Source organism: Acinetobacter sp. D009, assembly GCF_038562025.1.
GTDB classification, from domain to species: domain Bacteria; phylum Pseudomonadota; class Gammaproteobacteria; order Pseudomonadales; family Moraxellaceae; genus Acinetobacter; species Acinetobacter pittii.
The window spans coordinates 748,327-805,997 of sequence record NZ_CP151886.1 but is presented as its reverse complement, the minus strand read 5'-3'; the positions used below and the strand labels follow the sequence as shown (position 1 = coordinate 805,997).

44 protein-coding genes and 1 pseudogene (2 of these 45 only partly in view) are annotated in these 57,671 nt (G+C 40.9%); 17 read left to right on the top strand and 28 right to left on the bottom strand.

Annotation, left to right across the window (positions count from 1 at the left end; genetic code table 11):
- From AAC388_RS03885 to AAC388_RS03870, 4 genes and pseudogenes are all read right to left on the bottom strand, one after another.
- Window positions 1-10,891 (bottom strand): annotated as a pseudogene (locus tag AAC388_RS03885) (BapA/Bap/LapF family large adhesin); it reaches 12,768 nt to the left of the window's first position.
- A gap of 457 nt (window positions 10,892-11,348) precedes the next feature.
- Window positions 11,349-12,851, bottom strand: a complete 1,503-nt coding sequence (locus AAC388_RS03880; protein WP_005064573.1) for a cation:proton antiporter — start codon at window positions 12,849-12,851, stop codon at window positions 11,349-11,351.
- A gap of 238 nt (window positions 12,852-13,089) precedes the next feature.
- Window positions 13,090-13,989 carry a neutral zinc metallopeptidase gene (locus AAC388_RS03875; RefSeq protein WP_342371216.1) on the bottom strand — a complete coding sequence of 300 codons (900 nt, stop codon included), beginning with the start codon at window positions 13,987-13,989 and terminating at the stop codon, window positions 13,090-13,092.
- Window positions 13,990-14,016: 27 nt separating this feature from the next.
- Window positions 14,017-14,946 (bottom strand): DUF808 domain-containing protein, encoded by a 930-nt coding sequence (locus AAC388_RS03870; protein WP_262522285.1) that lies wholly within the window; start codon window positions 14,944-14,946, stop codon window positions 14,017-14,019.
- Window positions 14,947-15,154: 208 nt separating this feature from the next.
- Between AAC388_RS03870 and trpS the strand changes: the two genes are divergently transcribed.
- Window positions 15,155-16,168 (top strand): tryptophan--tRNA ligase, encoded by a 1,014-nt coding sequence (gene trpS / locus AAC388_RS03865; protein WP_005072927.1) that lies wholly within the window; start codon window positions 15,155-15,157, stop codon window positions 16,166-16,168.
- A 409-nt stretch (window positions 16,169-16,577) separates the two neighbouring features.
- Here trpS and sucD read toward each other — a convergent pair whose 3' ends face one another.
- The 10 genes from sucD to sdhC all read right to left on the bottom strand — a co-directional run bounded on the left by sucD (window position 16,578) and on the right by sdhC (window position 28,237).
- Window positions 16,578-17,468: a succinate--CoA ligase subunit alpha gene (gene sucD / locus AAC388_RS03860; protein ID WP_000114637.1), complete on the bottom strand. Its 891-nt coding sequence runs from the start codon at window positions 17,466-17,468 to the stop codon at window positions 16,578-16,580.
- Window positions 17,469-17,482: 14 nt separating this feature from the next.
- Window positions 17,483-18,649, bottom strand: a complete 1,167-nt coding sequence (sucC, locus tag AAC388_RS03855; RefSeq protein ID WP_001048573.1) for an ADP-forming succinate--CoA ligase subunit beta — start codon at window positions 18,647-18,649, stop codon at window positions 17,483-17,485.
- A 147-nt stretch (window positions 18,650-18,796) separates the two neighbouring features.
- Window positions 18,797-20,230 carry a dihydrolipoyl dehydrogenase gene (gene lpdA, locus AAC388_RS03850; RefSeq protein ID WP_002116053.1) on the bottom strand — a complete coding sequence of 478 codons (1,434 nt, stop codon included), beginning with the start codon at window positions 20,228-20,230 and terminating at the stop codon, window positions 18,797-18,799.
- Window positions 20,231-20,291: 61 nt separating this feature from the next.
- On the bottom strand, window positions 20,292-21,488 hold the full coding sequence (gene odhB, locus AAC388_RS03845; protein WP_005064561.1) for a 2-oxoglutarate dehydrogenase complex dihydrolipoyllysine-residue succinyltransferase: 1,197 nt from the start codon (window positions 21,486-21,488) through the stop codon (window positions 20,292-20,294).
- On the bottom strand, window positions 21,488-24,328 hold the full coding sequence (locus AAC388_RS03840; RefSeq protein WP_039763331.1) for a 2-oxoglutarate dehydrogenase E1 component: 2,841 nt from the start codon (window positions 24,326-24,328) through the stop codon (window positions 21,488-21,490). Before AAC388_RS03840 ends, odhB begins: the two co-directional genes overlap by 1 nt.
- A 157-nt stretch (window positions 24,329-24,485) precedes the next feature.
- Window positions 24,486-24,614: a hypothetical protein gene (locus tag AAC388_RS03835; protein ID WP_002116082.1), complete on the bottom strand. Its 129-nt coding sequence runs from the start codon at window positions 24,612-24,614 to the stop codon at window positions 24,486-24,488.
- 283 nt (window positions 24,615-24,897) lie between these two features.
- Window positions 24,898-25,608: a succinate dehydrogenase iron-sulfur subunit gene (locus tag AAC388_RS03830; RefSeq protein WP_002116292.1), complete on the bottom strand. Its 711-nt coding sequence runs from the start codon at window positions 25,606-25,608 to the stop codon at window positions 24,898-24,900.
- A gap of 14 nt (window positions 25,609-25,622) precedes the next feature.
- Entirely contained in the window at window positions 25,623-27,458 is a 1,836-nt protein-coding gene (sdhA, locus tag AAC388_RS03825) for a succinate dehydrogenase flavoprotein subunit (RefSeq protein WP_002116225.1), read from the bottom strand.
- A 12-nt stretch (window positions 27,459-27,470) separates the two neighbouring features.
- Window positions 27,471-27,836 carry a succinate dehydrogenase, hydrophobic membrane anchor protein gene (gene sdhD / locus AAC388_RS03820; RefSeq protein ID WP_000833672.1) on the bottom strand — a complete coding sequence of 122 codons (366 nt, stop codon included), beginning with the start codon at window positions 27,834-27,836 and terminating at the stop codon, window positions 27,471-27,473.
- Window positions 27,836-28,237 carry a succinate dehydrogenase, cytochrome b556 subunit gene (sdhC, locus tag AAC388_RS03815; RefSeq protein ID WP_075384165.1) on the bottom strand — a complete coding sequence of 134 codons (402 nt, stop codon included), beginning with the start codon at window positions 28,235-28,237 and terminating at the stop codon, window positions 27,836-27,838. The genes sdhD and sdhC overlap by 1 nt, the downstream gene beginning before the upstream one ends.
- Window positions 28,238-28,711: 474 nt before the next feature.
- On the opposite strand from sdhC, the gene AAC388_RS03810 reads away from it, so the two are divergent.
- Both AAC388_RS03810 and gltA read left to right on the top strand, forming a co-directional pair.
- Entirely contained in the window at window positions 28,712-28,837 is a 126-nt protein-coding gene (locus tag AAC388_RS03810) for a hypothetical protein (protein WP_079381127.1), read from the top strand.
- A gap of 343 nt (window positions 28,838-29,180) precedes the next feature.
- Window positions 29,181-30,455, top strand: coding sequence for a citrate synthase (gene gltA / locus AAC388_RS03805; protein WP_002116327.1), 1,275 nt, complete (start codon window positions 29,181-29,183; stop codon window positions 30,453-30,455).
- Between the two features lie 73 nt (window positions 30,456-30,528).
- Here the strand turns inward: gltA and AAC388_RS03800 are convergent, their stop codons facing one another.
- A complete protein-coding gene (locus AAC388_RS03800) occupies window positions 30,529-31,014 on the bottom strand; it encodes a DUF1289 domain-containing protein (RefSeq protein ID WP_005064555.1) in 486 nt (161 codons plus the stop codon).
- A 111-nt stretch (window positions 31,015-31,125) separates the two neighbouring features.
- Here AAC388_RS03800 and AAC388_RS03795 point away from each other — a divergent pair, with 111 nt between their 5' ends.
- The gene (locus tag AAC388_RS03795) at window positions 31,126-32,058 is read left to right on the top strand and encodes a rhodanese-related sulfurtransferase (RefSeq protein ID WP_039763286.1); all 933 of its coding nucleotides are present in this window, start codon (window positions 31,126-31,128) and stop codon (window positions 32,056-32,058) included.
- Between the two features lie 123 nt (window positions 32,059-32,181).
- Here the strand turns inward: AAC388_RS03795 and AAC388_RS03790 are convergent, their stop codons facing one another.
- Complete coding sequence (locus AAC388_RS03790) at window positions 32,182-32,706, bottom strand: YecA family protein (protein ID WP_005064552.1); 525 nt, start codon at window positions 32,704-32,706, stop codon at window positions 32,182-32,184.
- Between the two features lie 74 nt (window positions 32,707-32,780).
- Window positions 32,781-32,987, bottom strand: a complete 207-nt coding sequence (locus AAC388_RS03785) for a hypothetical protein (RefSeq protein WP_002116495.1) — start codon at window positions 32,985-32,987, stop codon at window positions 32,781-32,783.
- Between the two features lie 358 nt (window positions 32,988-33,345).
- On the opposite strand from AAC388_RS03785, the gene rpoD reads away from it, so the two are divergent.
- The 6 genes from rpoD to AAC388_RS03755 all read left to right on the top strand — a co-directional run bounded on the left by rpoD (window position 33,346) and on the right by AAC388_RS03755 (window position 39,926).
- Window positions 33,346-35,232 carry an RNA polymerase sigma factor RpoD gene (rpoD, locus tag AAC388_RS03780; RefSeq protein WP_342371215.1) on the top strand — a complete coding sequence of 629 codons (1,887 nt, stop codon included), beginning with the start codon at window positions 33,346-33,348 and terminating at the stop codon, window positions 35,230-35,232.
- Window positions 35,233-35,329: 97 nt separating this feature from the next.
- Window positions 35,330-35,617: a DUF493 domain-containing protein gene (locus AAC388_RS03775; RefSeq protein ID WP_002116017.1), complete on the top strand. Its 288-nt coding sequence runs from the start codon at window positions 35,330-35,332 to the stop codon at window positions 35,615-35,617.
- 203 nt (window positions 35,618-35,820) lie between these two features.
- Window positions 35,821-36,474 (top strand): lipoyl(octanoyl) transferase LipB, encoded by a 654-nt coding sequence (gene lipB, locus AAC388_RS03770; protein WP_005064548.1) that lies wholly within the window; start codon window positions 35,821-35,823, stop codon window positions 36,472-36,474.
- Between the two features lie 81 nt (window positions 36,475-36,555).
- Window positions 36,556-37,089 (top strand): hypothetical protein, encoded by a 534-nt coding sequence (locus AAC388_RS03765; RefSeq protein ID WP_005072911.1) that lies wholly within the window; start codon window positions 36,556-36,558, stop codon window positions 37,087-37,089.
- A gap of 1 nt (window position 37,090) precedes the next feature.
- Complete coding sequence (locus tag AAC388_RS03760) at window positions 37,091-38,275, top strand: iron-containing alcohol dehydrogenase (protein WP_017386748.1); 1,185 nt, start codon at window positions 37,091-37,093, stop codon at window positions 38,273-38,275.
- Between the two features lie 265 nt (window positions 38,276-38,540).
- A complete protein-coding gene (locus tag AAC388_RS03755; protein WP_014207482.1) occupies window positions 38,541-39,926 on the top strand; it encodes an APC family permease in 1,386 nt (461 codons plus the stop codon).
- A gap of 38 nt (window positions 39,927-39,964) precedes the next feature.
- On the opposite strand, the gene AAC388_RS03750 is transcribed toward AAC388_RS03755, so the two are convergent.
- Window positions 39,965-40,525, bottom strand: a complete 561-nt coding sequence (locus tag AAC388_RS03750; RefSeq protein ID WP_342371214.1) for a flavodoxin family protein — start codon at window positions 40,523-40,525, stop codon at window positions 39,965-39,967.
- 117 nt (window positions 40,526-40,642) lie between these two features.
- Here AAC388_RS03750 and AAC388_RS03745 point away from each other — a divergent pair, with 117 nt between their 5' ends.
- Window positions 40,643-41,023: a helix-turn-helix domain-containing protein gene (locus tag AAC388_RS03745; RefSeq protein WP_002116344.1), complete on the top strand. Its 381-nt coding sequence runs from the start codon at window positions 40,643-40,645 to the stop codon at window positions 41,021-41,023.
- A 71-nt stretch (window positions 41,024-41,094) separates the two neighbouring features.
- On the opposite strand, the gene AAC388_RS03740 is transcribed toward AAC388_RS03745, so the two are convergent.
- The 3 genes from AAC388_RS03740 to AAC388_RS03730 form a co-directional block, all read right to left on the bottom strand.
- Window positions 41,095-41,727, bottom strand: coding sequence for a hypothetical protein (locus AAC388_RS03740; protein WP_101665027.1), 633 nt, complete (start codon window positions 41,725-41,727; stop codon window positions 41,095-41,097).
- Window positions 41,728-41,743: 16 nt separating this feature from the next.
- Window positions 41,744-42,553 (bottom strand): DUF6502 family protein, encoded by an 810-nt coding sequence (locus tag AAC388_RS03735; protein WP_342371213.1) that lies wholly within the window; start codon window positions 42,551-42,553, stop codon window positions 41,744-41,746.
- Window positions 42,554-42,638: 85 nt separating this feature from the next.
- Window positions 42,639-43,829: a cupin-like domain-containing protein gene (locus tag AAC388_RS03730; protein ID WP_342371212.1), complete on the bottom strand. Its 1,191-nt coding sequence runs from the start codon at window positions 43,827-43,829 to the stop codon at window positions 42,639-42,641.
- A 101-nt stretch (window positions 43,830-43,930) separates the two neighbouring features.
- On the opposite strand from AAC388_RS03730, the gene AAC388_RS03725 reads away from it, so the two are divergent.
- The gene (locus AAC388_RS03725; RefSeq protein WP_342371211.1) at window positions 43,931-45,550 is read left to right on the top strand and encodes a PT dipeptide repeat lipoprotein; all 1,620 of its coding nucleotides are present in this window, start codon (window positions 43,931-43,933) and stop codon (window positions 45,548-45,550) included.
- 61 nt (window positions 45,551-45,611) lie between these two features.
- Here AAC388_RS03725 and AAC388_RS03720 read toward each other — a convergent pair whose 3' ends face one another.
- The 7 genes from AAC388_RS03720 to rplU all read right to left on the bottom strand — a co-directional run bounded on the left by AAC388_RS03720 (window position 45,612) and on the right by rplU (window position 51,400).
- On the bottom strand, window positions 45,612-46,085 hold the full coding sequence (locus AAC388_RS03720; RefSeq protein WP_002116042.1) for a tRNA (cytidine(34)-2'-O)-methyltransferase: 474 nt from the start codon (window positions 46,083-46,085) through the stop codon (window positions 45,612-45,614).
- A 43-nt stretch (window positions 46,086-46,128) separates the two neighbouring features.
- Complete coding sequence (gene cysG / locus AAC388_RS03715; protein ID WP_005072889.1) at window positions 46,129-47,502, bottom strand: siroheme synthase CysG; 1,374 nt, start codon at window positions 47,500-47,502, stop codon at window positions 46,129-46,131.
- A 67-nt stretch (window positions 47,503-47,569) separates the two neighbouring features.
- Window positions 47,570-48,841 (bottom strand): serine--tRNA ligase, encoded by a 1,272-nt coding sequence (gene serS, locus AAC388_RS03710; protein ID WP_005072887.1) that lies wholly within the window; start codon window positions 48,839-48,841, stop codon window positions 47,570-47,572.
- 118 nt (window positions 48,842-48,959) lie between these two features.
- A complete protein-coding gene (locus tag AAC388_RS03705; protein ID WP_342371210.1) occupies window positions 48,960-49,760 on the bottom strand; it encodes an RsiV family protein in 801 nt (266 codons plus the stop codon).
- A gap of 117 nt (window positions 49,761-49,877) precedes the next feature.
- Entirely contained in the window at window positions 49,878-50,573 is a 696-nt protein-coding gene (gene lolA / locus AAC388_RS03700) for an outer membrane lipoprotein chaperone LolA (RefSeq protein ID WP_004789378.1), read from the bottom strand.
- A gap of 239 nt (window positions 50,574-50,812) precedes the next feature.
- A complete protein-coding gene (rpmA, locus tag AAC388_RS03695; protein WP_002116037.1) occupies window positions 50,813-51,070 on the bottom strand; it encodes a 50S ribosomal protein L27 in 258 nt (85 codons plus the stop codon).
- An 18-nt stretch (window positions 51,071-51,088) separates the two neighbouring features.
- Window positions 51,089-51,400: a 50S ribosomal protein L21 gene (rplU, locus tag AAC388_RS03690; protein ID WP_000271409.1), complete on the bottom strand. Its 312-nt coding sequence runs from the start codon at window positions 51,398-51,400 to the stop codon at window positions 51,089-51,091.
- Window positions 51,401-51,841: 441 nt separating this feature from the next.
- Here rplU and sdsA point away from each other — a divergent pair, with 441 nt between their 5' ends.
- From sdsA to adeJ, 5 genes are all read left to right on the top strand, one after another.
- The gene (gene sdsA / locus AAC388_RS03685; protein ID WP_002116233.1) at window positions 51,842-52,819 is read left to right on the top strand and encodes an All-trans-nonaprenyl-diphosphate synthase; all 978 of its coding nucleotides are present in this window, start codon (window positions 51,842-51,844) and stop codon (window positions 52,817-52,819) included.
- A gap of 14 nt (window positions 52,820-52,833) precedes the next feature.
- Window positions 52,834-54,894 carry a site-specific recombinase gene (locus tag AAC388_RS03680; protein WP_342371209.1) on the top strand — a complete coding sequence of 687 codons (2,061 nt, stop codon included), beginning with the start codon at window positions 52,834-52,836 and terminating at the stop codon, window positions 54,892-54,894.
- Between the two features lie 183 nt (window positions 54,895-55,077).
- Window positions 55,078-55,704, top strand: a complete 627-nt coding sequence (locus tag AAC388_RS03675; protein ID WP_005064516.1) for a phosphatase PAP2 family protein — start codon at window positions 55,078-55,080, stop codon at window positions 55,702-55,704.
- A gap of 24 nt (window positions 55,705-55,728) precedes the next feature.
- Window positions 55,729-56,976, top strand: coding sequence for a multidrug efflux RND transporter periplasmic adaptor subunit AdeI (gene adeI, locus AAC388_RS03670; protein ID WP_342371207.1), 1,248 nt, complete (start codon window positions 55,729-55,731; stop codon window positions 56,974-56,976).
- Between the two features lie 12 nt (window positions 56,977-56,988).
- Window positions 56,989-57,671, top strand: the beginning of a protein-coding gene (adeJ, locus tag AAC388_RS03665; protein ID WP_206221993.1) for an efflux RND transporter permease subunit. It continues 2,494 nt past the right edge of the window; the window shows 683 of its 3,177 coding nt (coding positions 1-683); the start codon lies at window positions 56,989-56,991; its stop codon lies off the right edge, out of view.

The following is a 57,671-nucleotide window of genomic DNA, read 5'->3' as shown; positions in this document are numbered from 1 at the left end:
GAAGGTACCGTCTGTGCCTAGCTCGTCTGCATTCAAGATACCGTCGCCATTCAAGTCTTCAGGAATCGTGATCGCACCGATCAGGTCTGCAGGCAAGGTGTCTACAGTCACGGTGACGTCTGCATCTGCAACATCAAGGTTACCTTGTGCATCCACTGCTTCTGCATGGATGGTCACAGGGCCTTCGCCTGTTACAGGAATCGCTGCAGTGATGAAGCCGTTTGCAAGGTCAGCTGCTGTCACGGTGTAGTTGGTACCGTTAACATTCACCACTGTGCCATCGATTGCATCAGGTCCCAACGCCACTTGTGCATTGAAGGTACCGTCTGTGCCTAGCTCGTCTGCATTCAAGATACCGTCGCCATTTAAGTCTTCAGGAATCGTGATCGCACCGATCAGGTCTGCAGGTACTGTATCAATAGTAAGCGTAGCTGTATCTGTAGCAGTATTTCCAGCTGGATCAGTTGCAGTTACAGTTACAGTATGAGGACCATCTATTAATGCAGGCAAAGTATTGTCTGCAAGAGTCCAAGTACCATCACCGTTATTCACTGCTGGATAGTCAACGCCATCCACATTCACAACTACTGTTGCTGTTGGGTCATTAATCACCCCTGTTAAAGCAGGAGTCGTGTCATTAGTAGTTAAGTCATCTAAAGATACAACTGGAACGCTAGTATCAATCGTCACCACTGCTGTATCTGTACCCGCATTGCCTGCAGGGTCTGTTGCAGTCACGGTAATGGTGTGTGGACCATCAGTTAACGCAGGCAGTGTATTGTCTGCAAGCGTCCAGGTGCCGTCACCATTGTTCACTGCCGGATAGTCAACACCATCCACATTGACAACCACAGTGGCTGTTGGATCGTTCACTGTACCAGTGAGTGCTGGTGTACTGTCATTCGTCAACACATCATCAAGTGCAACCACCGGCGGTGTGATGTCGGCAGAGACTGTGCCTGTACCTGGCAATGAAGTATTGCCTGCAGGGTCAGTCGCTGTTGCTGTAACCGTATCGCCATCCACCAGATTGCCCGGGTTTGGTAACTGCCATCTGTGCCTGCCACGACTGTTGCAGTGGTGCCATCAGGATATGTCACAGTCACTGTAGAACCAGGTTCTGCTGTACCGCTCACTGGGTCAGTTGCATTGATTGGATCAAGTACAGGTGCATTTGGTGCGGTGGTATCAATCGTCACCACTGCTGTATCTGTACCTGCATTGCCTGCTGCATCTGTTGCAGTCACGGTAATGGTGTGTGGACCATCAGTTAACGCAGGAAGTGTATTGTCTGCAAGCGTCCAGGTGCCGTCACCATTGTTCACTGCCGGATAGTCAACACCATCCACGTTCACAACCACTGTTGCTGTCGGATCGTTCACTGTACCAGTGAGTGCTGGTGTGCTGTCATTCGTCAACACATCATCAAGTACAACCACCGGCGGTGTAATGTCTGCAGAGACTGTGCCTGTACCTGGCAATGAAGTATTGCCTGCAGGGTCAGTGGCTGTTGCAGTCACTGTATCGCCATCCACCAGGTTACCTGGGTTTGGTACTGACCAGCTGCCATCTGTGCCTGCCACGACTGTTGCAGTGGTGCCGTCAGGGAAGCTCACAGTCACTGTAGAACCAGCTTCTGCTGTACCGCTCACTGGGTCTGTTGCATTGATTGGATCAAGTACCGGTGCATTTGGTGCTGTGGTATCAATGGTCACCACTGCTGTATCTGTACCTGCATTGCCTGCTGCATCTGTTGCAGTCACGGTAATGGTGTGTGGACCATCAGTTAACGCAGGAAGTGTATTGTCTGCAAGCGTCCAGGTGCCGTCACCATTGTTCACTGCCGGATAGTCAACACCATCCACGTTCACAACCACAGTGGCTGTCGGATCGTTCACTGTACCAGTGAGTGCTGGTGTGCTGTCATTCGTCAACACATCATCAAGTACAACCACCGGCGGTGTAATGTCTGCAGAGACTGTGCCTGTACCTGGCAATGAAGTATTGCCTGCAGGGTCAGTGGCTGTTGCAGTCACTGTATCGCCATCCACCAGGTTACCTGGGTTTGGTACTGACCAGCTGCCATCTGTGCCTGCCACGACTGTTGCAGTGGTGCCGTCAGGGAAGCTCACAGTCACTGTAGAACCAGCTTCTGCTGTACCGCTCACCGGGTCTGTTGCATTGATTGGATCAAGTACCGGTGCATTTGGTGCTGTGGTATCAATGGTCACCACTGCTGTATCTGTACCTGCATTGCCTGCTGCATCTGTTGCAGTCACGGTAATGGTGTGTGGACCATCAGTTAACGCAGGAAGTGTATTGTCTGCAAGCGTCCAGGTGCCGTCACCATTGTTCACTGCCGGATAGTCAACACCATCCACGTTCACAACCACAGTGGCTGTCGGATCGTTCACTGTACCAGTGAGTGCTGGTGTGCTGTCATTCGTCAACACATCATCAAGTACAACCACCGGCGGTGTAATGTCTGCAGAGACTGTGCCTGTACCTGGCAATGAAGTATTGCCTGCAGGGTCAGTGGCTGTTGCAGTCACTGTATCGCCATCCACCAGGTTACCTGGGTTTGGTACTGACCAGCTGCCATCTGTGCCTGCCACGACTGTTGCAGTGGTGCCGTCAGGGAAGCTCACAGTCACTGTAGAACCAGCTTCTGCTGTACCGCTCACTGGGTCTGTTGCATTGATTGGATCAAGTACCGGTGCATTTGGTGCTGTGGTATCAATGGTCACCACTGCTGTATCTGTACCTGCATTGCCTGCTGCATCTGTTGCAGTCACGGTAATGGTGTGTGGGCCATCAGTTAACGCAGGAAGTGTATTGTCTGCAAGCGTCCAGGTGCCGTCACCATTGTTCACTGCCGGATAGTCAACACCATCCACGTTCACAACCACAGTGGCTGTCGGATCGTTCACTGTACCAGTGAGTGCTGGTGTGCTGTCATTCGTCAACACATCATCAAGTACAACCACCGGCGGTGTAATGTCTGCAGAGACTGTGCCTGTACCTGGCAATGAAGTATTGCCTGCAGGGTCAGTGGCTGTTGCAGTCACTGTATCGCCATCCACCAGGTTACCTGGGTTTGGTACTGACCCAGCTGCCATCTGTGCCTGCCACGACTGTTGCAGTGGTGCCGTCAGGGAAGCTCACAGTCACTGTAGAACCCGACTTCTGCTGTACCGCTCACTGGGTCTGTTGCATTGATTGGATCAAGTACCGGTGCATTTGGTGCTGTGGTATCAATGGTCACCACTGCTGTATCTGTACCTGCATTGCCTGCTGCATCTGTTGCAGTCACGGTAATGGTGTGTGGGCCATCAGTTAACGCAGGAAGTGTATTGTCTGCAAGCGTCCAGGTGCCGTCACCATTGTTCACTGCCGGATAGTCAACACCATCCACATTCACCACCACAGTGGCTGTCGGATCGTTCACTGTACCAGTGAGTGCTGGTGTGCTGTCATTCGTCAACACATCATCAAGTACAACCACCGGCGGTGTAATGTCTGCAGAGACTGTGCCTGTACCTGGCAATGAAGTATTGCCTGCAGGGTCAGTGGCTGTTGCAGTCACTGTATCGCCATCCACCAGGTTACCTGGGTTTGGTACTGACCAGCTGCCATCTGTGCCTGCCACGACTGTTGCAGTGGTGCCGTCAGGGAAGCTCACAGTCACTGTAGAACCAGCTTCTGCTGTACCGCTCACTGGGTCTGTTGCATTGATTGGATCAAGTACCGGTGCATTTGGTGCTGTGGTATCAATGGTCACCACTGCTGTATCTGTACCTGCATTGCCTGCTGCATCTGTTGCAGTCACGGTAATGGTGTGTGGGCCATCAGTTAACGCAGGAAGTGTATTGTCTGCAAGCGTCCAGGTGCCGTCACCATTGTTCACTGCCGGATAGTCAACACCATCCACATTGACAACCACAGTGGCTGTCGGATCGTTCACTGTACCAGTGAGTGCTGGTGTGCTGTCATTCGTCAACACATCATCAAGTACAACCACCGGCGGTGTAATGTCTGCAGAGACTGTGCCTGTACCTGGCAATGAAGTATTGCCTGCAGGGTCAGTGGCTGTTGCAGTCACTGTATCGCCATCCACCAGGTTACCTGGGTTTGGTACTGACCAGCTGCCATCTGTGCCTGCCACGACTGTTGCAGTGGTGCCGTCAGGGAAGCTCACAGTCACTGTAGAACCAGCTTCTGCTGTACCGCTCACTGGGTCTGTTGCATTGATTGGATCAAGTACCGGTGCATTTGGTGCTGTGGTATCAATGGTCACCACTGCTGTATCTGTACCTGCATTGCCTGCTGCATCTGTTGCAGTCACGGTAATGGTGTGTGGGCCATCAGTTAACGCAGGAAGTGTATTGTCTGCAAGCGTCCAGGTGCCGTCACCATTGTTCACTGCCGGATAGTCAACACCATCCACATTCACCACCACAGTGGCTGTCGGATCGTTCACTGTACCAGTGAGTGCTGGTGTGCTGTCATTCGTCAACACATCATCAAGTACAACCACCGGCGGTGTAATGTCTGCAGAGACTGTGCCTGTACCTGGCAATGAAGTATTGCCTGCAGGGTCAGTGGCTGTTGCAGTCACTGTATCGCCATCCACCAGGTTACCTGGGTTTGGTACTGACCAGCTGCCATCTGTGCCTGCCACGACTGTTGCAGTGGTGCCGTCAGGGAAGCTCACAGTCACTGTAGAACCAGCTTCTGCTGTACCGCTCACTGGGTCTGTTGCATTGATTGGATCAAGTACCGGTGCATTTGGTGCTGTGGTATCAATGGTCACCACTGCTGTATCTGTACCTGCATTGCCTGCTGCATCTGTTGCAGTCACGGTAATGGTGTGTGGACCATCAGTTAACGCAGGAAGTGTATTGTCTGCAAGCGTCCAGGTGCCGTCACCATTGTTCACTGCCGGATAGTCAACACCATCCACGTTCACAACCACTGTTGCTGTCGGATCGTTCACTGTACCAGTGAGTGCTGGTGTGCTGTCATTCGTCAACACATCATCAAGTACAACCACCGGCGGTGTAATGTCTGCAGAGACTGTGCCTGTACCTGGCAATGAAGTATTGCCTGCAGGGTCAGTGGCTGTTGCAGTCACTGTATCGCCATCCACCAGGTTACCTGGGTTTGGTACTGACCAGCTGCCATCTGTGCCTGCCACGACTGTTGCAGTGGTGCCGTCAGGGAAGCTCACAGTCACTGTAGAACCAGCTTCTGCTGTACCGCTCACCGGGTCAGTCGCATTGATTGGATCAAGTACAGGTGCATTTGGTGCGGTGGTATCAATCGTCACCACTGCTGTATCGGTACCTGCATTGCCTGCTGCATCTGTTGCAGTCACGGTAATGGTGTGTGGACCATCAGTTAACGCAGGAAGTGTATTGTCTGCAAGCGTCCAGGTGCCGTCACCATTGTTTACTGCCGGATAGTCAGTACCATCTACATTCACCACCACGGTTGCAGTCGGATCGTTCACTGTACCGGTTAACTCAGGTGTACTGTCATTGGTCAATACATCGTTAAGCGCTACTGTCGGCGCAACCGCATCAACCACAGCTGTTGCTGGACCTGATGTATTGCCAGCAGGATCTTCTGTTACTGCTGTTACCGTATCACCATCATTTAAGCCTGGGTTTGGCACAGTCCAAGTACCATCCGTTCCTGCTACAACACTTGCTGTACTACCGTCCGGATAAGTTACTGTTACTGTTGAACCAGGTTCTGCTGTACCTGTAATTGGGTCTGTCCCGTTAACCGGGTCAATCACTGGTGCTGTAGGAGCTGCTGTATCAACTGTCACAACACCTGTATCTGTACCTACGTTACCTGCTGCATCTGTTGCAGTCACGGTAATGGTGTGTGGACCATCAATTAACGCAGGAAGTGTATTGTCTGCAAGCGTCCAGGTGCCGTCACCATTGTTTACTGCCGGATAGTCAGTACCATCCACATTTACCACCACAGTGGCTGTCGGATCGTTCACTGTACCAGTGAGTGCTGGTGTGCTGTCGCTCGTCAACACATCATCAAGTACAACCACCGGCGGTGTGATGTCTGCAGAGACTGTGCCTGTACCTGGCAATGAGATATTGCCTGCAGGGTCAGTGGCTGTTGCAGTCACGGTATCGCCATCCACCAGGTTACCCGGGTTTGGTACTGACCAGCTGCCATCTGTGCCTGCCACGACTGTTGCAGTGGTACCGTCAGGGAAGCTCACAGTCACTGTAGAACCAGCTTCTGCTGTACCGCTCACCGGGTCAGTTGCATTGATTGGATCAAGTACAGGTGCATTTGGTGCGGTGGTATCAATCGTCACCACTGCTGTATCGGTACCTGCATTGCCTGCTGCATCTGTTGCAGTCACGGTAATGGTGTGTGGACCATCAGTTAACGCAGGAAGTGTATTGTCTGCAAGCGTCCAGGTGCCGTCACCGTTGTTCACTGCCGGATAGTCAACACCATCCACATTGACAACCACAGTGGCTGTCGGATCGTTCACTGTACCAGTGAGTGCTGGTGTGCTGTCGTTCGTCAACACATCATCAAGTACAACCACCGGCGGTGTGATGTCTGCAGAGACTGTGCCTGTACCTGGCAATGAAGTATTGCCTGCAGGGTCAGTCGCTGTTGCAGTCACTGTATCGCCATCCACCAGATTGCCCGGGTTTGGTACTGACCATGTTCCGTCTGTGCCTGCCACGACTGTTGCAGTGGTACCGTCAGGGAAGCTCACAGTCACTGTAGAACCAGCTTCTGCTGTACCGCTCACCGGGTCAGTTGCATTGATTGGATCAAGTACAGGTGCATTTGGTGCGGTGGTATCAATCGTCACCACTGCTGTATCTGTACCTGCATTGCCTCCTGCATCTGTTGCAGTCACGGTAATGGTGTGTGGACCATCAGTTAACGCAGGAAGTGTATTGTCTGCAAGCGTCCAGGTGCCGTCACCATTGTTCACTGCCGGATAGTCAACACCATCCACATTGACAACCACAGTGGCTGTCGGATCGTTCACTGTACCAGTGAGTGCTGGTGTGCTGTCGTTCGTCAACACATCATCAAGTACAACCACCGGCGGTGTGATGTCTGCAGAGACTGTGCCTGTACCTGGCAATGAAGTATTGCCTGCAGGGTCAGTCGCTGTTGCTGTAACCGTATCGCCATCCACCAGATTGCCCGGGTTTGGTACTGACCAGCTGCCATCTGTGCCTGCCACGACTGTTGCAGTGGTGCCATCAGGATATGTCACAGTCACTGTAGAACCAGGTTCTGCTGTACCGCTCACTGGGTCAGTTGCATTGATTGGATCAAGTACAGGTGCATTTGGTGCGGTGGTATCAATCGTCACCACTGCTGTATCGGTACCTGCATTGCCTGCTGCATCTGTTGCAGTCACGGTAATGGTGTGTGGACCATCAGTTAACGCAGGAAGTGTATTGTCTGCAAGCGTCCAGGTGCCGTCACCATTGTTCACTGCTGGATAGTCAACACCATCCACGTTCACAACCACTGTTGCTGTCGGATCGTTCACTGTACCAGTGAGTGCTGGTGTGCTGTCATTCGTCAACACATCATCAAGTGCAACCACCGGCGGTGTGATGTCGGCAGAGACTGTGCCTGTACCTGGCAATGAAGTATTGCCTGCAGGGTCAGTCGCTGTTGCTGTAACCGTATCGCCATCCACCAGATTGCCCGGGTTTGGTACTGACCAGCTGCCATCTGTGCCTGCCACGACTGTTGCAGTGGTGCCGTCAGGGAAGCTCACAGTCACTGTAGAACCAGCTTCTGCTGTACCGCTCACTGGGTCTGTTGCATTGATTGGATCAAGTACCGGTGCATTTGGTGCTGTGGTATCAATGGTCACCACTGCTGTATCTGTACCTGCATTGCCTGCTGCATCTGTTGCAGTCACGGTAATGGTGTGTGGACCATCAGTTAACGCAGGAAGTGTATTGTCTGCAAGCGTCCAGGTGCCGTCACCATTGTTCACTGCCGGATAGTCAACACCATCCACGTTCACAACCACAGTGGCTGTCGGATCGTTCACTGTACCAGTGAGTGCTGGTGTGCTGTCATTCGTCAACACATCATCAAGTACAACCACCGGCGGTGTAATGTCTGCAGAGACTGTGCCTGTACCTGGCAATGAAGTATTGCCTGCAGGGTCAGTGGCTGTTGCAGTCACTGTATCGCCATCCACCAGGTTACCTGGGTTTGGTACTGACCAGCTGCCATCTGTGCCTGCCACGACTGTTGCAGTGGTGCCGTCAGGGAAGCTCACAGTCACTGTAGAACCAGCTTCTGCTGTACCGCTCACTGGGTCTGTTGCATTGATTGGATCAAGTACAGGTGCTGTAGGAGCTGCTGTATCAACTGTCACAACACCTGTATCTGTACCTACGTTACCTGCTGCATCTGTTGCAGTCACGGTAATGGTGTGCGGACCATCAGTTAACGCAGGAAGTGTATTGTCTGCAAGCGTCCAGGTGCCGTCACCATTGTTTACTGCCGGATAGTCAGTACCATCTACATTCACCACCACGGTTGCAGTCGGATCGTTCACTGTACCGGTTAACTCAGGTGTACTGTCATTGGTCAATACATCGTTAAGCGCTACTGTCGGCGCAACCGCATCAACCACAGCTGTTGCTGGACCTGATGTATTGCCAGCAGGATCTTCTGTTACTGCTGTTACCGTATCACCATCATTTAAGCCTGGGTTTGGCACAGTCCAAGTACCATCCGTTCCTGCTACAACACTTGCTGTACTACCGTCCGGATAAGTTACTGTTACTGTTGAACCAGGTTCTGCTGTACCTGTAATTGGGTCTGTCCCGTTAACCGGGTCAATCACTGGCGCTGAAGGAGCTGCTGTATCAACTGTCACAACACCTGTATCTGTACCTACGTTACCTGCTGCATCTGTTGCAGTCACGGTAATGGTGTGTGGACCATCAGTTAACGCAGGAAGTGTATTGTCTGCAAGCGTCCAGGTGCCGTCACCATTGTTCACTGCTGGATAGTCAACACCATCCACATTGACAACCACTGTGGCTGTCGGATCGTTCACTGTACCGGTTAACGCAGGTGTACTGTCATTCGTTAATAAATCAGTTATAACAACTGCTGGTGCAACTGCATCAACAGTAGCTGTACCTGGCAAAGATGGGTTACCTGCTGGATCTGTAGCAATTGCCTCAACTTCATCACCATCATTAAGACCAGGGTTTGGTACTGACCAGCTGCCATCAGGTCCTGCCACGACTGTTGCTGTGTCACCATTAGGATAGGTTACTGTTACGGTTGAACCAGGTTCTGCAGTACCTGTAATCGGGTCTGTCCCGTTAACCGGGTCAATCACTGGCGCTGAAGGAGCAGCTGTATCCAGTGTATAAGTTTGTGTATCGTTAACTGTGCTGCTATTACCTGCTGCATCAGTGAAGGTTACTTTAGCATCAATCGTTTTATCAGCATCAGCAACCAAACCGCTACCTGGTACACTTACTGTCCATGTACCTGCTGCACTGTCTACAGTTGCAGTATAAGTTACCCCATTAATAACAACTGTAACGGCTGTAGTAGCCGCATCTGAAGGAACGTTTTTCAGAACACCAGTAATCGTGACATTGCCAGCCGCTTCTGATGCATTAACCACATTATCAGCTGTTACCGAATCAACAGCAAAGTTAACACCATCCGTATTTGGACCAACTGCATCAACAATAGCTGTTCCTGGTCCTGATGTATTGCCAGCAGGGTCTGTTGCTACAGCTGTAACTTCATCACCATTATTCAAACCTGGGTTTGGTACTGACCAGCTGCCATCTGTGCCTGCCACTACTGTTGCAGTGGTGCCATCAGGATAAGTCACAGTCACTGTAGAACCAGCTTCTGCTGTACCTGTGATCGGGTCTGTCCCGTTAACTGGGTCAATCACTGGTGCATTCGGTGCAGTCGTATCAACTGTATAAGTTTGTGTATCTTTAACAGTACTGCTATTACCTGCCGCATCTGTAAACGTTACAGTAGCATCAATGGTTTTATCTGCATCAGCTGTTAAACCACTACCCGGTACACTTACTGTCCATGTACCCGCTGTTTTGTCTACAGTTGCAGTATAAGTTACACCATTAATAACAACTGTAACGGCCGTATTGGCCGCATCTGCCGGAATGTTTTTCAGAACACCAGTAATCGTGACATTACCTGCTGCTTCTGATGCATTAATTACGTTATCTGAAGTAACAGGATCAACAGAGAAAGTGACTCCATCTGTATTTGGTGGAGTGGTGTCAGCAGGTGTTGAGTCATCATCATTATCACTATTCGATGCTGCAGCGATAATACCGCCAGCAACTAAAGGAATAGCTGCCCACAACCATGGGTTTACACCTGCATCGTGATAAAGTAATGGTTCAATTGAAGAAATAGGCTGGTAAATAACGTCAGATACCAACTCTTGTGGTGCTTCTGCCGGTAAAGCAGCAGGTAAATCCTCAGCTACCAGAGCTTGTGGTTCAACATCACTGTCTGCGTCAGCGTCCGCATCGGCATCGGCGTCCGCATCATTTTCAGCATCTTTGAATTTTGCCCAAATCAACTGTCCATTTTCATCTTGAAAAACAAGACTGTTATCTTTAGGCTCAGCTGTTCCACTAAAGAAGCCTTCAATAACAATAGTCTCACCATTTTTCAGGCGAATGACTGCATTGGTACCCTCCCTATTCACTACCAATACATCACTGGCAGCCACTTTTACCAATACGACCGACGCTTCCGAAAGCTTTGCAGAAGTTCCCTTGATTGTTGACAAGGTATCGTGACTATCCTTGGCAATAATTTGTATTTCAGGCATATCTGTATTCCTTTTATATTATTGATTTAAATGATTTTATGTATAATTCTTTTTACTTAATCTTTCTAAGTTTTTGACCTACAACTTAAAAACATTAAGTAATGTGATCATTTTTACATTAAACACTTTAAAATAAAAAAAACAAATACTAAAGTACCTAAAGAAAAAATTTTAATTAATAGAAATTATATATAAGTCTTAGTTAAGTTTTTCTTATGTTAATTTAATGAAAAATCACGTTAAACGTTTTATATATAAAACAAATTTATTGTTTTTCTATTTACCATTTGTTGAAAAATCATTTAATTAAAATATTCATATAACAATTATTAATATCTTAATAAAATAAAATATATTATTAATGATATATATAGAAAAAAAAGGCTTTAGGTAATATTTTACTATTACACTAAAACCTCATTTTTAAATATCTTATAAATTTTAAAACTATTTATATTTAGAAATTATCTGGACTCTCAAATCTTTTTACTTCTTGTAACTTATTCGGGTCATGCATTGTCGCAATTCCATCCTCAGTTTTTTGGTCTACAAGAATATCTGGATTATAAACGGTGATTGTTTCTCTACCCAGCGCATCCTCTCCCACAATATACTGAAAACCTCTTCGGTTCATCTTATGGCACAACCTTTGATAAAAGCCTTTTAAGCCTTCAGTTTCTTCGTTGGGGTTGTAATAAAAAGCATTCATCACAGCTGGTAAGCCTAGGCCGCACACAATACCTGATAACAATACACTAATAAATGTATATCCAATCAGGATACTACTATAGGGACTTAAGGCGGGAATATTGGCTACTGCCAAAATCAATGCAAGTGAAATTCCTCCTCGTACCCCACCCCAAGATAAAATAGTCAAACTACCATTATAACTTTTCATTTTCCGCATATTCGGGAAAAACGCAAAAGCCATGAAGTTAGCTGCAAAACGAGAGATATGTAGGATAAAGAACGCAACAATACCGCCTAAAATCAGGCTAAAGTTTAGATCAAGAATAAATAACTCTAAGCCAATTAAAGTAAATAAGAATGAGTTAATAATTCCTTCTACAGTGTGCCAGAAATGATTAACTTCTTGAATCTCTCGCTCTTCTCGTATTTCCTTCCATTTGTTTCCAACAATTAAACCGCCAATTACACAAGCAATCGGTGCTGATGCATGCGCAAACAAAGCAACCAAATATGCTCCACTTGCAAGTAAAGCTGTTGTTAAAATCAGGGACTCCATTTCGTGTTTACCACGTAATAGACGCAACACCCCTACCCCAAATGCCCAACCAATCCCGACGGCGACAACAATTTCATAAAGTAGAGCTTCTAATGTCGCTACCAATGAAAAATGTTCACCCTGTAAAACATTAAGCAAAGTCATAAACAATGCAATACACATTGCATCATTAAATAATGATTCACCTTCTAGCTTAACAATTAAATGATGTGGTGCTCGAATCGAACTAAGCACACCTTTAATACCAATTGGGTCTGTTGCTCCTAAAGCCGCACCTAAAAGTAATAGCACCAGAATAGGCACATGATATCCAACCAGTAATTGGAATCCGTAGAGTAAACTGCCAAACAATACGGCACAAAGCACTAAGGCAATCGTTGCCAAAATACTAATTTGTTTCCAATAACTTTTTAGATCTGAAATTTTAAATTTGAGTGCAGAAGAAGTTAGAATAAAACAAATAACACCATTAATTAAAAAATCATAAAAATCGATATGGCGTACTGCTTCTTCAATATTATGAATGTTAATGGTAATAAACTGGTTACCATTTAGTAGGCTGGCACCCCACTGTAGAATAAAGACAAAAATTGCTGAGACTAGAGGAACACCAATCGCCTGTGGAAAGCCTAAAATACGCTTATTAAAGATCGTGGTTGCAATTGATAGTGCAAAAACCACTGTAAACGCTTGTAATAGAAAAAAATTACCCATGAATACCCTTCTTCTGGGTCAACGACCAAATAAGAAAATTTTGCTAGGTCGACCAAACTAAACAAAATGCAGGCATTAATAATGCCATGATCATAAAAAATGAAAATTCGGATGCAAGTTTAACGAATTGATTGAACAATCTATCAATCTGTTAAATTTCTTAACATTATTTATAGTTATGATCTAAAAAAAGATGAGCTTATTAAATTATGTTTAACAAGACTCATCCTATAAAATTTTAAACTGGATTATTAAAAGTATCGCATTGGTTAATATCACCAGTTTTTAAACCAACCTGAAACCAGTGCATTCGCTGTTCACTACTACCATGAGTAAAGCTATCAGGAACAACCTGACCTGTAGAACGCTTCTGTAAATAATCATCTCCAATTTTTTGAGCAGCATCCATCGCTTCCTCAATGTCACCTTGCTCTAAAAATTGAGTTCGCTGTTGATTATGACTCGCCCAAATACCCGCTAAACAGTCAGCTTGTAATTCTTGACGAACAGATAATTGGTTACCTTCTCTTTGACTGATTTGTGCACGAGCTTGCTGGACTTGTGACGAAATACCCAGCAAGGTTTGAACATGGTGCCCTACTTCATGTGCAACCACATAAGCTTGTGCAAAATCCCCGGCTTGATCTTCCCTAGAAAGTTCAGTTTGGTTCTGCTCACCAGAAATTCCCATTTGCTGACGCATATCTTTAAAGAATTCTGTATCGATATAAACCTTTTGATCTGCAGGACAATAAAATGGCCCCATCGCAGATTGAGCTGTGCCACATCCTGACTGAATCATTCCACTAAATAAAACTAATTTAGGTGGTGTATAGCTTTTACCTAACTGTTTAAATATAGGAGTCCAGACGTCCTCTGTATCAGCCAAAACCGTTCCAACAAAATCCGAGGCTTCTTTTTGCTCGGCCGTTAAACTTTCTGGCGCAGTTGCATTTGATTGTTGTGAAGCAGTAACTTGCTGCGTTGCTTGATAAGCCTGCTGTGGGTCAACACCAAAGAACTTCCACGCAACAAATGCAACAACCAAACCAATAATACTGATACCGCCTGCTCTAACACCGCCACCACCTCGACGGTCCTCAACATTGCTACTAATTCGTCGACCTTTCCAGCGCATAATTTCCCTCTTCTTTTTAGAATGGCATCATGAACCTGATGCTTTTTTAGGCCACATTTTTTGTATTAAGCTCACAATTAATAGAACAATTGCACCTGCAATAAGTCCTATTCCAAAGTTAATCAATGTTGGTGTTAAAGCACCAATAATATTACCCACTGCTGGTATTGTTTCTACATGATCTACTGTGTCTTCAGTTAAGTGATGAAGTAATGGAATCGTATGATTAATAATCCCGCCACCCACTAAAAACATTGCAATAGTGCCCACGATTGAAAGTAATTTCATCAAAATAGGAGCAAAAGCTAATAGGCCTCGACCTATAGTTTGTTTAAATGAGGTCGACTGTTCTGTTAAATATAATCCCAAATCATCAATCTTAACAATCATACCAACTAGGCCATAAACGCCGATTGTCATCACAACTGCAATAACACTTAAAACGCTTACCTTGGTCATTAAAGTAGCCGTAGCAACTGTACCGAGCGTAATCACCACGATCTCAGCCGATAAAATAAAATCAGTTCTTACTGCTCCTTTTATTTTTTCTTTTTCAAAAGTTGCTAAATCTAATTCTTCAGTTTCAAGCTCTGCTTTTGCTTCCTCTGATGTAGAAGCTTTTTTATGCATAATGGTATGAAGAACTTTCTCTACTCCCTCATAACATAAAAATAACCCCCCGAGCATTAATAGCGGGTTAATAAGCCAAGGTGCAATTACACTAATTAACAATGCTAAAGGAACTAAAATAAGCTTATTAACAAATGAGCCTTTAGCCACCTTCCAAACAATAGGTAGTTCGCGATCTGCGCGCACACCTGTTACTTGCTGAGCATTTAAGGCCAAATCGTCACCTAAAACTCCGGCAGTTTTCTTGGCTGCCATTTTGCTCATTAAAGCAACATCATCTAAAATTGTTGCTATATCATCTAGTAATAAAAGTAAGCCACTCGCCATTTCTTATCCAAGTTTGTATTTATTAAGGCTATTGTAAGATGATTTTTTTGAATTTCTGTAATTTTACTGAATAAATTCACAATATTATTTTAAGAAAAGTTTCCCCAATCGCTGACGAAAAAAATTTATTTCCCGTACAATAATGCCAATCTTTTATATTACAGGGCTTACTACCCCTGATTAAGCCAATACGATAGTGGAATAAATAATGAGTAATGTTGATCAGCGTCCAATTATTTTGACAGGCGACCGCCCAACCGGACAACTTCATCTTGGGCACTTTGTCGGTTCTTTGCGTTCTCGTGTAGGTTTACAGGATAGCCATCATCAACATCTCTTATTAGCAGATGCACAAGCATTAACAGATAATGCAGATAATCCAGATAAAGTTCGTCGTAATATTCTAGAAGTTGCTCTAGATTATTTAGCTGTAGGCATTGATCCAACAAAAACTACCATTTGTGTTCAATCTTGCTTACCAGCACTCAATGAACTCACAATGCTTTATCTTAACTTTGTGACAGTTGCGCGTTTAGAACGTAACCCGACCATTAAATCTGAAATTCAAATGCGTGGTTTCGAACGTGACATTCCAGCTGGTTTTCTCTGCTACCCTGTTGCACAAGCGGCTGACATTACTGCTTTCAAAGCAACTGTGGTTCCAGTGGGTGAAGATCAGATTCCAATGATTGAACAAACGAATGAAATCGTACGTCGAGTAAATCGCCAAATCGGTCAAGATCTTTTGCCTGAATGTAAAGCTTTGCTTTCTAATATGGCACGTCTACCTGGTTTTGATGGTAAAGCGAAAATGTCTAAATCATTAGGCAATACCATCGTTTTAAATGCTTCTGATAAAGACATTAAAAAAGCTGTTAATGCGATGTACACCGATCCAAATCACCTTCGTATTGAAGATCCAGGTCAAGTTGAAGGCAATATCGTATTTACTTATTTAGATGCATTTGATTCAAATAAAGAAGAAGTTGAAGAATTAAAAGCTCACTATCGTCGCGGTGGTCTTGGTGACGGTACGGTTAAAAAACGTCTTGAAGGTGTCTTAAAAGAGTTAATTACACCTATTCGTGAACGTCGCGAAGAACTTGCTAAAGATCCTGACTATATTATGGATGTTTTACGTCAAGGTACAGATAAATGCCGTCTTATTACTCAACAGACTTTAGACGAAGTTAAAGATGGTTTAGGTTTATTTAAATTTTAATCCTTTTTGAAAACTAAAAGCCCTTCGGGGCTTTTTTATTTATTAGATTCAATAATATTCATTTTTTAGAATTACTAATGTATTGATAGCTATTCACAGGCTTTTACCCTATTAACGTGAAGTAACACTTATTAACGCTAATAGCGATGAAGAATATCTTAACTTTATCTATTATCCTCTATGTAGGTTACATCATATGAGCCTCACGACATTTCTCCTTAAACCGAAACTGTTTTTACAGATTCGTTGTTCTACGCAATGATCACCCCAATCATTGCGTATTTTTTTGCCTAAAAATTTTATTTATGAATTAGCTATACTTATAAAAACTCTTATTTTTCTTTAATAAATAAAAAAACACCGCATCATTTTTCAGATGCGGTGCTTTTTAAGATTCAGCGTAAAGCGATTAAGCTAAACCTTTCTCTTTTAAAACTTGCAACATAGTTGAACCAAGCTCAGCTGGGCTACGAGTGTAAGCCATACCTGCTTTTTCAAATGCAGCGAATTTTTCTTCAGCAGTACCTTGACCACCAGAAATAATCGCACCAGCGTGACCCATACGCTTACCTTTAGGAGCAGTTACACCAGCAATGTAACCTACTACAGGCTTAGTCACGTTAGATTTGATGAATTCAGCAGCTTCTTCTTCCGCTGTACCACCGATCTCACCGATCATGATGATTGCATCAGTATCTGGATCGTCTTGGAACAATTGAAGCGCTTCGATTTGGTTCATACCTGGGATTGGGTCACCACCGATACCGATACAAGTAGACTGACCTAAACCAAGCTTAGTTGTTTGAGCAACAGCTTCATAAGTCAATGTACCTGAACGCGAGATGATACCAATACGACCTGGTTGGTGAATATGACCAGGCATAATACCAATCTTACATTCGCCCGGAGTGATCACGCCTGGACAGTTAGGACCAACTAAACGAGTACCGTTACCGTTAGTTTCTAAATAGCGTTTTGCTTTAAGCATGTCGATTGTTGGAACACCTTCAGTGATCACAACGATTAGGCCAACACCTGAATCAACCGCTTCAACGATTGAGTCTAAAACGAATGGAGCTGGTACATAGATTACAGATGCATCTGCATTTGTTTCACGTACAGCTTCTTTCATTGTGTTGAATACTGGTAAGTCAAGGTGAGTAGTACCACCTTTACCTGGAGTAACACCACCAACAACTTTTGTACCGTAGTCTAAAGCTTGTGCAGAGTGGAAAGTACCGTTTTTACCAGTAAAACCTTGTACCAATACTTTAGTGTCTTTATTAATTAATACGCTCATGATTGATACTCCCCTTACGCTTTAACTGCAGCTACAACTTTTTCTGCGGCATCAGACAAGCCGTTTGCAGAAATTAATTTCAAACCAGATTCATCAAGTAATTTAGCACCTAACTCAGCGTTGTTACCTTCTAAACGAACAACAACTGGAACAGTTACGTTTACTTCTTGAACCGCTGCAATAATTGCTTCAGCAATCATGTCACAACGTACGATACCACCGAAGATGTTGATTAAAACACCTTGTACAGATGTATCAGCAAGGATGATTTTGAACGCTTCGATTACGCGCTCTTTAGTTGCACCGCCACCAACGTCAAGGAAGTTTGCAGGCTGACCACCATAAAGTTTAATGATATCCATAGTTGCCATTGCAAGACCAGCACCGTTAACCATACAACCAATGTTACCTTCTAAAGCAACATAGTTAAGATCAAATTCAGATGCTTTTAATTCACGCTCATTCTCTTGAGATTTGTCACGTAAAGCAGCAACTTTAGGTAAACGGTAAAGCGCGTTAGAGTCGATACCTACTTTCGCGTCTACACATAAAATTTCGCCATTTTCACGAACTGAAAGTGGGTTAATTTCAAATAAAGCAAAATCATTTTCAACAAATGCTTGGTAAGCAGCTGTCATGATTTTTACGAATTGACCGATTTGTTTATCTTTCAAACCTAAAGCAAACGCAACTTCACGTGCTTGGAATGGTTGTAAGCCAACTAATGGATCAACTTCAACTTTGATAATTTTTTCTGGAGTTTCTTCAGCAACTTTCTCGATTTCTACACCACCTTCTGTAGAAGCCATGAAAGTAATACGACGGCTAGAACGGTCTACAACCGCACCTAAGTAAAGCTCACGCTCAACTGGGTATACGTCTTCAGCAACAATAATGCTGTTTACTGGTTGACCATTTGCATCTGTTTGATACGTTACAAGACGAGTACCAATGATATTGTTTGCAAATTCGATAACGTCTTCTTTAGATTTTGCAACTTTAACGCCACCAGCCTTACCACGACCACCAGCATGAACTTGCGCTTTCATTACCGCGAATTTACCACCAAGCTGTTCAAATGCAGCAACTGCTTCGTCTGCATTGGTAGCCAAGATACCTTCTTGTACTGGCATACCATATTCTTTCAATAACGCTTTAGCTTGATACTCATGTAAGTTCATTTAGTTACCTACTTAACTTTGTTTGTTGTCTTCAATTTGCACAACATTCTCATGTTGCATATGCAAATTGCTGTCTACGTCTTTCACCTTGATGCTTTTTTAATCACACCATCGAATGTGAAAAAGAGCGGAGAACCGCTCTTTATTTTATTTACGCTTACGTTGAATCGCGTGAATTGCACGACCATCTACAGCAAGTGCAGCTTCATGAACAACTTCAGAGAATGTTGGATGACCAAATGTCATTAACTGAAGATCTTCAACAGAAGATACAAATTCAAGAGCGATCATACCTTGGTGTACGATATCAGATGCAGCAGGTCCAATAACATGCATACCTAATAAACGGTCAGTTTTTGCATCAGCAACAAACTTAACAAAACCAGCACCTTCACCCGCCGCTAAAGCACGACCATTTACAGCAAAACCGAATTGACCAGTTTTAACTTCATGACCTTTTTCTTTAGCTTGTTCTTCAGTTAAACCAACCCATGCCGCTTCCGGATGTGTATAGATAACAGAAATAATTGTGTCATAGTTCACTTGAGCTGCATGACCGTGAATACGTTCAACAGCCATTACACCTTCTTCCATTGCTTTATGAGCAAGCATTGGACCACGAACCAAGTCACCAATCGCGTATACACCTTCTACAGAAGTTGCACAGTGATCATTTACTTCAACTAGACCGCGTTCAGTCAATTTAATGCCTGAATCATCTGCCAATAAACCTTCTGCATAAGCTTTACGGCCTACACAAACGATTAATTTGTCAAAAGTCTGAGTTTTTTCTTCGCCGCCTTGAGTGTATTTAACAGTCACTTCACGACCATTAATTTCAGTACCAGAAACTTTAGCACCGATACGAATATCAAGACCTTGCTTAGTTAAAAGTTTTTGGTAGTCTTTTGCCAAAGCTTTATCAGCCATTGGTAAGAATGCATCCATTGCTTCAAAAACAACAACTTCAGCACCAAGACGACGCCAAACAGAACCAAGCTCTAAACCGATTACGCCTGCACCAATTACACCTAAACGCTTAGGTACTTCTGGGAAGTTCAATGCACCAGTTGAATCAACAATAATATCTTGATCTACAGGAGCTACTGGAATATTTACAGGCACAGAACCAGACGCAAGAATAACGTATTTAGGTTCTAAAACTTGAGTTTCACCTTCATGAGAAACGAACTCAACTTTTTTACCAGCAAGTAATTTACCAGTACCTTTTAACCATTCAATGCCATTGCCTTTAAGCAATTGATCGATACCACCAGTTAATTGGTCAACAATTTTGTCTTTACGAGCAAGAAGCTTAGCAAGATCAAAATTCACTTCACCTGTAGTGATACCGTGATCAGCTAAGTGATGTACTGTATCTTCGTAACGGTGAGAAGAGTCAAGTAATGCTTTAGAAGGAATACAACCTACATTTAAGCATGTACCACCTAAAGATGGCTTACCGTTGTGAATACGTTTTTCGATACAAGCGACTTTAAAACCTAGTTGAGCAGCGCGAATCGCAGCTTCATAACCACCAGGACCACCGCCAATAACAACAAGATCAAATTGTTGAGACATTGTTTATCTCCATGGTCCGAGATAGAGGATCACTCTACCTCGGTAATATTATTCGAAGAAATTAAAGATCAAGGATGAGTTTAGCTGGCTCTTCTAACAATTCTTTGATTGCTACCAGGAAACCTACAGCTTCTTTACCATCGATCATACGGTGGTCATAAGAAAGTGCTAAATACATCATTGGCAAGATTTCAACTTGACCATTTACAGCCATAGGACGCTCTTGGATTTTGTGCATACCCAAGATACCAGTTTGTGGCTGATTCAAAATTGGAGTTGAAAGTAATGAACCGAAAGTACCACCGTTAGTGATTGTGAAAGTACCACCAGTCATTTCTTCGATAGATAATTTACCATCACGTGCTTTAGCAGCATATGCACCAATACCAGATTCAACTTCTGCATAGCTCATACGATCAGTATCACGTAATACTGGTACAACAAGACCACGATCAGAAGATACTGCAACACCGATGTCGTAGTAACCGTGATAAACGATATCGTCGCCATCAATTGAAGCGTTTACAGCTGGGTAGCGTTTAAGCGCTTCAGTTGCTGCTTTAACGAAGAATGACATGAAGCCTAAACGAGCGCCATGACGTTTTTCAAAAGCATCTTTATATTGCTTACGCAATTCCATGATTGGCTTCATGTTAACTTCGTTGAATGTAGTTAACATTGCAGTTTCTTGAGTTGCAGCAAGAAGACGCTCAGCTACACGTTTACGTAAACGAGTCATTGGAACACGTTTTTCGATACGCTCACCAACAGCCACACTTAACGGAGTAACGTTAGCAGCTGGTTTAGCTTGATGGTTTGCAACATCTTCTTTAGTGATACGACCACCACGACCAGTACCTTGTACGTCAGCAGCAGCAATACCAGATTCAGTTAATGCTTTACGAACTGCAGGAGCTTGATCAGATACAGTTTCTGTACGCTCAACAACAGGCGCTGCACCAGCTTGAGTTTGAGCAACTGCTTGCTCTACTGCTGCAGGAGCAGCCGCTGCTGCACCAGCACCAGCTTCAAATTGAGCAATAACTTCGTCAGAAAGAACTGTATCGCCTTCATCTTTAATGATTGCAACTAAGCTACCATCAGCAGGAGCAACAACTTCTAAAACAACTTTGTCGGTTTCAATATCACAGATTACTTCATCACGTGATACAGGTTCACCCACCTTTTTATGCCAAGTTGCGATGGTGCCATCTGCAACAGACTCTGGGAATACCGGTGCTTTAATTTCGGTTGCCATTATTGAGAATCTCCTGATTGTTCAGCTTCGATTGCCAATGCATCATTAATTAGCTGAGCTTGTTGTTTTGCATGCAAGTACGGTGAGCCACAAGCTGGTGCAGCAGAAGCTTCACGACCTGCAAAACTGATACGGATTTGTTTGCCAGATTTTAAGATATCGTCATATAAACGCGGTGCAATAAATAACCATGCGCCTTGGTTCTTCGGCTCTTCTTGTGCCCAAACGAGTTCTTTCACATTTGGATAAGCAGCCAAGATTTCCGCAAGACGTTGCTCTGGATATGGATACAACTGTTCAATACGTACAATTGCGACATTAGTTAAGTTTTGTTCACGACGTTTTTCAAGTAAGTCGTAATAAACTTTACCGCCACAAAGTACAAGACGAGTTACATCTGACTTGTTAATTTGATCGATTTCGTCAATTACAGTTTGGAACGAACCATTTGCAAGCTCTTCTAAAGTAGAAGTAGCAAGTTTATGACGAAGTAAAGATTTCGGTGACATTACAATCAATGGCTTACGAATTGGGCGTACAGCTTGACGACGTAATGCATGGAAAATCTGTGCAGGTGTCGTTGGAGTGATCACTTGCATGTTGTCTTCAGCACATAACTGTAAGAAACGTTCTAAACGAGCTGATGAGTGTTCTGGGCCTTGACCTTCGAAACCGTGTGGTAACAACATTGTTAAACCACAAACACGTTCCCACTTAGTCTCACCAGAAGCAATAAACTGGTCAATCACAACTTGAGCACAGTTTACGAAGTCACCAAATTGTGCTTCCCAAATAATCAAGCTCTTAGGAATTGTAGTTGCGTAACCATATTCGAATGCAAGAACTGCTTCTTCAGATAAAAGAGAGTCATAAATCGCAAAACGTGGTTGGTTCTCTTTCACATGACAAAGTGGAATGTAAGTTGAACCATCAGCTTGGTTATGCAATTTCGCATGACGGTGTGAGAAGGTACCACGACCCACATCTTCACCAGTAATACGAACTAGATAATCTTCATCTAATAAAGTTGCATAAGCTAAAGTTTCTGCTGCACCCCAGTTTAATGGAGTTTCACCAGTTTGCATTTTTACGCGGTCTTCAATTACTTTTTGAACCTGACGCTGCATTACAAACCCTTCAGGAAGTTTGCTCATGCCCTCGCCTAATTCTTTTAAGCGATTTAAGTCAAATGAAGTATCCCAATCGTCTGTGTAGTCATGGCCCAAATATGGCGTCCAATCAACAAACATTTTGGTATTTGGTTCAAGAATCAATGCATTTGCTACATGATTACCCGCTTCTAAATCAGAACGGTAATCTTCAACCATTTGGTCTGCTTCAGCACGATCAAGTACTTTCTCTTGAACAAGTTGATCAGCATAAAGTGTACGAGTAGTCGCTTTCTTCGCAATTACTTGATACATCAATGGCTGTGTACCAGATGGCTCATCTGCTTCGTTATGGCCACGACGACGATAACAGAACAAATCGATAACAACATCTTTACGGAATTCGTGACGGAAATCATGTGCTAATTGAGTAGCAAAGATAACAGCTTCAGGATCATCGCCATTTACATGGAAAATTGGCGCCTGAATCATTTTAGCAACGTCTGTACAGTATTCTGTAGAACGTGCGTCACGAGGATCAGAAGTTGTGAAACCTACTTGGTTGTTCACAATAATATGAACTGTACCGCCAACCGTATAGCCACGAGTTTGTGACATCTGGAAGGTTTCCATGTTCACGCCCTGACCTGCAAATGCCGCATCACCATGAACAATAACTGGTAAAACGTCATCACCGCCAATGTCTCTACGACGTACTTGACGTGCACGTACAGAACCTTCAACTACAGGACCAACAATTTCCAAGTGAGATGGGTTAAATGCTAATGCCAAGTGAACTTCGCCACCTGGAGTCATTACATTACTTGAGAAACCTTGGTGGTATTTAACGTCGCCAGAACCTTTTTTATGAATTGATTTACCTTCGAACTCACCAAATAAGTCCGCAGGGTTTTTACCCATAATATTCACAAGAAGGTTTAAACGGCCACGGTGTGGCATACCGATAACAACTTCTTTACAACCTACAGCACCAGCACGCTGAATAATCTCGTTTACCATCGGAATAAAAGATTCGCCGCCTTCAACACCAAAGCGTTTAGCACCGACGTATTTATTACCAAGATATTTTTCAAGACCTTCAGCAGCAGTTAAACGCTCTAAGAAGCCTTTCTTTTGATCATTTGTGTAATTGAATTTACCACGGGCACTTTCAAGACGTTGTTGAATCCAACGTTTTTCTTTTGTGTCCACGATATGCATGTATTCAACACCGATCGAACCACAATAGATTGCTTCCATTGCTTCAATCATTTCAGCAAGCGTTGCTTCGCTTTTGCCGATTTCAAGATTGCCGGTATTGAATACAGTGTCTAAATCTGATTTGGTTAAACCGTGAGCTGAAAGATCTAAATCTGGAATCTCTTCACGCTTAGCAAGACCTAATGGATCTAATTTAGCTTTTTGATGTCCGCGATTACGATAAGCAGCAATAAGTTGTAAAACGCCAATTTGACGACGCTCATGCTCAGTACTTACAGTACTTTGTACAACAGGTTGAACACGATTAGCATTACGTCCTAGTAATAGGAATTGCTCACGCACAGCGCTGTGTGGTTGGTCACCCTTTGGATATTTATCGAAATATTGGCGCCAGTCCTCAGCTACAGAGGTTGGGGAAGTCAGGTACTGCTCGTAAAGTTCTTCAATATACGCTGCACTATCAGCGGAAAGTTCAGTGTCAAGACGCAATGCGTCAGCAACTTCTTGCATTTGTGGACCCATTTCCTATTGCAAAAAATATTACAGGCTGCCTTTTAAGCACACCCATGATGCATAATGCCAAATTGGTAAAAAAGGCATTACTTACCCAACAGGTCTCTAAGACCATGGGGCGTCATACTACCTAGAGAGAAAACTCCATAGGTAATTAATGAATCACAACGCCCTCAATGGCATCATCACTCACCTTATACTCGATTAAAACCGAGCAATTTTTTGCAAATCTTTTTAGAAAAATTAACTTTAAAATTAACTTTTCTAAAATGACTTTAACCATAAAAATTAAGCACAGATCTAAGATCGTGCTACTTAAATTAATTTCACTAGTATACGCTTTTTTCACCTATAACTTTGTGGCAAATCGTATCATGTTCTTAAACAACGATTGATTTTTTTGACACATACCACCTATAAATTGGCGAAATACATAAGCGATTTTATCTTTTAATATATGGTGCAATATATAAAATCCTCGCTCTTTTCGACCAAAGTCTAAAGTTTACATTATAAAATTAAAAAAAAACGCACATCAAGGATGCGCGTTTTCTATTTGTGCAGAATTAACCCGCTTGATCTAATAGCATGTTACGGATGTGACCGATTGCTTTAGTAGGGTTTAGACCTTTAGGACATACTGACACACAGTTCATAATACCTTTACAACGGAACAAACTGAATGGATCGTCAAGACGAGCCAAACGGTCTGCAGTAGCAGTATCACGAGAGTCGATGATAAAACGGTATGCATTTAACAATGCTGAAGGACCCAAGAATTTATCAGGGTTCCACCAGAATGATGGGCATGAAGTTGAACAACACGCACAAAGAATACATTCATACAAACCATTTAAGTGTTCACGCTCTTCAGGAGACTGTAAACGCTCTTTAGGTGGAGCTGGTTGGTTATTGATCAAGAATGGCTGAATTTTGTCATATTGATCATAGAATTGGTTCATATCAACAACCAAATCTTTAACAACCGGCAAACCTGGTAATGGACGAATTACAATTTTCTCAGGCAGGTCATTTAAATTCCATAAACAAGCCAAACCATTTTTACCATTAATGTTTACACCATCCGAACCACAAATACCTTCACGGCATGAACGACGGAACGTTAATGATTCATCTTGAACCTTCAAAGCAAGTAATGCATCAAGCAACATACGGTGCTTATCAGTCAATTCAAGCTTGAAAGTTTGCATGTACGGCGCTTTATCCTTATCAGGATCATAGCGGTAGATTTCGAATGTACGAGTACCTCTACTCATCTTTATACTCCCGATTAGAATGTACGTGGTGCTGGTGGAATTGCATCAACAGTCAACGGTTTGAAGCGCACAGGCTTATATTCCAAACGGTTATCTGATGAATACCATAAAGTATGCTTCATCCACTCATCATCACGGCGACCGTATGAATAAGTTGGGTGATCAGCTGGCAATTCATAGTCAACTACAGTATGCGCACCACGACACTCTTTACGCGCAGCAGCTGAAATTAATGTAGCTTTTGCAACTTCATATAAGTTTTCAACTTCAAGCGCTTCAACACGTGCAGTGTTAAATACTTTAGATTTATCTTTCAAATGAATGTTGCGCACACGTGGCTCAAGAGCAAGAATCTCTTTAACACCTTTATCAAGCAAAGCTTGAGTACGGAACACACCAGCGTGGTCTTGAACGATATCACGAATCGCATCAGCAACTTCTTGTGCATTTTCGCCAGAAGTTGATTCATCCAATTTACGTACACGATCTAATGTTTGCTCTAATACGTTTGTTGGAAGTGGCGCATATTCATCACCATGATGCTTAGTTACGTAGTCGATAATGTGCTCACCAGCAGCTTTACCAAATACAACCAAGTCAAGAAGTGAGTTAGTACCTAAACGGTTTGCACCATGTACTGATACACAAGAACATTCACCAATTGCATAGAAACCTTTTACAGGTTTGGTGTAGTTGTCTGTACCTGCTTCAGGTAAGCACACTTGACCATGCATATTTGTAGGAATACCACCCATTTGATAATGGATTGTTGGTACTACAGGAATTGGTTCTTTAGTGATGTCAACGTTCGCGAATTTTTTACCAATCTCAAATACAGATGGTAAACGCTTCATGATTGTGTCAGCACCCAAGTGAGTCATATCTAGTAAGATATAATCACCTTTTGGACCACAACCACGACCTTCTTTAATTTCTTGGTCCATAGAACGTGATACGAAGTCACGTGGAGCCAAGTCTTTTAAAGTTGGTGCATAACGTTCCATGAACGGTTCGCCGTCTTTGTTACGAAGGATTGCACCTTCACCACGACAACCTTCAGTTAACAATACGCCTGCGCCCGCAACACCCGTAGGGTGGAATTGCCAGAATTCCATATCTTGTAATGGAATACCAGCACGAGCAGCCATACCAAGACCGTCACCAGTGTTGATATAAGCATTTGTTGATGCACGGTAAACACGACCAGCACCACCGGTCGCAAACAATGTCGCTTTTGCTTGGAATACTGCGATATTACCAGTTTCTTGGTCAATCGCTGTTACACCAAGAACATCACCTGCTTCGTTACGGATCAAATCAAGCGCGATCCATTCAACGAAGAACTGAGTACCCATTTTCACGTTGCTTTGATAAAGCGTGTGTAATAATGCGTGACCAGTACGGTCAGCAGCAGCACAAGCACGTGGAACTGGTTTATCACCATAGTTCGCAGAGTGGCCACCGAACGGACGCTGGTAAATTGTACCATCAGCGTTACGGTCAAACGGCATACCCATGTGTTCAAGTTCATACACAACTTTTGGTGCTTCACGACACATAAATTCAATTGCGTCTTGGTCACCTAACCAGTCAGAACCTTTTACCGTATCGTAAAAGTGGAAATGCCAGTTATCTTCTTGCATGTTACCTAACGACGCACCGATACCGCCCTGAGCAGCAACTGTATGTGAACGTGTTGGGAAAACTTTAGTAAGTACTGCAACTTTCAAACCTGCTTGAGCAAGTTGGTAAGATGCACGCATACCAGAACCACCACCACCAACGATAACTGCATCGAAAGTGAGGTTTTGAATATTTGAATAATCTTCTTTAGGGGTTATCGCGCCCATGATATCTTCCTATCAATTCGCCCAGAAAATCTGGATACCCCAGATTGCGTACACAAACACTGCAATAATGACAGCCGTCGTCAGTACAAGGCGTAAACCTTTCGCTGAAGGACCCATTTGACGAGTAGTGACATAGTCAGTGAAAACTTGCCACATACCAATCCATGCGTGTGCGATAAGCGATAAAATTGCCAATAAAGAAAAAATCTTCATTGGTAATGTCATCATGAAGCCAGCCCACTGTTGATAGTCAAATCCACCTTTGCAGAGAATCCAACCAAAAAGAACAACAGTATAAGCTGCTAATACAACCGCACTTACACGCTGGATAAACCAATCACGAGAACCTGAACCAGTTAAACCTGTAGCACTTTTCATTAGAACATAATCCATACAAAGGCTGCGATAATGGCTACCACAGATAAGATCAATGAAATTGTCGCTGCAATACGACCACTTTGCAGTTCTTCAGCAAAACCTAAATCTGCAAGTAAGTGCTTAACTCCAGCAATAAAGTGGAATATCAAGCCGGCTGCAAATACCCAAACAACAAAACGTACAAGGATATTTCCAAAAACGACATTTTTAACGTAGTCAAATCCTTCTGGTGAAGATAATGATTTATCTAGAATCCATAAGAGAACTGGTACTAATAAGAAAACGATGACACCTGATAAACGGTGTAAAATTGATGCAATAGCCACGGGTGAGCGTAAATTTACCGCTAACACCTGACCCATGGACAAATTGACAGGTCTGTTGCTTTTCACAGCGGGCATCCTGTAGGTAGAAACTCCGACCGGAGTTTGTTGAATTAATTCCAAGGAAAGCTGGCATTGTTAGGCAAGCACAGCTCATGCCTAACCTATAAACGACACTGAATTATAAAACGCGAAGTATCAAAATACAAACAATCCACTTTGCCATTTCAGCAAAAAATCATTAAATAAGAATCATTCAAAACAATATTACATTATTAGGTCAATAAAAAAACTATACCTACACACATCATGTCCTTGTTTAAAATAACTTTTTATTTAATTTCATTTTTTCTGAAATTTCTTTTAAATAAGCCGATTTTAGACTAAAGATAAAGTTATAAATTCCTCATATCAATAGAAAAATGATCGCAATACCCTCCTATTTTCAATGTGAGCCACATTTCAAATAAGTGAACAGACTTATATTTCAGATAGATATTAAGCGATCTACACTAATTTTTCGAAAGTGAATTTCATTAAAAAACAGTTCTTATGATTTTAAACTCGTCTGATAAGCTATTTTTTATACAATTAAACTTAAAAAAAGAACAATATTCTTTGTTACAACTAAATAAAAATACAATTTTTTTTGAGTATAAATTTGAAATTACATCATGAGTTTTATGATTTTTTTAAGTGGATTGGCATTTTCTACCGCCTTATTATTCTAAATTGCAATTTATAAATTTGCTTACAATTGTACTCATCCTTCATTTTTTTTCTGCACGTTCTTGTTGAATTGACTTATTATACCATCCCGATGCAGTGATTTTACTGACTTTTTTGCTCGGGTCTTGATGACTAACTCTCTGTGGGAACGTCATTTTTTATCCATAAGTATAATTGACAAAATTTCAGTACTCACTAATCTTATAGCAAATTTTGACACCGTCTGATTCGCACATGAGAACATTAGGATTTCGAGTCAGATCAACATTCACCAGGACAGGAGATCTATTGAATGTCTGAAGCAAATGGCAAAAAAGCCGTATTACATCTTGATGGCAAAGAAATTGGATTACCAATCTACAGTGGCACTTTAGGTCCAGATGTAATTGATGTCAGCAGCATACTGAAAGAAGGTCATTTTACTTTCGATCCTGGTTTTATGGCGACAGCCGCATGCGAATCTAAAATTACTTTCATTGATGGTGACAAAGGTATTTTATTACACCGCGGTTACCCAATTGACCAGTTAGCAACTCAAGCAGACTATCTTGAAACTTGTTATTTATTATTAAATGGCGAGCTCCCAACTGCTGAGCAAAAAGTTGAGTTTGATACGAAAGTTCGTGCTCACACTATGGTTCATGATCAAGTTAGCCGTTTCTTCAATGGTTTCCGTCGTGACGCTCACCCAATGGCAATCATGGTTGGTGTTGTAGGTGCATTATCTGCGTTCTATCATAACAACCTAGATATTGAAGACATCAATCACCGTGAAATCACTGCAATTCGCTTAATTGCAAAAATTCCAACGCTTGCTGCTTGGAGTTACAAATACACAGTAGGTCAACCATTCATCTATCCACGTAACGATTTAAGTTATGCGGAAAACTTCTTGCACATGATGTTTGCTACTCCTGCTGACCGTGATTACAAAGTTAATCCTGTTCTTGCTCGCGCAATGGATCGTATTTTCACGCTTCATGCTGACCATGAGCAAAATGCTTCTACATCTACAGTACGTCTTGCTGGTTCTACTGGTGCAAACCCGTATGCATGTATCTCTGCTGGTATCTCTGCACTTTGGGGACCTGCTCACGGTGGTGCAAACGAAGCAGTTCTTAAGATGCTTGATGAAATCGGTAGCGTTGAAAACGTTGCAGAATTCATGGAAAAAGTTAAACGCAAAGAAGTTAAGCTTATGGGCTTCGGTCACCGCGTTTACAAAAACTTCGACCCACGCGCTAAAGTAATGAAGCAAACTTGTGACGAAGTTCTTGAAGCTTTAGGTATCAACGATCCTCAATTAGCACTTGCTATGGAACTTGAGCGTATCGCATTGAACGACCCGTACTTCGTTGAGCGTAAACTTTACCCTAACGTAGACTTCTACTCAGGTATCATCCTTAAAGCGATTGGTATCCCAACAGAAATGTTTACTGTAATCTTCGCTCTTGCTCGTACAGTTGGTTGGATCAGCCACTGGTTAGAAATGCACAGTGGCCCTTACAAAATCGGTCGTCCTCGTCAGCTTTATACTGGTGAAACTCAACGCGACATCAAACGTTAATATTCGAAAGAAAATTAATAAAAAAAAGCTGCCTTCTGGCAGCTTTTTTATTTCCGTCTTTTCTACTCTAGACTTATTCTTCTTCATACATAGTTAACAAGTGATGGCTAATTCCATCTGCTCGCAACCAAGCCAACTCATAGCTCGCTTTAGCCAACGCTAAAACACGTCTTTCAAACTCAACCCATATTGTTTTGACTTGAGACTCCGAAATACCCAAACCACTCTCGTGTGCTAGATGTTTATTTTTTTCACATATTTTTAAGGCGTGATAAAGCTTACGGCCTTGGCTCGCCCCTTCCATTAATCGAACACGCTTACTTAAAATAAATCCCTCAACATGCTGTAAGTCTGCATGAGGCAGCATCGGTACTAAGATTTGATTCAATTGATCATCTAAACGCTTCCATACAGCCAAACGCTGCTCTGCCGTATAAGTGTTCCATTGAATCACCTCGTGGTTAAAACGGCGACAACCACGACAAACCTGATCACCAAAAACTGTTGAACAACGCCCTGCACATGGGGTGAGAGAGAGCGTTCGATGATCATTACTCAAAACAAACTCCTTAAATAAACCATATACTTTTTATGGTTTTCTCGCTTATTACAAATTTTCGCGCTAAAATATGCGCCTTAAATTTCTATCTTAATACATTTGGAGTTTTCCATGAACGCTACTGTAGAACAGCTTGCACCTGTAGAACAGCAAGCGACCGCAGGTTGGGTTGTTGCAGCACTATATCAATTTAAAGAAGTTCAAGATCCTGCCGATCTTCAACAACGTTTATTAGACTTAGTGAAAACAATTAACCTCTGTGGAACTCTGATTGTAGCAGGTGAAGGAATTAATGGTACTGTTGCTGGTGATCGCATAGCAATTGATACACTACATCAGTTTTTGCTCAATGAAGGCTTTGGCGCTATGGAATACAAAGAATCCCATAGTTCTGACAAACCTTTCCGCAAAATGAAAATTAAACTTAAAGAAGAAATTGTGACTTTAGGTGTTGAGGTTAAACCTCGTGACTTAGTCGGTCACTACCTTGATCCTAAAGAGTGGAATGATTTAATCGCACGTGATGATGTAATTTTAATCGACACACGTAATGATTACGAATATAAAGCGGGTACATTTAAGGGCGCAATTGACCCTAAAACTGAAACATTCCGTGAGTTTCCAGAATACGTCAAGAAAGAATTAGAGCAACATAAAGACAAAAAAATTGCGATGTTCTGTACTGGTGGTATTCGCTGTGAAAAATCAACTTCTTTACTTCTTCAAGAAGGATTTAAAGAGGTTTACCATCTTAAAGGCGGTATCCTTAAGTACCTAGAAGAAACCCCTGCTGATGAAAGCTTATGGGAAGGTGAATGTTTCGTATTTGACGGACGTACTGCTGTAACTCATGGTGTAGAGGAAGGCGTAAATATTAAATGTCATGCTTGCGGCTGGCCTTTAACTCCTGAAGAGTCTGCTCTACCAAGTTACGAACACGGTGTTTCTTGCGTTTATTGCATCGACAAAACCACTGAAAAGCAAAAAGCTGGTTTCCGTATGCGCCAGTCACAAATTGCTGCTGCAAAGCGTAAACGCCTATAAAACTATAATATAGTTTTTAAAGGGCATTTAGATTTCTAACTGCCCTTTTTTATTTATACCACTAATTTTTTTACAATAAAAAACGCCCTAGAAAGGACGTTATTTATTATTTCTTCTAATAAGTTAATTTGGCGTATGATACATCAAGTATAATTCATTCAAATTATCTGGGATTTCTTCTGCCAGTTCATCCATTAACTGTCCATTACGACGGAAAGATTCCATCTGTGGATCTTCTTCATCAATTCCACTAAATACCATCATTGGTAAAGTTAAATCAATTAATTGTTCCTCATATTCAGCTGCAAACCATGCATCTTCATTTAAGAACATCGCATCAACAAATCCAACACTCCAGTCGCCTAAGCTAGACTCAACATCAGCTTCTTCAATTTCAAACGGAAATTCAATTCCATTTTCATTTGCTAAGTCTTGTCGAATTGATTCTAACCACGCTTTGATCTGCTGAATAATTTCGGCAGGAACTTTTTTATGGTTATTATCAAATAATTCATCTAACCAACGATCAAACTGAGGGCCTACTGCAATTGCACACAGAAAACCATGAGTTGCAGCGAAATCCAGACCATACTCATTGTGGTCTCCATCTAGATATTCACTTAATTGGTCTAAATCTAACGCACTCATTGTGTTACCTGACTATAAAAAAGAAATCTACGATAGCATAGCATCTAAGCTGACGATGCCCTATTCAGATTTGATTAGTCTTCATCATCAAGATCATCATCGTCTAAATCGTAATCAAAATCTTTTAACTCACGCTCTAAACGGCGTTGAGCCAATAGATCATCAATTAATCTACGTTTTTCTAATGATTCTTTCGCAGTGATTTTGCCTGATGACTCATCAAAACCGACATCATCATCATCACCGTAGTTATCATCTAATTCAAAATCTGTAGAAGACACTAAAACTACCTCTAATGAAAAAATGTGAATGGGTCTAGCCGCTATTTATCTTGGTTATTAAATCGTGTCAAGTTTTATTTATATTTTTTTCATTAAACTGCATATTTGTACTTTTTTTCGCCCAAAAAATTGTGTATTTATAAAGCTGAACTATTTTTTTGATCAAAAAAAAATTCTATGATTTTTTCGATGATTTAAGCTTGAAAAAAATGATTTTATCCCAATATTCAAAAAACAGACGTGAATTCAAAGATATTTTTTATTTAACGGTTACTGATCAAAGCCAAAACATTTCAAGCAAATTGTGCTATCATGCACGGTTTTTCACTGCCACAGATTCAACAAAGAGTAAGCAAAGATGAGCGATATGCATTCCCCTACTTCTCAAGTAGCGGCTCTGATTAGCCGAGGCAAAGAACAAGGTTACTTAACTTACGCTGAGGTTAACGATCATCTGCCGGACTCGATTACTGAAAGCGAACAGATTGAAGACATTATTCAAATGCTTCAAGACGTTGGTATTCCTGTACACGAGCGTGCACCTGAATCTGACGATACCATGTTCGGTGAGTCGGCTGACGCAACTGATGAGGTTGCTGAAGAAGAAGCTGCTGCCGTACTTGCATCGGTTGAAAATGAGCCTGGGCGTACGACAGATCCTGTACGTATGTACATGCGTGAAATGGGTACAGTTGAACTGTTAACCCGTGAAGGTGAAATCAGCATTGCCAAACGTATTGAAGAAGGTATCCGTGATGTCCTTAATTCAATTGCTTACTGGCCAAATGCTGTTGAAGTTGTATTAAAAGAATATAATGATTTTTTAACTGGCGAACGCCGTCTTGCAGATATTTTATCAGGCTACCTCGATCCTGAAACTGATGAAGATATTCCAGAAGTTTTAGAAGAAGTTGAAGAACTTGAAGAAGAAGACGAATCATCTTCAAAATCAACGAAAGAAGTTAAGCTTGATGATGACGATGAAGAAGAAGAGTCTGAAGGTGATGATGACTCTGAAGGCGATTCAGGTCCAGACCCTGAGGTTGCAAAAGTTCGTTTTACTGAACTAGAAGCTGCTTGGGCTAAAACAAAAGCTGTTGTTGAAAAACATGGTCGTAACAGTCCAGAGGCTGAAGAAGCTTTAGAAGCTTTAGCTACTGTGTTCATGATGTTTAAATTTACACCACGTTTATTTGACATCATCTCTGAAATGATTCGTGGTACACATGAGCAAATTCGTGCCAATGAACGTGAAATCATGCGTTATGCAGTACGTCGTGGCCGTATGGACCGTACTCAATTCCGTACATCTTTCCCTAAACAAGAATCTAATCCAGCTTGGTTAGATGAACAAATTGCTAAAGCACCTGCTGAAATCAAGACGCATTTAGAAAAAGTTCGTCCAGATGTTTTAGCATTCCAACAAAAGATTGCAGATATTGAGAAAGAGCTTAGTTTAAGCGTTGCTGAAATTAAAGATATCTCGAAACGTATGGCGATTGGCGAAGCGAAAGCACGTCGCGCTAAGAAAGAAATGGTGGAAGCCAACCTCCGTTTGGTAATTTCAATTGCGAAAAAATATACCAACCGTGGTTTACAGTTCCTTGACTTGATTCAAGAAGGGAACATTGGTTTGATGAAAGCCGTAGACAAGTTTGAATACCGTCGTGGTTATAAATTCTCGACTTATGCAACTTGGTGGATTCGTCAGGCGATTACTCGTTCGATTGCCGATCAGGCTCGTACGATTCGTATTCCAGTACACATGATTGAAACAATTAACAAGATCAACCGTGTATCTCGTCAATTGTTACAAGAAATGGGCCGTGAACCAACACCTGAAGAATTAGGTGAACGTTTAGAAATGGATGAAGTTAAGGTTCGTAAAGTACTTAAAATTGCTAAAGAACCGATTTCGATGGAAACACCTATTGGTGATGATGAAGATTCACATCTTGGGGATTTCATTGAAGATCAAAACATCACTTCTCCAATTGATGCTGCGACTTCAGAAGGCTTAAAAGAAGCAACTCGTGAAGTATTGGAAAACTTAACTGAACGTGAAGCAAAAGTATTGAAGATGCGTTTTGGTATTGATATGCCAACCGATCACACACTAGAAGAAGTAGGTAAACAATTTGACGTAACACGTGAACGTATCCGTCAGATTGAAGCGAAAGCATTGCGTAAATTACGTCACCCTTCTCGTTCTGAACATTTACGTTCTTTCTTGGAAAATGACTAAGTTTTGAAAGCTTGAAATTTCAAAACCAAGCCCCATTTAATAGAAAGAGCTATAAACGCCTGCGATAATGCAGGCGTTTCAAATCATGAGGTAACTTATGTTAGACCGCACTCCATCTCGCGAACTACAAGAACATCTTTGGGTATTTCCGATGGATTATCCAATTAAACTTATTGGCGATGCGGGTGAAGAATTACGTGTTGCTGTAGTCGATATTTTGGTAAAACATTTTCCAGACTTCGACCACTCAACATTAAAAGTTCAAGAATCTCGCACCGGCAAGTATCATTCTTTAACAGCACAATTGCGCTTTGAAGAATTGGAACAAGTTCATGCACTTTATGCTGACTTGGCTGCTTGTCCGCAGATTAGAACTGCGCTTTAATTTTAAGTTCTTCAATCAATACCACAGTCAGGCATTCTTACTGTGGTATTTTTTTTGGAAATTTTAAAAACTTCCTACCACGAAAAACCTTACAAATATTTAGAATTCCTTTTATAAAATCCTTTAAAATTACAAGGTTTTCGGCTTTTATCTAGTAGATATTAACTGGGCGCCGCATAAACTAATTATAGGAAGAGATTGTGATGAGCCTTGATAAACCTAACTTAATCATTCGGCAATGGAACGATTTACAAGATTATCAAAGCAAGTTTGAAACCATGAAACTCTTAACAAATGAGCGAGATCAAGATACGCCTGATGAGTTATGGTTACTTCAACATCATAATGTTTTAACTCAAGGGCAAGCTGGTAAACCTGAACACATCCTAATTTCATCAGATATTCCTGTAGTGCAAACTGACCGTGGTGGACAAGTGACTTGGCATGGACCCGGTCAACTTGTTGCTTACTTCATGTTTGATCTTAATCGTCTAAAATGGAACGTACGAACATTGGTCAGTTTTGCTGAACAATTCATGATAGATGTTTTAAAAAAATACGGAATTGAAGCGTATGCTAAGCCTGATGCACCAGGAGTATATGTAGATGGCCGTAAGATCGGTTCCTTAGGTTTTAAAATTCGTCGTGGTCGTAGCTACCATGGATTAGCATTAAACTTGGACTGTGCTTTAGATGGGTTCCAAACTATTAATCCTTGCGGTTACGCAGGCTTAGAAATGGTGCGTATACAAGATTTGGTGACTCCTTATCCATCATTCACTCAACTTTGCCAAGACTTTATTGAGTATATTAAGAATACTGGTTACTTTAATGACCCAGAAGTCAAAACCGAATAAATCGCTTTGCGATGAAATAAAAATGGATTAGAGTAATTACTCTAAATTTGCTTTTGCATAATTTTAACAAGGGATACGCGAGTGATTTCGACAAAAGCTGTAAAGCCTACTCTGCAACTTGCCTACGTTAAGCTCATGATGGATGTTGTTGGTCGTGGCTTAGTCATGGCAAGTCAAGTGGACACTGAAATACAAGAGGAAGTATCTAAATTTCCTGTTCACTTTGTACTTTCAATGAATGTTTTCCCAAATGGACCAGCATTTTTTGCTCGAGTCACAGAAGACAAACAGTTAGAGCTACTCAAAAGAGCTGAAAGAAAGCCAGACTTAACTATTACATTCAAACATGTAACTCATGCCTTTTTAGTATTTTCTTTTCAAGAAAGTACTGCCCAAGCATTTGCTAATGACCGAATGATTGCTGATGGTGATGTATCTGCTGCCATTCGCTTAGTACGCTGTCTAAATAAAATGGAATCTCTCATTTTACCTAAATTGGTTGCGTCTCTTGCAGTCAAAGAATACCCAACCGAACTCACCCTAAAAGAAAAATTCAACGAAGCTGCAAATATTTACTTAAAAGTAGCTAAGTCCTATTTCAAGCGGAGCGCATAACATGGCTAAACCATATTACGAATTCTTTTGTCCTGTAAAAGTCATTGCCGGTAATGCTGCGTTAGAACATATTCCGTTTGAACTTGCGACTTTAGGTGCAAAACGTCCGCTCATCATTACAGATAAAGGTGTGCGCGCAAATGGCCTACTCAACCCGATTGAAGCTGCGTTCAGTACGACTGATGCTGTCATTGGTCATGTGTTTGATGATGTTCCACCAGACTCAAGTTTAGAAGTCGTTCGTCTTGCCGCAGAAGCTTATCGCAAGAATAAATGCGATGCGATTATTGCTGTAGGTGGTGGTTCAGTTATCGATACTTCTAAAGCAACTAACATTTTAGTATCTGAAGGTGGAGATGACTTACTTCAATATTCTGGTGCACACAACCTACCAAAACCATTAAAACCATTTTTCGTAATTCCGACTACATCAGGTACGGGATCTGAAGTGACTATGGTTGCCGTGGTTTCAGATACGCAAAAGAATGTTAAATTGGCATTTGCTTCTTATTACTTAATGCCACATGCAGCGATTTTAGATCCACGCATGACACTTACATTGCCACCTCATTTAACTGCAATGACAGGTATGGATGCCTTAACACATTGTGTTGAAGCATATACATGTATGGCTGCCAATCCACTTAGCGATGCTTATGCAAGTGCTGGAATTAAAAAGATTAGTGAAAACCTATTTAATGTCCTAGAAAACCCAAATGACTCACAAGGTCGTTTAGAACTAGCACAAGCCTCTACAATGGCAGGTATTGCATTCTCAAACTCAATGGTAGGCCTTGTACATTCCTTAGGTCATGCTTTAGGTGCCGTTGCTCACCTGCCCCACGGTTTATGCATGAATTTATTCTTACCGTATGTGCTTGAATATAATAAGCAGGTAAATGGCCAGAAAATTGGTGAATTACTATTGCCGTTAGCTGGTGCTGATATCTATGCACAAACTCCAGCAACTCAACGTGCAGACAGAGCGATTGCAACAATTTTAGCAATGCGTGATCGTTTATTTACTTTAACCAAGTTACCACGTACTTTACGTGAAACTGGCAAAGTAACGGAAGCACAGCTCGATGAAGTTGCAGAAAAAGCACTAAATGACGGCTCAATTATTTACAACCCTAAAGAAGCAAGCCTAAAAGATATCCGAGAGATCTTACAAAAGGCATGGTAATTCGATAGGTTAAACTCGAGACTTAAATATAAAGACCTGATTTTTATATAAAATCAGGTCTTTTTTATCACTGTGAATTTTTATTCATCTTTTTATTTGGAAATATGGCAAAAAATTTGCTAAAAAATCGATGAAAGTACTGACAATTTGCATCAATTTAGGATAGATTGGCGCACTTTATCTTTTTCTGTAGGGGGGATCGTTCGTCTCAAACGATCCTTAACACCAAGCTGATCCTTGATCAACGATTATGAGGATAACGCCGTTGACAAATTTATCTGGGACTAAACCAACAGCTAAACTTCAAAAGAATCTTGTGCTTTGGCACATTATTATTATTGGTTTAGCTTATATTCAGCCATTAACGTTATTCGATACTTTTGGTTTAGTATCAGAGCGAAGTGGCGGTCATGTACCAACTTCCTACATCTTTGCATTAGTCGCAATCTTATTAACATCGATCAGTTATGGACATATGATTAAGCGCTACCCTTCTTCTGGGTCAGCTTATACGTATGCTCAAAAATCAATTCACCCTAATGTTGGTTTTATGGTGGGTTGGTCTTCTTGGTTAGACTATTTACTGTCACCGCTTGTTAATATTATTTTGGCAGATATTTATCTAAGAGCTCTTTTTCCAGAGGTAAATAACTGGTTATGGGTGATTGGTTTAACCACCCTAATGACTGTTATTAACTTATTTGGTGCACGATTTGTCGCACGCTTTAACAGTACGATCGTTATTATTCAGCTTGGCGTAATTTTTTATTTCGTTTATCAGGTATACATTTTACTCACTCAAGGTGTATATGCAGATGGAACTTTAAATCCAGATAAAGCTGCCTTGTGGTCATTAACTCCTTTTTGGAATGATATGACATCCGTAAGTGCTTTAATTGCTGGTGCAACTGTACTCTGCTTCTCTTTCACAGGGTTTGATGCCTTATCTTCTCTTGCTGAAGAAACAAAAGATGCGGAGAAAACGCTTCCAAAAGCTATTTTTACGACAGCATTACTTGCAGGTATTATTTTCATTGTAAGTACTTACTTCATCCAATTATATTTCCCTAGTAACCCAAATACTTACTTTAATCCTCTGGATGAATCACAGCCTGTGATGGTTGCTGCGATTGGTAGTATTGCGTTTAAAACTTTGGTTTTATATTTTGCTGTAGTTGCTGTTATGGCATCAGGTATCTCTGCTCATGCTGGTGTATCTCGTTTAATGTATGTAATGGGACGTGACGGCGTAATCAATAAGAAATTATTTGGTCATATTAGTCCAAAATTACATACTCCAACTTACAACATTCTTATTGTAGGTGTAGTTGCCTTATCTGCTGGTTTCTTAGATCTTGAGCATATTGTCAACTTAATTAGTTTTGGTGCTTTAACCGCCTTTAGTTTTGTTAACTTCTCTGTTATTTCTCGCTATGCATTAAGAGATGGCAAGAACAAAACGTTTAAAGACATCATCAACTATATTGTTATACCAACACTTGGTTTTGCCAGTGTGTTTATGATGTGGCTAGAAATTGATAAGCTTGCCTTACAAATTGGCTTAGCTTGGGCCGTTATTGGTGTAGGTTATTTGGCCTACAAAACCAAAGGTTTCAAATATAATGCTCCACAGCATAATGAACACGAATAATAAAAAAGGCGCTTGAAGCGCCTTTTTTTATGGTCAAATTAACCAAAAATTTTGTTCACAATATTTTGTACACGTTGAGCATAGAGTTTCGCTGTTTCAAGGTCTCCAGTAGGGACTTCCTCTACACTTGCATCAGAAGGCGATTGAACTAAAAGTCCAACTGAACCACCTAAGTTATTTACATCTTCACGTGTTGCATCTTTTGTATTCGCTGGTAATAAACCAAGGCTCACCCAAATTCCACCATGTTGCGATGCTAAAGTCTGTAATTGAATAAGCGTAACCTGCTTATCCCCATTTAAGCTCGCGCTGTTTGTAATGCCTGCAAATACTTTATCTTGCCAACCACGTGTAAACCAAACTTTTGAAGTTGCATCAGCAAACTTTTTAAACTGCCATGGTGCTGTACCCATATAAGTCGGAGCACCAAAAACAATCCCCTTCGCATCATTTAATGTCTGCCAATCTTGCTCAGTAATATTACCTTCTTGATCAATTTGGATGAGCTGAGCATTAATTTCGTTTGCAAACGTTTCAGCCACTACTTTGGTATGGCCATAACCAGAGAAATATACAACCGCGATATTAGAGTTAGACATGGGAGCAAACCTTTGTTTTATTAAATTCCACTTTATGATATATTTTAGAAACTAGGTGTCAATTAGTTACTAACTGGTAACTATGGTAATTTTTTAAGAAATTAGTAGGTAAATAGTATGAATGAATGTCTAAAATATAATGTTTTTCAACAACATTGCCCTGCTCGTTTATTTTTTGAAAAAATTGCAGATAAGTGGGTTTTATTAATTTTAAATGTGCTTGAAGAGGAAACTCAGCACTTCAACTTGCTCAAAAAGAATATTCAAGGTATTTCGCCTAAAGTCTTATCACAGAAGTTAAAAATGCTGGAAAGAGATGGTTTTATTGAGCGTAAAATTCAGAATACGTCTCCTATTCGTGTTGATTACTCACTAACTTCACTGGGACAAAATGTCGCTTCAATGGCGTTCCAATTAAAGGAATGGGCCGAAACCAATATTGAACAGGTTTTAGCAGCCCAAATGACTTATGATGAAAAAGTGCTAGAGCAAGCTTAACTCATGCTTCCCTTAAAATTTTATTGAGCTTAATTGATTAGGCTTTTTTCTTAGCTGAAGGGCTGCTCAACTTAATTAATTTTAATCGGCTCAGGTGGTGCACTTATTTTAAATTGGATAGTTAAAGGTTCACATTGTTTTAACTCTTGATCATTCTTCAAATAAGTGCTTTCTAGACCATATTTCCAAGTACCATTCATGATGTCAAATGCTGGATAATTGACAATAAAAGTTTTGGTTTCACCTGGCAGATATTCGTAAGTTTGAGTCTCTTTACACTCATTTTCTGGATAGGAGCGCTTTGTATTTCCAAGTAAATAGAGTTCTAAAGGTACATAACATGCAGGTTGTTTTTCTTGTATTTTCTCTAATCCCTTATTAGTTTGAGTAATCTGCAAAGCCAGAGTACCGTTTAGAGTTAACTGCTGTGCATATTTAAAAACAGTTTCTTTTTCTATGGGTTCACGCGTTACATTATTGAGAAACTGTAGTTTGCGATGTAAGCCATTACAGTCATCTTCAACGGGTGCAGGCAACCAAATTTCATTATCTTTTGAGTCGCCTTTCTCTCCATCGGCCGGTGTTTCAAAATCACCCGGTTTACCAGGTTTAGTCGGATATCCTGATCCCCCTAAACTTGCACCACCTGCGAATAAATCCTCTCCACAAGCGGTTAAAAGACCACTTGTCAAAATGAAGCTCATGGATATTATTAATTTTTTATAAGTTGTTTTCGTCATATTGATAAGCTCCGAAACGGAAAGTTTTTGTTGCACCCTCTTTTCCTTCATCGAGTGCACAACGTTCAATAGCTAATTTAAGTACTTGTAGTGATAAATCTTCCCATAAGCGTAAACTTGCTTCTTTAAGTAAAGTAATCGATTCATCTGTTAGTTCATCAGCAAAAATTGCTTGTTCTAAATAGGATTCTTTTTCTGGCTGAAATAAATTATGAACTCCAGCAGCTAAATGTGCTTCTAAATTACTCGTTAATAATTTTCGAACCTCGAATTGCTCAACATCAGGCATAAAACTACGCTGCTGTAACACCACAAGGCCATCTTCTTCTTTCACAATATTTAGGCGTTCGAGTTCATTCAAAATAGATCTTGGATGCTTTTCAGTTGAGACTTTCTTTACTAAATTTTCAAAACTAATCTGATCATTACTCACAAATGGAATTTTTTCTGCCAATCCCTCTGCAAGCCACAAACCAATCACCCGAGCAGGAACACTTACTGGCTCTGCTACTTTTGCCTCTGTTAAAGGCTGACCAGCCTGCATTGCCTTTTTAAATGCATTCACGTCTTTGCGATGTAACCCTGAAAGTAAACTGACTGCTGAATCAGTTGGCTTTTGCTCTATACGCTCTAGCTCACTTAAAGCCTGTTGATAGAAAACAGGTTTTAAAGCAGTTACAAAGTCGTTATATCCCACTCCTGAACGAATTAACCATTGCGTCAGGTATTCCATTAACATTAATACCTGCTTCTGATTAAGTTCTGCATTGTTCGTTTGGAGTGTGGTCATAGAGTAACAATTTTCCTTCATATTTGAAAAACAGTATGGGCCGAGCAATTGTCACACTGAACGGTTTAAGATGCAATTTTCATTCTTAGACCTCTTTGGGAAACCGATCGACATAATGATTTGGTGCATTAAAATGGGTAAAAGAAATGCTGATTGAGACATCCAAACTTTCTACGCTATGCCACCAACCAATCGGGATGAATAGAGCTTCCCCTGCATTCAAAATACATTCAACAGGAGTAATTGATTTTGCTAAAGGATATTTTTCAAAATCAATTTTATTTGTATCACTCAACTCACTAAATACCCAATGATCGTTATATAGATGAGGAACTTGCAAGGCAGGAATTAAAGTTACTTTTTTTCTCCCATAAATTTGAACTAACATATTATTCGTTAAATCATGATGTAAGGGCGTAAATGTTCCTTTAGGTCCAAACCATAAAAAACTACGGTCATCCTTTAAAGCCAAATCACAGTAACCATCTGCAAAATCATCTATATCTGAAAATAATTCTTGAAGCATCTGATGACTATTTGATGCATTATTTGCAGTCATATAAAAATCGTTACTAGCATCAACTGACATAACTTTTGATACAAACTCTGACATCTTCATTTTCTGCTTTAGTGATGGAGAATGTCTTTCAAACTGTTCATCTAAATTTCTATTCATCTGAACCTCAACTAAATGATGACCAAATTTAGAAGCAAAATATTGCGGAGACCATTTGTGCAAAGCTGGCCAATGTTCTATTCCTTTTTTTAAAATCACAGGGCGATGTTGACTATAGTAACCCTTCACAAAATCAGAAAAATTTGGAGCAGTAATAGAAGGAATTTTTTTACTATAGTCAGAGTTTAACTGTGCCAATTGATCTACAGTTTCTATTAACCATTCACGCTTTTTAAGTTGATGATGCTTTTTCTTCAACATTTTATATAACTTATTATTTTCTAAATTATTTAAATATTCTTTTACTTTTAAACCATCATGCCCCTGCTCTATTAATATTTTTATAATTTCCGAAGACGTTACGTCATTTAAAACTTGTTCAATTATCCACTCTTGATCATGATCCAATAAAGTCTGAAATTTCAAATCATTCATTTCAAATTTTGGTTCAAAACCATTTGCTTTTAATACATCGACTAATTGTTCAACCCCACACCCTTTTTCTAAGTTTTCTTCAAGCCAGTTTTTCCACTCTAATGGCAACTGGTCAAACCATTTTTGGCTTTGTTCGAATATTTCAATTTGATTATAAGCTGCCATGTTGAACCTTTTTTCAAATTTGATCTTTACAACTGCATTATAATTGATCTATTTTAAAAATGTTAAATTTTCACATTTTTAATAAAAAAAGGGTTCATGTGATGAATAACATAGTAAAAGGAAGCAGCATTGCTTTGATTTTTATAGCTTTAAGTGGGTGTGGGTCTGACGATAACGATTCGGAACCGACACCGACACCAACACCAACACCGACACCAACACCAACACCAACACCAACACCAACACCAACACCAACACCAACACCAACACCAACACCAACACCAACACCAACACCAACACCAACACCAACACCAACACCAACACCAACACCAACACCAACACCAACACCAACAAGTGTAGCGGATCGCTTTGTTGGAAGTTGGTTAGCAGGCAAAGGAGGTTGTATTAACGGCTCTGCTCTAAAAATGAATGTCATTAAGGTTTCTGATAACAGCTTGCGATTTGCCAGTGAAACAGTACGTTATGAGAATGAATCGAACTGTACAGGTAACATTGTTGCAAGTTACCGCCAAGCTGAAGATTTTAGTCTGGTTTCAAATATTGGAGCACCTCAGACAGTACAAACCTCAAGCTATAACAAAGTAGATTGGCAGCTTGTAGTAGCAGGAAAGCTAACGCAGAAACAGCCAGCTATTCTAGGGTTTAAAAATGCAAACCAATTCTGTCTAGTTCCTACAGATGAACCAAATGCGATACATAATTATTTGCAGCAAGCAAACTTTGATCTCACAAATACCTGCTTCACAAAAACAACTCCACCAGCAAGCATGCAAAAGCCAACTCAAGTATTGGCAACAGCAAGTTTTAGACTAGGAGATAATAAGGAATCTTGGGCAGACGTATTAAGTCAACTTAATGATCAAGGACGCCAAGGCTACGCTCTTCTCACGCCATCTGTAAGATTAGATAATCCGGATGGAAGCTTTGCGCTGTATAAAAATTTATATGTTAAAAACAATAAATCCACTGATACATACACCTATAAAACAGTTGATGTTAAAACTAATTCAGTAGCAAACCGTTATTTACTATGGGTGAATGAGTTAAATAAACAAGGTAGCTTAGGCTATATATATAAGCTTTCATTTGGTGAGGTTACATCTGATACAGATAAATATTTATTTGTGAAAAATGATAAGAAACCTGCAACCTATTCGTATTCTAATCGCTTCTTAACTAACACTTCTCGCACCAGTATTCTAAATGCCTTCAATGAACTTGGTGCACAAGGTTGTAAGATAATTTACGCAAACTCAGAATTCACCAATAATGGCACAACGAATGGAACCTTCTATGTACCGACTTGTGTAAATAGTAGTACACATAACGGAACCTATGCGTATCGTTATTTTGAAGTTCCACAACATATTCCTTTCAACAAGGAAGATGCAATAAAACTTGAAAAACTTCTTAAAGAGCAAGCAGCTGAAGGTTACAGGTTAGTCGACGCGAACAATAACCTAGGCTTCTTTAATATTGATGGTTATCTATTTGAGCGCGACAGCGAAAATACAGGACCTATTGAATACAAAGTATTTATTGAAGATGCTGCATCCGAAACAGATGAGCCTTATATCTTTGAAAATCGGATTCAAGACCAAGGTACTTTAGGCTGGTTCTTTGCAGTTCGACTTGGATCGGTCTATACTAACTCACCAACAAATTATGATTTAGCAAGTGGTGTTGTTTTCCCTAAATAAGACATCTAAAAAACAAATAAGGCCACAACTGTGGCCTTATTTTTATTTAAAAATTATTAACTTATCCTAAGTTTTTAAAACCCTGCTGACGCCATGCTTCATAAACAATCACAGCCGTTGCATTAGATAAATTTAAACTTCTTGAGTTTTCCGCCATCGGCAAACGAATCCACTGTTCTTGTGGGAACATCAAGCGAACATGCTCAGGCAAACCGCGTGTTTCTGGTCCCATCAGTAAAGCCACAGGTCGATTCAAATCAACTGTATGCGGAGTTGCAGAACCTTTAGTGGTGAGTGGAAAAACATGCTCAACCCCTTTAGCTTTCAGGTCAGCAAGGCAAAGTTCTATGTTGTCCCAAATTTGCATACGTGCCCATTCATGATAATCAAGACCTGCTCGTTTGAGCTTTTTATCATCTAATTCAAAACCTAAAGGCTTGACCAAATGTAACTGTGCACCAGTATTAGCACATAAACGAATGATATTGCCTGTATTGGCAGGAATTTCAGGCTCGTATAGGACAACATGAATCACAAATTTTCTCGACTTTAATAACCAGCAATAAACTCAAATGAACTTATTGCCATTTTAACTGTTCACGTAAATTCACCACTTCACCAATAATGGTTAAAGTCGGTGCTACGATATGATGTTCAGACACTTTTGTTGCGATATCAGCTAATGTTCCAACTACAACTTTCTGGTCTGGTGTGGTTCCTTTAGAGATTAAAGCTACCGGCATATCAGCACGTTGACCATGAGCAATAAGTTGCTCACAAATGCGTTCTAAACCAACTAGCCCCATATATAAAACCAAAGTTTGATTTTCATAAACCAACTCATTCCAAGGAAGTTCAGGTGAACCTTCCTTTAAATGCCCAGTCAAGAAACGAACACTTTGTGCATAATCACGATGTGTTAATGGGATACCCGCATAAGCTGAACAGCCTGATGCTGCTGTTATACCAGGTACAACTTGGAAAGTGACATTCGCCTCAACGAGCTCTTGAATCTCTTCACCACCACGTCCAAAGATAAATGGATCACCACCCTTTAAACGACAAACGCGCTTTCCTTTTTGAGCATATTCAACCAGTAAAGCATTAATGCCATCTTGAGGAACAGAATGATTTGAACGGGCTTTACCGACATAAATTTTAGTCGCATCACGACGGCAAAGCTCTAAAATGGGCGCAGAAACAAGACGATCATAAATCACAACATCAGCTTGCTGCATAAGACGTAATGCTTTTAGTGTCAGTAACTCTGGATCACCCGGTCCAGCGCCTACCAAATAAACTTCACCTTTAGGTGCAGTCCATTCTGTTAAGGCTTGCTGAATCAAACCATTTGCAACTTCTAAATTGTCATTGAAAACTTGTTCTTTCAATGGGCTAGCATAGAGGTTTTCCCAAAAAATCCGACGCTCATCTGGATTGGGAATTTTTTCTTTTACCTGCTTACGCCACTGACCAGAAAACTCAGCCAACTTACCCATGCCATGCGGAACAATTGTTTCTATTTGAGTACGAAGTTGTCTTGATAGAACTGGTGATGCACCATTTGAAGCGACAGAAATAATTAACGGAGAACGATCAATAATAGCTGGAACCATAAAGCGGCAATGTGGAATATCATCAACACTATTGACCAATAAATTACGCGCTTCGCATTGTTCAAAAACAGCTTTATTCACTTGCGCATCATTAGTTGCAGCAATCACTAATCGATATGGTGTATTTAATATTTTTTCAGCAAAGGACTCGGCAAAATACTCTCCGCCTGTCGTTTTGACTAACTGTAAAAGCTGCTCTTCAATTGCAGGAGCAATAATATCGATTACTGCTCCCGCTTTGGCTAAAAGGTTTGCTTTGCGCAAAGCAATATGCCCACCACCTACAATCAGACAATGTTGCTGTTGCAACTTTAAAGAGATTGGAAAAATATCCACCTTAAACCTCTACATTAATCATCTGATTTGGGTTAAGCAAAAACCGTGCACAATTTAGATGCAAAGCTTAGTCAATAAACGTTGCACCACCCATATATGGGCGTAATACTTCTGGAATCTCAATAGAACCGTCTTCACGTTGGTAATTTTCCATTACAGCAAGCAAAGTACGTCCAACTGCCAGACCTGAACCATTTAGTGTGTGCACCAATTCGGTCTTCTTTTGATCCATTCTGTAGCGTGCTTTCATGCGGCGTGCCTGAAAATCACCCATATTAGAACAGCTAGAGATTTCACGATAAGTATTTTGGCTTGGAACCCAAACTTCTAAGTCGTAAGTCTTAGTTGCACCAAAGCCCATGTCACCACCACAAAGCAAAATCTTGCGGTATGGCAAACCTAGTGCCTGCAAAATGCCCTCAGCATGTGCAGTAAGCTCTTCAAGTGCTTGCATAGATGTTTCAGGTTTAACGATTTGCACCATCTCAACTTTATCAAATTGGTGCTGACGAATTAAACCACGGGTATCACGACCATAAGAACCAGCTTCACTACGGAAACATGGCGTATGCGCTGCATATTTTAAAGGCAAACGTTCGGTATCAATAATCTCATCACGAACGAAGTTAGTAACTGGAACTTCTGCTGTAGGGATGAGGTAATATTCTTTTTCACCTTGAAGTTTGAATAAATCTTCTTCAAATTTTGGCAACTGACCAGTACCACGAAGTGAATCAGCATTGACCAAATAAGGCACGTAAGCTTCTGTATAGCCATTCTTTAAAGTATGGGTATCAAGCATGAACTGTGTTAACGCACGTTGTAGACGCGCTAAAGAACCTTTCAGTACGCTAAAACGTGAACCAGTCAATTTAGTAGCAGTTTCAAACTCTAAACCACCCATCCACTCACCTAAGTCAGTATGATCTTTGATTTCAAAATCAAACTGACGAGGCGTACCCCATTTTGAGATTTCAACGTTATCATCTTCATCTTTACCAGCAGGAACAGACTCATCTGGTAAGTTAGGAATACTCAACGCTTTTTGTTCAATCTCGTTTTGTAACTCTGACAAAGCAACTTCAGCAGCTTTGATTTCGTCACCAATGGCTTGCATACGCGCCATGATTTCAGAAGCATCACCACCGGATTTTTTAATCTGACCCACTTGTTTTGCACCGGCATTACGTTCTGCCTGCAATTTTTCAGTTTTTGATTGCAAATCTTTACGGCGAGTTTCTAAAGAAGCCCATTCTTGAACATCTAATTGAACACCGCGTTTTGCCAAAGCCGCATTAACGGCTTCAATATTATTTCTGAGTAACTTAGGGTCGATCATAATCAATCATAATATGGGTAAAAAACTGGCTATAGTGTAAGGCCTTAACACTAAAAAATATAGTGATCATCTTCATAACGAATAGCTTTCACACAATTCTTAGAATAGATCACTTATTTTAAAAGTTATAGTTTGGCACACTTGGCAAATACTCAGGTTTAATGAACTTACCCGCTTCAAAATATGGCAGCGTTAATTCAGACATTCCCTCTGCATATGAAGCCAGCTCATAAATTGGATAGACAAATACAATGCCATTAGCACCATAGTAGAAATTATCGCTTAGCTGAAGTTTTTCACGGCTAATATTATGTGCTTGAAGCCAATTTGTATTTGCTTCAAAAAGAGCATCAACCAACTGTTTTTCAACATCTGGCTGAATAAGTTCAGCAACAGTAATGTGCTTTTTATTTAATAAGTCAAAATTTACAAATTCTTGATGAGACATGCCGTGTGCAGCACCAGCTGAGTACGAATAAGTCTGTAATGCAAAGGTAGCAAGATTATAGTTTTGCCCTAAATAGCGAACATAAATTGCACTTTGACTTGAACTTGGTTCACCTTCAGGTACTTCAACTGGTTGATCGGCTAAATTTGCAAAAGCATTCGGATCTGCTTTCTTTATACGATTGGTGAAGTAATCATTAATCCATTTTTGATTGGTCTGTACTGTTTGAAAATCATACTCAGTACAACCATCTTCTAAGCAAACTTTTGATTTTGGCAATTTTATTGGGATTACTTTTGCTTGAATTACAGGAACACCAGCCTCTTTCGTTTCTTTAACTTTTGCAGTCGAAGCAGCCTGCTCTTCTTTGGCTGCCGACTTTGGTTGACAACCAGTTACCATTGCCATTGCAGCCATTAATGGAAGAATAAAAATAATTTTCTTATCGTAAAGTCGCATAATAATCCCCATGAATTTACCTCTAACACTATACAAAGCGTAAGAATAAGACGGGGTTAAAAAATGTATCTGCCTCTCTTATATAAAAAAAAGCTACCTTTTACGGTAGCTTTTTTGAAGAGGCTTTAATTATTGGTCAATAACATCTGTACCTTTTGGCGGTGTAAAGTTAAAGACTGATGCCGGAATTGAAGCATTTACTTTAACGTTCTTAAAGCGTACATAGGTGGTTTGACCTAATGAGTCTTGTAATACCATAAGTGTAGGCGCTTTATTTGCTCCGAAGCTAATCGTTAAGCTTTGGAACGCCCCATCTTCTTTTTTAGGGAATAATGTGAAATAGAGTTTAGATTTATCGGGTTGTGTTACACGATAAGACTTCATGATTTGATTGGTATTACCAGAGAGTAATAATGCTGGTGTATCTGCAACCTGATCATCTAAGCTTTGGCGGACAGCTTGTTGTAAATCCGGATCATAGATCCAAACTGTTTTTCCGCTCGTTACGATAGTTTGTTTAGCAGGACTTACTGTTTCCCAATAAAATTTCCCCGGACGCTCAACTTTCATTGAGCCTTTAAATGTCTGGTTCATATGCTGTGCACTTAAACTCTTTTTCTGTGCCACAGTTTTTGTATTGGCTTTAGTTGTTTGTTCAAAGTCGGCAGTCAAACGCTGTAAACCTGATAACTGATTAACCAGGTTCCCAATTGCCTGTTGCTCCGGTGCTGCTACAGGCGCAGCAAACACTGTAGTACTCATTACAGGAGCAAGCACTGACGCGCTAAGTGTAATAGCACACATAGTTTTACGAAGCATATTCATGTCATCACCTTTTTAGTTGCTGTAAGACAACTTACTCTCTTTCAAAGTTATGAAACTGAGTAAGCTCTTAATTCAAGACTCATATTAACCGACAAACTCTGTGCTAATCATTGAGAAAATAAGATATTTTGTTATGTTATTCATGTTGTTTGTAGAATTTCATTCATCATGATGAAGATGAATAAAAATAAAGGCCATAAAAAAAGCCCACAAAATGTGGGCTTTTTTCGAGCTAAAACTTATACAGTTTCAACTTTTACGTAGCGACGGCCAAATTGACCTTTCACTTCGAATTTTACTACGCCGTCAGCAGTAGCAAATAAAGTATGGTCACGGCCCATACCAACATTTGCACCAGCGTGGAACTCTGTACCACGTTGACGAACGATGATGTTACCAGCAGTTACAGCTTGACCGCCGTAAACTTTAACACCTAACATTTTTGGGTTTGAATCACGACCGTTCTTCGTCGATCCACCGGCTTTTTTAGTTGCCATGTCTCTTACTCCTCGTGATTAGCCTGAAATACCAGTAATTTTCAACTCAGTGAACCATTGACGGTGACCTTGTTGTTTACGGTAGTGTTTACGACGACGCATTTTGATGATGCGGATTTTGTCGTGACGACCATGACCAATCACTTCTGCAGTTACTTTAGCGCCAGCTACAACTGGAGCACCGATTTGAATGTTGTCACCGTTTACAACCATTAATACATCATCAAATGTAATAGTCGCACCAGATTCAGCTTTCAATAATTCAACTTTAAGGGTTTCACCCTCAACTACACGGTGCTGTTTACCACCGCTTTGGATTACTGCGTACATAATGTACTCCAATCAGCCCGTGTCGTCGTGTCGATAAAGGGATATATCGATCTTAAAACGATCGCCACTGGGGTTATACAAGGCGACAGATTTTAAGTGAAATTTGATCAAACGACAAGTATTTTCTATCTATCAGTAAAGCATGATCCCCTATTCTTACAAAATCAAACAGCTTGGACTGGAATTTAGCAGTTTTCATTGATTCTGAATGAAAATTAAAATACAGTTCCAAACACAAATTGCGTCAAGAACAAGTTGTATTAATGCTGATGTCATTAAATTTATTGTTTTGCCGAAAACATCGTATTTTGCTTAAATAAAGAACAAAAAACGCTTAAAAACAATAGAAATGATTAATATCAGCCACTTGTTAACCTGTGCAACACATCTTTAATTGATACACTAACGCCACTTATCTACCAATACGGGGTTTTTCTTCATATGGTCATCGATTTCAAGCAAGACATTCTTGCGCCTGTTGCTTCAGACTTCGCTGCGATGGATCACTTGATTAATGAAGGAATTAGCTCAAAAGTCGGTTTAGTCATGTCTGTCAGCAAACACGTCGTTGAAGCTGGCGGAAAGCGTATGCGTCCAATCATGTGTTTGCTTGCAGCACGTGCTTGTGGTTTAGATAACATGGCAAATGCACAGCGTTTAGCTGCAATCATTGAAATGTTACATACCGCGACACTGGTCCATGATGATGTGGTAGATGAATCTGGGCTTCGTCGTGGTCGCCCTACAGCAAATGCGACATGGAACAATCAGACGGCTGTTTTAGTCGGAGACTTCTTGATTGCTCGTGCTTTCGATTTATTGGTCGATTTAAACAACATGACTTTATTGAAAGACTTTTCAACAGGTACATGTGAAATTGCTGAAGGTGAAGTATTACAACTTCAATCACAGCATCAACCAGATACAACTGAAGAAACTTATTTAAAAATTATTCATGGTAAAACGTCTCGCCTGTTTGAGCTGGCTACAGAAGGTGCTGCTATTTTGGCGGGGCAAGAAGCGTATCGTGAGCCATTAAGATTGTTTGCCGGTCATTTTGGTAATGCATTCCAAATTATTGATGATATTTTAGACTACACCTCTGATGCTGAAACATTAGGTAAAAATATTGGTGATGATTTAATGGAAGGTAAGCCAACTTTACCGTTAATTTCTGCATTAGCACGCTCAACAGGTGAAGAGCATGCGATTATTCGTCGCAGTATCGCAACCGGTGGAGTAGACCAACTATCTCAGGTCATCGAAATTGTACAGAAGTCTGGTGCTTTAGATTATTGCAACCAACGTGCCCAAGAAGAAACAGAAGCAGCACTGCAAGCTTTATCAAACCTACCCGATACACCGTATCGTCAGGCTTTGATTAACTTAACTCAGCTTGCGTTACATCGAATACAATAGATATTATTTTGCCTATGCATATAAATTTTTCAGATCTTTTTTTAAAAATAGAGAAGCAGCTTGAGGATCCTCAAGCTGTCATTGATGAAAATCTACTGATTGAACTCGTCAATGTCATCCGACCATCCAACCCACAAGATACGGATGAAATTAAGAAAAAAATACAGGCTTTTATTGAAAGTCTTTTGCGCACACCTACAGCGCCCTTCTTACTACAAACTTTTTTATTACGTTTAATTAATCGCTATAAGCAAGTTAGTTTATATGCTGATAGTGGAATTTTGTCTTTAGATGGTTTCTGGAACCAGCTTGGGCAAAGACTCGGAGCACATTTTTTACCTTTAATAGAAGATGCAAGCCAACTCAAAATATTAATTGGAAAAATTTTCTATTTAGAAAGTGACAAAATCTGGCTCAATAATATTGATGATGAAGATTGGGCAAATTTATTTAGCCTTATTGGGCAAAGCCAAAGTAATGTCGATGAGAAGTTAGTCATTCAAAGTGAAATGATTAAAGCCATTACAGTCTTATCTTATCGAATTAGTGGAATTGGTCTTTATCCCGAATTTATTAACGCTCAGCCAGAATTAACAGAATATGAGTCGCCGTTTTTAGTTCAGAACCGTGAAATTATTGAGTTTATTGAAAAGTATAAAAAACAAGAAATTTCTGAACATGAAATTGCAGTTATTTCCCCGCCCGATGCATCACAAGCATTTGTTATGTTGGAACAGTGCCGAGATGTGGTTTTAAAGATTCGTCGTGCGACCAAAAGAATTGGTGTCAGCTTAAGTTTGACTTATTTGCTGTCATTACTTGAGCAATGTCTTGATCGAATTGAGTTATTACTTTATCTGGTCGTAGATAACACTAAAGGAAAATATGTTTCTTTAGGACATCTGATTTCCGATTTAACCAAAGCACATTACAGCGAAAAAAGTGTTCGCTCATTACTCAGTACGACCAGTGAACTCATTGCTTTTCAGGTAACAGAAAATGCTAGCCGAACAGGTGAACATTACGTAAGTACAGATACCAAAGGCTTCTGGGGAATGTATAAAGCTGCCGCTGGTGCAGGTGTCATTATTGCCTTTATGGCATCTTTAAAAATTCTTGCTGCAAGAATGACAATGGCCCCGCTCATGCAAGCCTTTACTTTCAGTATGAATTATTCCCTAGGTTTCATTCTGATTCATGTTCTGCATTTTACAGTTGCGACCAAGCAACCCGCTATGACGGCGGCGGCTCTTGCTGCAACAGTGCAGCAACGTAAAGGCTCTAAAACGGCTCAAATTGCAGAGTTAGCGGCGCTTATTATTAATATTATCCGAACGCAATTTATTGCTATTTTGGGCAATATTTCAATTGCGATTCCTACTGCTGCACTCATCACTTTTGCTTGGCAGTTTTACCTTGATGAACCGTTATTAACCCATACTAAAGCAACATATCTTCTACACAGTTTAAACCCCTTTACTTCACTAGCAGTTCCACATGCGGCAATTGCTGGAGTATGTCTGTTTTTGTCAGGTCTCATTGCAGGATACTTTGACAACATGGCTGTTTACCGAAAAGTCGGCCCGCGTCTAAGAGCACATCGCCTTTTAGCTAGCTGGTTTGGGCAAGATCGCCTTAACCGTTTTGCTGAATATATTGAACGTAATTTAGGTGCGTTAGCCGGTAACTTCTTATTCGGTATTATGCTAGGAAGTATGGGGACCATAGGCTTTATCCTAGGTCTACCTTTAGATATCCGCCATATTGCCTTTGCATCAGCTAACTTTATTCAAGGTTTAATGACTATTAACGGCAGCCCAGATATCGGACTGATTATCGTGTCCTTTCTTGGTGTGTTATGTATTGGTCTCACCAACTTATTTGTGAGTTTCACCTTAACGATTATTGTGGCATTACGAGCGCGTCGAGTCCGCTTTGAACAATGGAAACCTTTAGCCAAATTGGTCATGACCCATTTTTTAACTCGTCCAAGCGATTTTTTCTGGCCACCAAAACAACCATTAGAACTTGAAGAAAACACTTCAACAAATAACGGAAAAAAAGCAGACCACTAAGAATTTTGCTTTGTACACAAAATGTGATTTTCGTCAATTTTGTTGTGATTGTTTTTCCAAATGTTAAAAAATTTTCAAAATGAATTTACGATGATCTATCAGGCTTGAAAAAAAGTGTACTGACAAGTACACTTTTAACGGCTTTCAGTAGTAGACACTGCTTGAACAAGCAAAGGTATATACATGCCCTATTTATTGCTTTTTATTGGTTGTATTTTTTTAGGATTAGGTGTTCTTGGTCTTTTTGTACCAAGACTTCAATCTTTGGATCTTCTCACCGTTCAAATATTGAGTGAAAATCGATCAGATTATCTTAACTCTATTACGACCTTTCTAGCACGTGTAGGTGGTATGCCTTTTGTATGTTTTTTATCCTTATTGGTGTGTATATATCAAGCATGGTATAAAAAATATATTACTGTTATTTTCATTAGCGTGGGTGTTCTTGGCAGTATCATCACGGGTTGGCTGCTCAAGTGGTGTGTTGACCGTCCAAGACCTCCACAGGTATATCATATTGTCGAAAGTTATGGTGCATCGTTCCCAAGTGCACATAGTGTTTATGCATCAACACTGGCTTGTATGGCAATGATAATGTTATGCCATAAGCCCAACACTAACTCTCCTTATATCATTTTGATTTCCTGTCTTTGGTTTATCTGCATGGGGCTTTCAAGAATATATGCTGGAGTTCATTTTCCAACAGATGTACTCGCCGGTTGGGGCATAGGTTTTATTTGGATTGCACTGCTTTGGCTCTGGTTATTACAAACACAAAGTAGGTTAAGTAGAAAACAAATATATTTTTAGATTTTATCTAAACGAGGTGGAACAATGATGTCGGCTAAGCTTTGGGCTCCTGCCCTTACTGCTTGCGCATTAGCAACAAGTATCGCACTTGTTGGTTGTAGCAAAGGCTCCGATGAGAAACAGCAAGCTGCTGCTGCTCAGAAAATGCCGCCTGCAGAAGTAGGTGTTATTGTTGCTCAACCACAAAGTGTTGAACAAAGTGTTGAACTCTCCGGCCGTACTTCAGCATATCAAATTTCTGAAGTTCGCCCTCAAACAAGTGGTGTGATTTTAAAACGCTTGTTTGCTGAAGGAAGTTACGTTCGTGAAGGACAGGCTCTATATGAACTGGATTCTCGAACTAACCGTGCAACGCTTGAAAATGCAAAGGCTACCCTTTTACAACAACAGGCAAATCTAGCTTCACTACGTACTAAGTTAAACCGTTATAAGCAACTTGTTTCAAGTAACGCTGTATCTAAACAAGAATATGACGACTTACTTGGTCAGGTTAATGTTGCCGAAGCACAAGTTTCTGCTGCAAAAGCTCAAGTAACGAATGCAAATGTTGATCTTGGCTACTCTACAATTCGCTCACCAATTTCTGGTCAGTCTGGACGTTCTTCTGTAACAGCAGGTGCTTTAGTCACTGCTAACCAAACTGACCCTTTAGTGACGATTCAACAGTTAGATCCGATCTATGTTGACATTAACCAGTCTAGTGCCGAGTTATTACGTTTACGTCAACAACTTAGCAAAGGCAGTTTGAACAATAGTAACAACACGAAAGTGAAATTGAAGCTCGAAGATGGTTCAAATTACCCAATCGAAGGACAACTTGCTTTCTCTGATGCTTCTGTAAATCAGGATACAGGAACGATTACTTTACGTGCCGTATTCTCAAACCCGAATCATCTGTTACTTCCAGGCATGTATACCACTGCACAGATTGTTCAAGGTGTAGTTCCTAATGCTTACCTGATTCCTCAAGCTGCAATTACACGTTTACCTACAGGTCAAGCTGTAGCAATGCTTGTTAATGCCAAAGGTGCTGTTGAGAGTCGTCCTGTTGAAACCTCTGGTGTTCAAGGACAAAACTGGATTGTAACTAACGGTCTTAAAGCTGGTGATAAAGTGATTGTTGACGGTGTTGCCAAAGTTAAAGAAGGGCAAGAAGTTTCAGCAAAACCTTACCAAGCTCAACCAGCGAATCCACAAGGTGCAGCTCCAAATGCGACAAAACCGGCTCAATCAGGTAAACCTCAAGCAGAACAGAAAGCATCTAATGCATAAGGGGTAGATTGAATGGCACAATTTTTTATTCATCGCCCCATTTTTGCGTGGGTGATTGCATTAGTCATTATGTTGGCAGGTATTCTTACGCTAACAAAAATGCCTATTGCACAGTATCCGACGATTGCACCACCGACAGTTACAATTGCTGCAACTTATCCTGGTGCATCTGCTGAGACTGTTGAAAACACTGTAACCCAGATCATTGAACAACAAATGAATGGTCTAGATGGTTTACGCTACATTTCATCTAACAGTGCTGGTAACGGTCAGGCCTCTATTCAATTAAACTTTGAACAAGGTATTGATCCAGATATTGCACAGGTTCAGGTTCAAAACAAATTGCAATCTGCAACTGCGCTTTTACCTGAAGATGTACAGCGTCAAGGTGTAACAGTAACTAAATCTGGTGCAAGCTTCTTGCAAGTTATTGCATTCTACTCACCAGATAACAGCCTTTCTGATTCAGACATTAAAGACTACGTAAACTCGTCTATTAAAGAACCGCTTAGCCGTGTTGCTGGTGTGGGTGAGGTACAAGTCTTTGGTGGTTCATACGCAATGCGTATTTGGCTTGATCCAGCTAAGTTAACCAGTTACCAGCTTACACCTAGTGATATTGCGACAGCTTTACAAGCGCAAAACTCACAAGTAGCAGTAGGTCAATTAGGTGGTGCACCAGCTGTACAAGGTCA

What these genes read in the sequence shown, in the direction of transcription:
- AAC388_RS03880 (WP_005064573.1), bottom strand. Translation starts at nt 12,851, where the DNA reads ATGGGTAATTTTTTTCTATTACAAGCGTTTACAGTGGTTTTTGCACTA.
- AAC388_RS03875 (WP_342371216.1), bottom strand. Translation starts at nt 13,989, where the DNA reads ATGCGCTGGAAAGGTCGACGAATTAGTAGCAATGTTGAGGACCGTCGA.
- AAC388_RS03870 (WP_262522285.1), bottom strand. Translation starts at nt 14,946, where the DNA reads ATGGCGAGTGGCTTACTTTTATTACTAGATGATATAGCAACAATTTTA.
- trpS (WP_005072927.1), top strand. Translation starts at nt 15,155, where the DNA reads ATGAGTAATGTTGATCAGCGTCCAATTATTTTGACAGGCGACCGCCCA.
- sucD (WP_000114637.1), bottom strand. Translation starts at nt 17,468, where the DNA reads ATGAGCGTATTAATTAATAAAGACACTAAAGTATTGGTACAAGGTTTT.
- sucC (WP_001048573.1), bottom strand. Translation starts at nt 18,649, where the DNA reads ATGAACTTACATGAGTATCAAGCTAAAGCGTTATTGAAAGAATATGGT.
- lpdA (WP_002116053.1), bottom strand. Translation starts at nt 20,230, where the DNA reads ATGTCTCAACAATTTGATCTTGTTGTTATTGGCGGTGGTCCTGGTGGT.
- odhB (WP_005064561.1), bottom strand. Translation starts at nt 21,488, where the DNA reads ATGGCAACCGAAATTAAAGCACCGGTATTCCCAGAGTCTGTTGCAGAT.
- AAC388_RS03840 (WP_039763331.1), bottom strand. Translation starts at nt 24,328, where the DNA reads ATGCAAGAAGTTGCTGACGCATTGCGTCTTGACACTGAACTTTCCGCT.
- AAC388_RS03835 (WP_002116082.1), bottom strand. Translation starts at nt 24,614, where the DNA reads ATGGTTAAAGTCATTTTAGAAAAGTTAATTTTAAAGTTAATTTTTCTA.
- AAC388_RS03830 (WP_002116292.1), bottom strand. Translation starts at nt 25,608, where the DNA reads ATGAGTAGAGGTACTCGTACATTCGAAATCTACCGCTATGATCCTGAT.
- sdhA (WP_002116225.1), bottom strand. Translation starts at nt 27,458, where the DNA reads ATGGGCGCGATAACCCCTAAAGAAGATTATTCAAATATTCAAAACCTC.
- sdhD (WP_000833672.1), bottom strand. Translation starts at nt 27,836, where the DNA reads ATGAAAAGTGCTACAGGTTTAACTGGTTCAGGTTCTCGTGATTGGTTT.
- sdhC (WP_075384165.1), bottom strand. Translation starts at nt 28,237, where the DNA reads ATGCCCGCTGTGAAAAGCAACAGACCTGTCAATTTGTCCATGGGTCAG.
- AAC388_RS03810 (WP_079381127.1), top strand. Translation starts at nt 28,712, where the DNA reads ATGATTTTAAACTCGTCTGATAAGCTATTTTTTATACAATTAAACTTA.
- gltA (WP_002116327.1), top strand. Translation starts at nt 29,181, where the DNA reads ATGTCTGAAGCAAATGGCAAAAAAGCCGTATTACATCTTGATGGCAAA.
- AAC388_RS03795 (WP_039763286.1), top strand. Translation starts at nt 31,126, where the DNA reads ATGAACGCTACTGTAGAACAGCTTGCACCTGTAGAACAGCAAGCGACC.
- AAC388_RS03790 (WP_005064552.1), bottom strand. Translation starts at nt 32,706, where the DNA reads ATGAGTGCGTTAGATTTAGACCAATTAAGTGAATATCTAGATGGAGAC.
- rpoD (WP_342371215.1), top strand. Translation starts at nt 33,346, where the DNA reads ATGAGCGATATGCATTCCCCTACTTCTCAAGTAGCGGCTCTGATTAGC.
- AAC388_RS03775 (WP_002116017.1), top strand. Translation starts at nt 35,330, where the DNA reads ATGTTAGACCGCACTCCATCTCGCGAACTACAAGAACATCTTTGGGTA.
- lipB (WP_005064548.1), top strand. Translation starts at nt 35,821, where the DNA reads ATGAGCCTTGATAAACCTAACTTAATCATTCGGCAATGGAACGATTTA.
- AAC388_RS03760 (WP_017386748.1), top strand. Translation starts at nt 37,091, where the DNA reads ATGGCTAAACCATATTACGAATTCTTTTGTCCTGTAAAAGTCATTGCC.
- AAC388_RS03750 (WP_342371214.1), bottom strand. Translation starts at nt 40,525, where the DNA reads ATGTCTAACTCTAATATCGCGGTTGTATATTTCTCTGGTTATGGCCAT.
- AAC388_RS03745 (WP_002116344.1), top strand. Translation starts at nt 40,643, where the DNA reads ATGAATGAATGTCTAAAATATAATGTTTTTCAACAACATTGCCCTGCT.
- AAC388_RS03740 (WP_101665027.1), bottom strand. Translation starts at nt 41,727, where the DNA reads ATGAGCTTCATTTTGACAAGTGGTCTTTTAACCGCTTGTGGAGAGGAT.
- AAC388_RS03735 (WP_342371213.1), bottom strand. Translation starts at nt 42,553, where the DNA reads ATGACCACACTCCAAACGAACAATGCAGAACTTAATCAGAAGCAGGTA.
- AAC388_RS03730 (WP_342371212.1), bottom strand. Translation starts at nt 43,829, where the DNA reads ATGGCAGCTTATAATCAAATTGAAATATTCGAACAAAGCCAAAAATGG.
- AAC388_RS03725 (WP_342371211.1), top strand. Translation starts at nt 43,931, where the DNA reads ATGAATAACATAGTAAAAGGAAGCAGCATTGCTTTGATTTTTATAGCT.
- serS (WP_005072887.1), bottom strand. Translation starts at nt 48,841, where the DNA reads ATGATCGACCCTAAGTTACTCAGAAATAATATTGAAGCCGTTAATGCG.
- AAC388_RS03705 (WP_342371210.1), bottom strand. Translation starts at nt 49,760, where the DNA reads ATGGGGATTATTATGCGACTTTACGATAAGAAAATTATTTTTATTCTT.
- lolA (WP_004789378.1), bottom strand. Translation starts at nt 50,573, where the DNA reads ATGAATATGCTTCGTAAAACTATGTGTGCTATTACACTTAGCGCGTCA.
- rpmA (WP_002116037.1), bottom strand. Translation starts at nt 51,070, where the DNA reads ATGGCAACTAAAAAAGCCGGTGGATCGACGAAGAACGGTCGTGATTCA.
- rplU (WP_000271409.1), bottom strand. Translation starts at nt 51,400, where the DNA reads ATGTACGCAGTAATCCAAAGCGGTGGTAAACAGCACCGTGTAGTTGAG.
- sdsA (WP_002116233.1), top strand. Translation starts at nt 51,842, where the DNA reads ATGGTCATCGATTTCAAGCAAGACATTCTTGCGCCTGTTGCTTCAGAC.
- AAC388_RS03680 (WP_342371209.1), top strand. Translation starts at nt 52,834, where the DNA reads ATGCATATAAATTTTTCAGATCTTTTTTTAAAAATAGAGAAGCAGCTT.
- AAC388_RS03675 (WP_005064516.1), top strand. Translation starts at nt 55,078, where the DNA reads ATGCCCTATTTATTGCTTTTTATTGGTTGTATTTTTTTAGGATTAGGT.
- adeI (WP_342371207.1), top strand. Translation starts at nt 55,729, where the DNA reads ATGATGTCGGCTAAGCTTTGGGCTCCTGCCCTTACTGCTTGCGCATTA.